The following is a 47502-nucleotide window of genomic DNA, read 5'->3' on the forward strand; positions in this document are numbered from 1 at the left end:
AGCGTCTTGTCCGAACTGCTCGCCACCACACGTCAGTGACGTCAGCGATCACGTGTTGCGACGACCTCTGGAACTCCCCCAGCGGGCAAGGGGCGTTTCGGTGGGCCTGAACCGCCGTCTCGGGTCAGCGCTGCAGGGTGAGCAGGCCCGGCCGGTACGGCAGGCTCAGGTAGCCGGTGTTCGGCGGTACGTCCTTGAGGAGGCCCTGGTAGAGGAACTGCAGGTTGCAGGGGTCGATGGTCATGGTCTGGTCGGGGTTGGCGCGGATCAGGTCGCCGTGGCTGACGCCCTGGGCCCAGCTGGAACCGCTGTTGGCCTGGCCCGCGAAGGGGCTGCTCTCGCTGCCGGCCTGGACGGTCCACGGACCGTTGAGGCTGGAGGCGGTGAACGAGCGGAAGTAGCGGTTCGAACCCTGCGCCTCGACCATCATGAGGTACTGGTTCTGGCCCTGGACCTTGTAGACCTCCGGCGCCTCGAACAGAAGGTTCGCTGTGTCGCTCATGACCGTCGTGTACGAGGAGCCGAAGCTGCTGGGGAAGTTCCCGATCGGCATGCTCGCCCGGTAGATCTTGCCGTTGTCACCGGCGAAGAACAGGTAGATGTTCTGGTCGTCGGCGATCATGGTCGGGTCGATCGGGCCGCCGCCGTCGCCGGCGGGGAGGCTGCCGGTGAACAGCGGCTGCCGGGCGGACCAGCCGTTGGGGTCGGTGGGGTCGCTGGCCGTGCGGTAGTAGAACGGGTACTGACCCCACTGGTCCACCATCACCCAGATGTTCTTGGGCGCGAAGTAGAACAGTTCGGGCGCCACCGCCACGGGCTCGTTCATCGCGGTCTGGGTGGCCGCCCCCATGTCCGACCAGTTCGTGAAGGGACTGAACGCCGTCGAGCCCCACTTCGTTCCGTCGGAGGTGGTCGCGTAGACCAGGTTCTTGCCGTTGTACTTCACGGTGGCGAAGTCCTTCAGCGCGAGCTGCCCGTTCGCCGGTTGCGCCAGCGGCGCCGACGAGGTCCACCGGTAGGTCGACGGAAGTGCACACGCGTTGCTCGCCCCGGACAGGCCGGTCCACTTCTGGTTGGCGCCGCCGGTGCAGGACCAGAGCCGCACCTCGGTGCCGTTGGCCTTGCCCCAGCCCGAAGCCTCCAGGCACAGTCCGGACCGCACGCCGACGATCGTGCCGTCGGGGTTCACCCGCCACTGCTGGTTCTCAGTGCCGGTACACGTCCAGATCTGCACCGGGGTCCCGGCCGTGGTGCCGCCGCCCCGGGCATCCAGGCACTTGTTGCCGTACACGGTCAGTCGGCTGTTGTCCGTCAACGTCCACTGCTGGTTGGTTCCGCCGTGGCAGTCCCAGATCTGCACGTTCGCGCCGTCGGTCTGGCTGACGCCCGACACGTCGAGACACCGGCCGGAATCAACACCGCGCACGTCGCTGGTGGTGGCCGCCTGAGCCGGGCCGGCGACGAGCAGCGCCGCCAACGCGGCCAGGGCCGCGACCACGGCGGCGAGCACTGCCGACGGACGTCTGTGGGTGAAACTACGTCTGCGCATGAGGACCTCGTCATCCCTGAGCAAGCGGCGTCCGGTCTTCCCCGTCAGAGGCTGTCCGGATGTCGGTGTGGTGCGACCCTCACTGTTCGATATAACGAACAGTTGCCGAAGTTCCGATCGGGAGAATGCTAGACATCCCATGAATGACGTCAATACTTCGCGCAAAATCCGCAGCGAGAAACGTTCGCAGGATGAAACCAGGCAGCTTCAAGTTCCGTGGCTGTACCGGTCTTTGGCGTGAGGGGCAGCCGGCGGTGCGGGGAGCGTCGAGAACTCGCCGAGCATCGTGAGGAGCAACTGGCGGGCGAGACGCATTATTTCGTCCCACGTCGGATCTGCGGCCAAGGTGTCGGCCCAGAAGCCGACGCGGCGAGGGGAATCGATTTCGCCGAGGCGACGGATGATGGCCGATGGCCTGAAGATCGGGCAGATCCCCGGGTTCGAGGACTCCGCGCTCCACGAGTCCTTCGGAGACGCGGCAGAGGAGCTCCGGCTCTTCGACGACGGACTCCGTCTCGAGCTCACGCTCGCCCATCCAGGCAAGCTGATCCTGGATGTCGGCTGCGAGGAGGGACGCGAATCGCAGCGTCAAGGTGCGCGGATGCTCGTCGTTGAGGCGGTTCACGCACGCAGGACCGCACCTCAGGGCCGTCCCGTGATGACCGTGGCTGGAGGCCGCCGCTCGCTCACGTCCTCGTCGGCGGCGGTCATGTGCCCGGCTCCAGCCCCTCCGAGGAGAGCGTCCGCCGGGCCACGGACCCCGAGCCCACCCGGGCAGGCACTCCCCTCGGCGGAGCGGGTCGCCCTCAGGGGCGTTGCATCACCCGGTCCACGACACCGTGGACGGCCAGGTAGGACCACTGCTCGTACGTCGTCCCTCCCTCCCTGCGCTGGTCGCGCATACCGAGGTACTGATACGTCTTCGCGTCGAAGACCAGCACCTGCTTACGGTCCGCCCAGGGTGTGCCGGGCCCGCCGACGTACTGGATGCCGAGGCCCGTGCGTCCGTCCGCGTCCGTCCGGCCCGGCAGCAGCCTGATGCCGGGGACGGTGGCGAGTGCCTCGAACGCCGCGGAGCGCAGTCCCTTCGGCAGAACGGGCTTGCGGAGCAGGCCGGAGAGGCCGAACTGGACCATCGGCCACTCGTCGGCCCTCAGAGGCCGGTCGGGGTCCGGCTTCCTGAGGAGGCCGCGCAGCGCGATCGGCAGCTTGGCAGGGTCGGTGGGCAGTTGCTTCAGCTCCGACCACCTGTTCGGCGGCCAAATGCTCTCCCCCGGCTTGAACGGCGGGACCCAGTCGGCGTCGCCCAGCTCGCTGAGGTACGACTTCTTGGAGCCGTCGACCGAGCTCCAGCTCTCGTCGACGTATGTCCTGGTGCGGCCGCCTCCGGCCGGGGTCTCCTTGATGATCTCCTTGGAGTAGATGAACTGGTCGTCGCGCGGCGCGATCGGCTTTTCGAGCCTGCGTTCCTCGGCCGCCGCCCCTCGCAGCACGGTGGCCGCGCTCACCGGCTGGGTGCGAGGGGAGGATCCCGTGTTCTGGGCGACCACCACGGTCGCGGTGACCGTCCCGGCGGCTACGGCGGCCACCGCGACCCGCAGCAGTGGACGGCGGCTGATGGTCATGGGGGCGGCGGGCTCCCGCATCGCCTGGTGCAGGCGGAAGCGGGCACGGGTACGGGCGGCGTCCGTGAGGGGCGGCGCGTCCGCGTCCCATTCCCTGAGGAGCTTGAGTTCGTTCATCGCCGGAAACCTCCATTGTCTGCTTGCCCGGATTCCTCTTGGAGAGCGGTTGGATCGGATCCGCCCAATGCCTCGCGAACCTTTCTGCGGGCCCGGTGAAGCCGCGACCGGACCGTCCCCACCGGCACGTTCAGGGCCCGCGCGACCTCCTCGTAGCCGAGGTCGGCCCAGGCGACCAGCAGGAGGACGTCCCGATGGCGGGCGGGCAACCGGGCCAGCGCACCGGCGAGTTCACGCCCTACCGCCTGCGCGGTGACCCGCGCCGCCACCTGGTCCGCGACCGTCTCCTCGGCCCGGCCGCCGCCGGTGCTGTCCGGAGGCAGCCGTCCGAGCGCTCTCAGACGCCGGGCCTCGGCACGCCTGTGGCGGCTTATGAGGTTGGTCGCGATGCCGAACAGCCACGGACGGGCGCCGGACTGCCCCGTGTCGTACCGGAAGCGCTGCTGGAACGCGGTGGTGAAGGTCTCCGCCATCACGTCCTCGGCCGCCTCCGCACCGAGCCGGCGCGCCGCGTATCCGTGCACCGAGTCGGCATGGCGGTCGAAGAGCACGGCGAACACCTCGGGCTCGTGCCACGACCGTTCGACCACCGAGGCGTCACTCTCCTGCCCCACTCTGACGTCTGGCTCGACGGTCATCGGGGCTCCTTTCGTCGGTTCGATCGCGCTGAAGTCCTGTGCATTCACCAGTACTTCGCCGTTCGCCGGAATCCGGTTCCCCACGTCGTGACCGCGCGGGCCCGAGCGGCCGCAGGTCCTGTCGAATTCGGTCGCACCGGGATCCCGGCCGCGAGAACATCACGAATTGTGCGCGCTCATCCGCACGCCGCTGGAGCCCGGGGAAAGGGACCTCACAGGCCGAGCCGCACGATCACGCCGGGCTCGTGGGAGCAGACGAGGAGTGCCATGCGGCTGGTGCCGGCCCACTACGCCCTCGAAGAAGGCCGGATACTGGTGGCCGAGAGGTCGGACGGCGGGCCCGTCGCGGCTGCCGTGGTCGCGATGTCCCCTGCCGTGGGGACCAGTTGAGGGCCCTCGGGTTCCGCAGCCCGAACGAGGTCCCCCTCGGACCGGGCGCACGGGCGGTTGACGGCCCGTCACACAGCAGGCGGGGCAGGCCGGTTGAGCGCCTGAGAGGGACTTGTCACCGATCTTCTCGCGGTGGCTCGGTGGCTCGGTGGCGGCATCGCCCGAATCGCCCGAGGGTGTCGCGGGCTTCGTGTCAAGGATTGCCCTGTACCTCTACAGCCCTATGCCGTACGGCGAGTTACGCCGACGCCGGCCGTCTTGGGGCCGCCCGTTCTGCCGGCGGCGGGGGCCGGTGGGGAGGTGGGGCCGGGGTCCAGGGCGTCGCGGACGGCGGTCAGGATGTCCTCGGTGTCGGCGCCGAGGGCGCGGGCGGCAGAGGTGAAGTCCCTTGCCAGGGTGGTGAGTTGGTCGGCATCGTGGGTGTGTGGGCCGGACGGGAGCGCCGCCACCCGGGTCCCCGCGCCCCGGCGGGTGCGGATCAACTCGGCGGCCTCCAGCTCGCGGTAGGCGCGGGCCACGGTGCCGGGGGCCAGGTCGAGGTCGGTGGCGAGCTGGCGCACGGTCGGCAGACGTTCGCCCGCTGCCAGTCGGCCGGTGCGGATCAGCGCGGCCAGTTGGGCGCGGATCTGCTCGTACGGCGGTACCTGGCTGGTGGTGTCGACACGCACAGCGGGGTCACTCATCGTCGAAGTCCCCCTCGCCGACCGCCTCGTCGTCGACCGCCCGGGGTGCCACCACGGTGACCAGCGACCATCCGAAGGTGAACAGGCCGAGAAGGCTCAGCGGGCTGATCACCATGATGGTCGCGGCGCCCAGCGGACCTGTGCAGGTCTCCTCGGTGAGCGCGACGAAGATCATCACCGTGACGAGCAGCATCTGGCTCGACACCAGCAGCCCCCAGGCCCCGGTGATCGCCCAGGCGCGGTCGCGGCGCTGCTGGTCGTCGCCCTGACCGTGAGCGATTCGGCGCAGGGCCCATACGCACACGGGGGTTCCGACCGCGAGGGCGGCGAACATGGGGCCGCTGTAGTAGAGGCCGGGCCAAGGGCCGAGGGAGGTGCGTATCCCTTCGCAGGTGACCGTGATGACACGCCCCGCTCTGTCTGCGGTGCCGAAGTCGGCGGAGGCCGTGACCGCGCCGATCACCAGCAGGGCGACGAGGGACACCGCCTGCAGGACAAGCAACGGCGCCATACGGGGCGGTACTTGGTCCCGGACCAGGCGCGGGGCGAGACTCGCGGTGCGAACCGCTTCCTGGGGACGCAGGGTCAGAGCGTCGCCGAGCAGTACACCGCCCACCGCGCACAGACCGAAGGCGGTGATGGCGAACACGAGGGGCATCGCGATGTCGCTGCTGTCCATCTCGACCAACTGCTGTGCGACCACGATCCCGATCGCCAGACCGGACCACCGGGCGTAGTACTCGGCGTGGTCGAGAAACCGGGCCTGGAGCGGGACGGTGTCGAGCATATGGAGATCCCCCCAGATCATCTTGTATCAAGCGGTGGGTACAAGATGCCCTGGCCGGGATCTTGTGTCAAATGCTCGATACAAGATGACGCGTGGAGAGGCGGCTACCGCCCGTCTGCCATCAGTATCTTGACGCCGGGGATGCCGGCGAGGGCCTCGAACGCCGCCCGGCGTAGTCCCTTCGGCAGAACGGGGGTGCGGAGCAGGCCGGACAGGCCTCGTCCGTTTCTTGTGGTTCGTGAGGTTCTTACGGTTCTTGTGGATCGTCTCGCTTCCCGGAGGGGGGATGGGCTTTCGGTCGGATGTGGTGTGGTGCGGGGTGAGGCCGGAGTGTCGGGTGGGGCGCCAGTGCGTTCAGGGCGCGTCGCCATGGGCGGTTCGGTGCTCGGCTGGGCAGCGCCCAACTACCCATGTCATCAGAGAAGTTGGCCAATACGGGGTCATACGAATCGATACCCGAGTGGCGCGTCTGGCTGCCGGGTCAGAGCCCCTGGTCTGCTGTACGCGGTCAAGTCATGACTCGCATCGGCGGGCAGGCCGGCAGGGGAAGGTACAGACCAGATGAACCCGATGAAACGCCTAGGCGCGGCAATCTCCGTGAGCATCCTGATGCTCGGCGCGCTGCTGGGGATGACGAGCACGTCCGCCGCAGCGCAAGGCAGGGGACTGGCGGAGGTGAACAGCACCGTCGCTTCGGTGATGGGCGCGGACGTCGCGGCCAGGGGCCGTCAGATCAACGCGACGACCATGGACTACAAGGGTTTCACCGCGACCAAGGCTGTGCCCGGCGCACAGCTGACCTGCCGCTACCAGTACCTGTGCATGGAAGTACGGGGCACGGTGTTCAACTACTACACGTGCCAGCTGTGGACTGTTTCCAACTGGTACGGCACCGGGCCCTGGATCAACAACCAGACTCCTGGGACGGTTGCTCGGTTCTACGGGCAGAGCGGCAACCAGCTGTGGACTTCGACCGCGTACAGCTCCGGAACGGCGGACTGGGCTCCGGTGTGGTCGCTGCGTCCTTGCTGACCCGGATCGGCCGGACCCGGATCGCACACACCCGGATCGCACACACCCGGATCGGATAGTCGAACCACGGCACAGGGCTCGCACTCTGGACAGGGTGCGAGCCTTCCGCTCTGCGGAGGCACCCCCAGCACCGAGAGCCCGTGGCCTTGCCTTGCCGTGGCGTTGCGTGGCGTGACCAAGGCGACGACGGGCAGCGGCGCGGCACCGCGCCGGTGCCGCGCCGCGTCTTCAGGTCTGGGCTAGGGATACAACTGGATCACATCGGCTCGGTCGTTGGCGCTCACCTGGGCCTCGGCATACCCGCCAGGCCCACCGAAGATCCACTCCAGTTGGCTGCTGCCGCCCGAGCTGACCCAGTCCTTGGCGACCATCCAGGCCCCTCCGGTCTGGTTGTTGAAGAAGGAGCTGACCTGGTCCCGCCAGCTACCGCCGCTGGGCAGGGCGTAGCCGGCGAGTTCGTAGGAGCCGTAGTTGTAGAAGTCCAGGCGGTAGCCGCCGTAGTTGCCGTGTTGCCACACACAGGCGTAACCGGCCCGGCAGTCGCTCATACCGGCGGCCGCGCGGGTGGACGGCAGGACGGTCATCTCCACGCCCGGCTCCAGCCGCACCCGGTCCTTCGCCACCCGCTCGGCGCCCTCGTTGTGCCGAAGCAGGCCCGCGATCTCCCGCTCCATCCTGGCGTCCGCCGTCCGCGCGGACGAGGTGGTCTGTGTCGGCGCGGCGACCGATGGCGAGGCGAGAGCCGTCGTGAGCACGGATGCGGCTACCAGGCCGAGTGCGAGCGAGGCGCATCGCGCGCTCAACGACTTCCGCGAATGCAGTGGATTCATGCGTTCTCTCCTTTGGACGCGGTCAGCGCAACGAACAAGCCAAGTACGGCTTTGCGCACTATGTCCTCCTGTGCTTTCCGGGATCCGGTGCCGCTTGATGCGGTCACTGGTTCACATGCGCGAGACAGAGGCCTGGTTGGAGAGGAGCTGTGTCGACTCTGTCGACCTGGAACCTACGACGTACTCGGTTGACTGCGTCCTGACACCTGTCAGGTTGTGATGCCGGCGTTCAAGAGGAGGAGAGGAAGAGAGGGAGGGAGGAGCAATGCTCAACTCGTCGCCCTCGTCCGCGCCGGAGCCCGCTTCGCGCAGCGGGATGCGGCTGGTGCGCCCCCAGGGCAGTGGCCAGAGCCGGCGCGTGATGCCCGGGGTGTGTCCGTCGAAGGGCAGCCGGACGGACAGGGTCGACACGGTCAGCGGATAGCGGACGGCGGCTCACTCACCCCGTTGGGAGTCGTCCCGACCGGGAGTGTGACCGGTGAAGGCCCGTTGATCGGCACCGTCGCGGCGACGACCCATGGAGGACGCCCTGCGTCCGGGCTCAGCTCGACAGCAGGGCGATGGCGATGACCACCGCGATCATCAGCACCACGCAGCCGCAGGTGGTCAGCGCGTCGCGCCGGGCGCCCCTGGCTCCCTCCTCGGTGTCCGACCGCCAGAACGGGTCGAGGACCACCTCGCCGGACTCGAGTGCCGCCACCACCCGCTGGACCTCCGCGTAGGAGTACACCGTGTACGTGGTCGCGCCCAGGGTTCCGTAACTCTGCTGCTCCCTGGTCCCCACCCCGTGGGCGGAGGCCACCTTCGGCACATACTTCCGTCTGACCGTCCAGAGAGCGGCGGCCCTGTCGGCCTTCACCCAACTGAGGCCCGGGGGCGGCACTTCCGGCGTGGTCATGCCCACCATGGTGCCGCTGAGGGCGACACGGGACAAGACGTCACCAACCAGCGGATCGCGGCTCTCCCGGACGACTGTCGAGCTCTCGTGGTTTTTCCGGCCCCGGGGAGGGCTACCAAGACCGAGACGGTCACAAGTTCCGCCGGACAGGCCCTAGTCGCGCTGAGCGGCGAACAGTTCCAGGTGTGCGCAGACGGGGCAACGGTAGGCGTCGATCTGCCAGTGAGGGCGCCCCATTCTCTTCGCGTTGCCCAGCGGGCCTCGCTGGAGGGCGCCTTCGATCCACCGCGCGAACCCGCGAGAGCCTTGTCCGGAGTCCTCGACGAAGCCCGGTTCCAGCCCCACGGCACCGCATTGAGTGCACCGTATGTTGTTCATCGGGTACCTCCGAGGAAATCCCCGGCGCTCATGCCGGGGAGGAATCGAACTCCTGCGGAGCAGGCTAAACGGCGGGACAGCGGGCCAGGCACGGGGGGGTTGCCCGCCGGTCGGTCGGCTGGTCAGCCGGTCGACGGGTCGGTAAAGGCACCGGCAAAGAAGCCTCACAGCAAGGCCGCCCGGAGAAAAGAGAGTTCGTTACGGCAGAGCCATGATCACGTCACGCCGGCGATCGACGAGCGAGTCATTCTCCCGTTCAGTCATCAGTTCTTCCCCCACGGACGAAAGACAGGACAATGACGCTTACGACTCCCGAGCGTTCACGTGGAGCACGGATCGCGGCCCGCGTCGGCATGGTGCTGACCGCCGTGGCGCTCGCACTCGGCATCACCGCTGGAACAGCCCTGGCGGCCACGCCGGGTTACAGCGGCGACTTCAGCTGGGCCCAGACGAAGGTGAGGCGGCTGGCGAACTGCGCCTCGACCCACTGGTACAACGGCACTCAGCAGGCCACGGGCTCCACGGGCGACGACTCAACCGGGGGCAAGCTCACCGCCTGCGACGGCGCGGGATCCGACTCGTACTGGGACGGCGTGCATCTCCTCGCCGCCGACCACCTGACCATCAACGGCCGAAAGGTCGCCTACCGCTCGGACCAGGGTTGCCCGTCCAAGCGCGGCTTCCAGTTCATCAAGTGCTGGTACGTCAACGGGAAGAGCAAGGGCAACCCCGTCATCACCGTCTCCATCATCTCGACCGGCATCGGCGGCCAGGACGTGGCCGTGGACTGGTACTACCTGTAGGCCGCCAGGCCGCAAGAATCGGTGGCCCCGGGCACCGCGCCTCGGGCCACCCCCTCACGTTCTTCAGACGGTACGGGCGAGAAACGCGCCCCAGGCTTCGCCGGTGACAGTGAGGTTCGGGCCGCCGGGGTTCTTGGAGTCGCGGACGTGGATGGCGGCGGTGGGGGTGTGGGGGCAGGGGGCGACCTCTACGCAGTTGCCGCCGCCGCTGTCGCTGTACGTCGACTTACGCCAGGCGTAGGCGACTTCGACACAGTCGCCGCCGCCGCTGTCGCTGTAGCTGGACTTGAACCACCGCAGTGCGCTTGCGTCGCTCATGGTTCCTCTCCTGCCAACCGTTCGATGAGGCTGAGTGAGTCGTCGGGACTCAGGGCCTGTGATCGGATCTTCGCATAACGGTGTGCGAGTTGGGCCACCTCGGGCGGATCGCTGACCAGGATGCCTTGGTCCTCGATCTCCATGAAGACGACATGGTCGTGGTCCTCGGTGACGAGGAGTTTCATCGGGCCGCGGTCCCCGGCGTGGGATCCGCGTAGCCCGCGATCCAACGGCAGTACTTGCAGACACACATTGTCCCTCTGCGCGTCCTCGGCGAGCGAGTGCAACTGCCCGCGCATGATGTCCCAGTTGCCGAACGGCCGCCGCAGCACCGTCTCTTCGAGGATCAACTCGATCAACGGGGAAGGGGCTCGGTCGAAGAGTGCCCGGCGGGCGAGCCGAGCTTCGACGAGCTCTTCGCGTTTCTGGTCGGAGACCGCCGGATAGCCGCCCCGGATGAGTGCCTGGGCGTACGCCTCCGTCTGGAAGATCCCGTCGATGACGAAGGTCGCGTACGAGGAGACGGTGACCGCGCCCCGCTCCAGCCCCGCAACTCCCCTGAACCGAGCCGGATACTTCTCCAGCAGCATCCACCTCCGCGCCTTCTCGAAGACGCCCAGCCCGCCCCCCCCCCAACACCTCCTCCAGCTTGACGAGCATCTTGTCGCTCGCGGGCTGCGCGCACGTCTCCATCGCGCTGATCGCCGATGCCGTGTAGCCGATCAGCTTGCCCAACTCCTCCTGCGTAAGCCCCATTTGCTCGCGCAGGGCCTTCGCCAGGGCGGCGACCATGTGTGCCGTGCCGCCTGCTTCCGCCTTGTTGTCCGAACTCGCCATCCGGTCACTCCCGAACTCAACCGAACTCAACTGGTCACCACCGACCCACGCCGAATTCCGACAGTTATCCAACATCGACGCAGAGTTATGGAAAAGCTAGACCCGTCTGCGGAAACTGTCCCCATGAATACGGAAAGTGACGAGGTAAACCTCGACGAGCCCCCACCCGCCCCTGAGGTCTCTGCTGCTGCCGAGATCCCGGACTGGGTCCCCTCCACCGGCATCCAACTCCGCAAGGCAGGCGTCCAGTTCGACGCGGTGCGGGTGGACGGTGACGAGGGCAGAGCGGCGGCGGACCGGCTGGCCCGGATGACCGGCGGGGCGCCCGGGCCGGTCGTGGAAGAGGCGAACGGGAATCGTGCCGTCTACTTCCTCGTGCCCGTCGGGGCGACCTCGCATCGAGTCTGGCCGCCCGGCGTCACCCGTCTCGCTTCCGGTCCGGGCCGAATCGCCTTCATTCCCGTACCGGCGCTCAATGGCCGGACCTGGCCGCTGACTTGGCGTTATCGGCCGACAGGGCGAGATCACTTCGTACACGCGTTGCTTTTGAAGGCGGCACTTCACCCCGAAGAGTGAAGAACGCGAACTTCCGCCCGGGAAAAGCCCGTTCAGCTTGCTTTCGTCGCTCTGCGTGCCCTTAGAGTCACGGCAACAGAAATACCCCCGCGGTGCGCCAACACCCGGGGGCTCGGCACTGGAGCGCCAGCTTCAGGCACTAAAAAACTGGAGCTCCCGGTGCGCATTCATCGTACGACGCCCACGCGTGCCTTCTCAGTCTTCTCGAACGCCCTTCTCCGCGACCGGAGTCTTTCCTGGTGCGCGGTAGGCGTACTGACGTACCTCCTCAGCCTGCCGAACGGCGCCCGCGCCACCATCCGAACCCTTGCCGAGCAGCGCAAGGAAGGGCGGGCCCGGATCGCCGCCGCCCTGCATGAGCTGGAGAAATCCCGGTATCTGCGGCGCGTGGTGCGCAAGGACGAGGAGTCCGGGCAATTCTCCACCGTGTACGAGGTATTCGACACTCCGTACGAGGACGAGCCGCCTGCGGGTGAATCCGAAGAAGTTCGGAATCGGGCCTCCGGTGAGTCGCGATCCGGGGCTTCGGGCGGTCTCCCTTCGGTAGAAAAGACCAGGGAAGAAGAACCTCCCTCCCCGTCGTCGGCCGAGGCCGCGCCCGAGGCGCCGCCGGGTGAGCCCGAGGCTCCGCTTGGCGAACGCACCGCGCTCGCCGCGCGGTTGCTCGGCTCGCTCGGGCGTACCGAGTCGCGGCTCGTCCTCGGTGCCGCCGACGCGTTGCGGCTCGCGCCGCTCGTCGAGGAGTGGTGGGCGGCGGGGGCGAGCAGTACGGAGGTGCGTGCCGCGCTGACGCAGGGGTTGCCCTCGCCGCTGTACTCGCCCCGAGCCCTCGTCGAGGACCGGCTGCGCCGCAAGTGCCCGGCTGCTGCCGCTGCCGCCCCTGTTGTTGCTGCTGGCGTCGAGTCGGTCGAGTCGGCCGGGTCGGTCACGGCTGGGGTGCCAACAGCCCGGCCCGTCACGACGGTTGAGATCCGCAAGCCAGGTGCCTCCGGCGGATATCGCGAGGCCGCACGACGTGGTGGCGCGTTGGCCCGCGCCCTGATGCAGGGGCGGCCCGCGCCCGCGTAGGCCCACAGACTCCTGGCGTGCGTTCGTGTGCCAGGCCCTTCGCAAGAAACGGAGTATCCATGACCGTCACACTCGAACGCCCAGAGACGGTATACCGTCGGTATACTTTGCTCATGGCTGACACCACGATCAAGGTCGACCCCGCCGTCCGGGACCGTCTTCAGGAGCTGGCGCGGGAGCGCGGGATCAGCATGCGGGACCTCGTGGCGGGGCTGGCAGGAGCCACTCCCACCAAGGAGGAGCTGCGCAAGCGGTACGAGGAGACCAGGGCGTACGTAGAGGAGCACTTCCTCGGCAGGCCCTACACTGAGGAGGACGAGAAGGCCGGCGAGAAGCTGTGGGCCGACCTCGAATCCGGGCGCATCGGGGAGGTCCAGTGAGCGAGGAGAAGTCCTACCCGCTGCCGCGTGCCGTCATCTTCGACGACACCGCCGCGCTCGCGCTCGGCGCGGGCAACAGCATGGCCTCCCGGCTGGTCGTCGAGGCCGAGAAGGACCCGGCGCTGAAGGTCTACGTCCCGGCACTCAGCCTGGCCGCCGCCGAGTTCGAACGGGCGGGGGTCGCCGAGCACGTGGGCGCGCTGCCGTCAGTCACCATCGAAGGGCTCGACTTCGCGGCGGCGACCGCCGTGGGCAAGCGCATGCGCGTCGCGGGCGGTGCCGACGCCGAAGGCGACAAGGGGGAGGCGGACTGGAGTGGTGCGCATGTGCTGCACCTCGCCCTGCCCACCGTGGAATGGCCTCGCGGTCGGCCCGTCCTGACCCGGGTGCCCACCCGGTACCGGGGCACGGGAATCCGTACCATCCGCGTCGTCGAGTAGAACTCACGCCTGGGGCCCGCGCCCCGAACGGGACGCGGGCCCTGGGTCGTTGACGGGGAGTGGGCGTCAGCCCACGTTCACCGAGTACGACGACGTGCTCAACTTGCCCTTGCCGCTGAAGACTTCGGTGCCTGCCTCAACGCTTGTCAGGTAGTTGGTGTTGGCCATCAGCTTGCGCTTGACCAGTTCGTTCGTCAGGCCCGTCAGGTCGGTCGTCGCCGAGTTCGTGTTGGCCGTACGGACGAACGAGAAGACGTTCCAGCTGACGGAACCGTTGACGATCTTGCCGACGTAGAGGTCCCACTTCGTACCGCCGACGGTCAGCGTCTCGCGCTTCGTGCCGAGCGGGCCCGCGCCGTTCTGGCGGTTGAGCCAGACCATCATTTCGTCGTGCGGCTGGTCCTGCCAGTCCGGGTTGGACTTCTGGTGGAACCAGAGGTCGTACGAGACGTTCATGACCGTCGGCGTCGTCTGGGTGATGTTGAAGTTCCACGAAGACGTCACCTTGCGGCCGCTGTTGAGCCGGACCGGGAGCTTGGTCGTCGTGTCCTTCCAGCCCCAGTGCCAGCCCAGGACGATGCTCGCGTACGCCTTCACGCCGTGCGGGTCGCCGCCCTTCCAGTCGAACGACGTCTCCCAGTTGGCCTTGCCGCTCTTGTACGAGTTGAGCCAGGTGCACTCCTGGCCCGTCGCGCCCTTGGCGCCCCACACGTTGTTGTTGAGGTAGTACGGCGAAATCTTCACCGTGTTGAAGGCGGTGCAGATGCCGTCCGCTCCCCTCGAAGGGGCCTCGGCGGAGGCGTTCGGGGCGAGCAGCAGCGGTGCCGTCACGGCGGCGCTCGCAAGGCCGACGAGCAGCGGCAGGCTGCGTAGGCGCTTGATGGTGATCACGAAGTCTCTCCCTTGCCTGATACCTGATGCCTGGCACCTGATGCCTGGTACCTGTTGGCTGTTGACTGGCCTGCTCGGCGGGCTACTTGTACGTGACGTCGGACGCGCGGTAGACGCAGTTCCTGCCGTCCGGGCCCGAGCCCGTCTTCGCGGGCTCTCCGGAGGTCGTCCCGCGGAACTTCTGGCAGATCACGATCTTGCGCGCCGCGTCGCCGAGGACGGTGATGCGGGTCAGCTTGGCCGTGTCGCCGTAGGGGGTCGCGTTGATGCCGACCACGTCCAGACCGGGTGCCTTCACCGAGACGTTGTCGACGACGACATGACGCTGGTACTGGGTCTTGCAGACGCCGCAGGAGCGGTACAGCTTGCCGAAGTTCTCCACCTGGAAGTTCTTGATGACGAACGTGCCGGGGCCGTTGTGCTGGAACACCTTGTCGGCCGCCTTGCGCGCACCGCCGCCGTCGATCGTCATCGTCTGGTTGGCGCGCGTGCCCTTGAAGGTGGCGGCGTCCTCGCCGACGTCCTCCCACCAGACGTTCTTCAGCGTGCAGGTGCCCCGGCAGTGGATGCCGTCGGCGGCCGGGGCTCCGATGATCACGTTGGAGACCGTGGCTCCGTCGGCGAGTTCGAGGATCGGTGCCTGGCCCTCGACCTGGTCGCCGCCGCCGAGGGCGCCACTGCCGACGAAGCGGGTGAAGTCGTAGTCCTTGGTGCCGGCCGGGACCTTGATGGTGGCGGTCACCTTCTGGGTGCGCTTCGCCGTCGGCCAGCTCGCGGCGGCGGCGGCGGGGGAGGGGCCCGCGGTGAGCGTCAGGGCCACCGCCAGAGTGAGGCCGGCGCCGAGGAACGTACGGATGCGGTTCGCGTTCATGACGTCGTCACCGGACCCACCGCGAAAGCGGTCAGGGGCACCGGGGTGCCTATGTGTTGATTCATGGACGCATCGTGTTCGGATGATCACTTAGCGCGCATTCCGAGTGGGCCGAATGTGTGTAAGGCCAAGCGTGCGTGTCGGGCATATCCTGATTTGGTACTGGCGTGTACCCGCGCGCGTCGACCGGAAGTCGGAAGCAGAAGTCAGAAGGTGAGTGCCATGCGCGTTCTGTTCAAGGCGCAGTTCGACACGGACAAGGGCAACGAGGGCATACACAGCGGCGAGATGCCGAAGATGCTGAAGGAGACCCTGGACCACCTCAAGCCGGAGGCGGCGTACTTCGGCCCCGAGGACGGGTGCCGGACCTGCTGGCTGTTCATCGACCTGGAGGACTCGTCCCAGATCCCGGTCATCGCGGAGCCGTTCTTCAGCCAGCTGGGCGCCAGGGTCTCGTTCACCCCCGTCATGAACACCGACGACCTGCAGAAGGGTCTGTCGCAGATTCGTTGAGCGGGTCGCAGGTCGCAAGCCCGCTCAGCTGAAGACGATCATCGACCCCTGGGCCAGGCTCCGAGTCGCCGCCGCGTTCAGGCCCAGCCACACATGCCGTTCCCGGGCGAACGGGCTCGAGTCGAACGGGGGAGGTGCCGCCGGTTCCTCCAGTGACGTGGGCGTCAGCGGCGGGGCCGGGGCCACCGGGGGGTTCGCCGGGTCGATGCCGATCGAGGGCGCCACGAACTCCAGCTCCCTCAGCAGACTCTGGGACGAGCCCAACGGGCCGCCTCCGGCGAGGAGTTCATCGCTGGAGAGCGGATGCGGGAAGTCCACCGGGACGTACGCGCCCGCGTGGTCGTAGTGCCAGACCAGGTGCGACTGCTGGGCGGTCGCCTCGAACATCTCCAGCAACTGCTCGTAGTCACCGCCCAGTTCGCCCACCGGCGTCACCGGCAGCCCGCACACCTGGAGGAGGTAGGCGCGGCGCAGGAAGTGCAGCGCGTCGTAGTCGAAGCCCGCGATCGGGGCCACGTCGCCGGACAGGCCCGGCATGTACGCGTACACCGGCACCGGGGGCAGTCCTGCCTCGCCCAGCACCTTGTCGTAGAGGGCGAGTTCCTCGGCGAAGGGATTGTCGGGGGTGTGACACAGCACGTCGACGAGTGGGACCAGCCACAGGTCACAGGCCAAAGGAGAACTCCTCGCATCGTCGCAGGCGGTGGTCAGGCACCGCGGGCAGAGCAGTCAGGGAAGCGTAATGGGTCACCGGCGGGTAGGACCCCCGTACGACGGGCCAGATACCAGCAGGAACAGGTCAGGTAGGGCGGACGGGGGCGGGACAGGGCCGGGCAGGGTGGGGGCGGTCGGACAGGTCGGACCGGTCGGAGACAGGACGTCGGACGGGAACGACAGGACTCACGACCCGTCGTGCAGGTCCCATACCCACACCCCGCCCGTCCACTTACCCTGCTTGCCCGTCAACTGCTCCAGCGTCTCCCGCAGCAGCCCGTCGTTGGTCTGCGGGACCAGTACCAGCACGCCCGCCTTCCAGAACGCGAAGTCCTTCTTGGCCTGCGCGCGCCAGTTGGGGCCGATCGTCGGCGCGACGCCCGTGTAGCGCACGTCCCGCAGCATGTTGGAGGTGAAGCGGGGCGCGGCGCCGTAGATGCCGACGCGCTCGTCGCCGTAGGGCCCGTTGAAGTACCCGCCCGGCAGCTTGAAGCCGAGGTCGGCCACCGTCTGCCAGTGCAGCGCCTCGGCGTTGCCGGGATCGGGCAGCGGGACCGGCACGAGTGACTCGCCCTTGCCGACGTACGCCTTCCACGTGCCGTCCGCGATGAAGGCGGGCACGTCCGTGCGTTCCACCGTCTTCAGCGGGGCCGGGACGATCGGCAGCACGGCGAGGAGGACGGCCAGCGTGCCGAAGTACTGGGCGGGCAGTCGGCGCGTGGCCGCCAGCCGCTCCACCGCGAGGGCCACGAGCATGCCCAGCGCGGGCGCGCAGATCATCGCGACCCGGCCCTCGATCACCGACTCGAACAGCGGCTTCTTCGCGAGCAGCGCCCACGGCCCCGGCAGCACGACGTCGGTCAGCGGGATCCGGAACTCCGGGCCCAGCGACAGGAAGGCGGCGGCGACCGCCGTGAAGGCGAGCGCCTTCACCGCCGTGCGCTCCCACATCCGTACGACGATCGCGAAGGCCAGCAGGACCAGCGGCCAGCCGTAGAACGCGTTCTGCTCGGTGGGGTTGAGGGAGAGGGCGTTCGCCCTGTCCGCGTCGCCCGCCATGAGGGAACGCTCGGCGAAGGAGAGCAGCGCGAGCGGGCTGTTGCCGGCGTTGTCGCCGTGCAGGACGCTCTTGTAGCTCTGCGGCCCGGCGAACTGCCAGTAGAGGGGGAAGGCGACGATCGGCAGGCACACCGCGGCGCCGATCAGCAGGCCGCGCAGCAGCGGACGCCAGGCGGCCTTCGCCAGGTCCCGGCGCAGGACCGCGTAGGCGAGCGCGAACAGCACCATCCCCATCGCCGCCAGGAGCAGCGGTTCCTCGCCGAGGAAGATCTGGTACGCCGCCATCAGGCCCAGGATCACGCCGTTACGGGTGACCCGCTCGCCCTCGCACAGGCGCAGGGCGCGGTCGATGATCAGCGGCATCATGAAGAGGATGACGAAGTTCGGGTGCGCGTTGGCGTGGCTGACCATCGGGGGCGCGAAGGTCGCCAGGGCCGCGCCGGCGAAGGCCGCTCCCCGTTGCCGTACGACCCTCTTCCTGATCAGCCAGTACCAGGCCGTCGCCGTCGCGGCGAGGCCCAGCGTCATCACCAGGGCGAGGGAGACCGCCGGGCCGGCGAGGAGCGTGACCGGGGTGAAGGGGACGGAGAGGCCGAGCATGACCGTGTTGGCCATGAGGTTCACGCCGTCGGGGAAGCCCTGGAGGTCGGTGAAGAGGGGGTTGCCGAGATGCCTGACGTTGTCGGCGGTGACCGCGAAGAACCACTCCCACTGGTTCTGGTCCTGGAGGGAGTCGGGGAGGTAGCGGTGGGCCGGGTCGAGCCAGCGGCCCGCGTACAGGGCGACCGCCATGAGGAGGAAGAGGGTGACCGCGAGGAGGTCGGCCGGGCGCAGCGCGCGCGCCTTGAGGGCCGTCAGTTCGGCGAGGACGCGGGCGTAGTCCAGCGGGCGTACCTTCGAGCCGGACTGGTGGGCCCAGCGGACCGGTATCTCCGCGACCGGCCAGTCCGCGCGGCGGAAGTGCTGGAGGACCTCGACGTCGATGCCCCAGCCGTTGAGCCGGGACGCGGCGAACGCCGTACGGGCACGGTCGCCGTCGAACAGCTTGAAGCCGCACTGGGTGTCCCGTATGCCGGGGACGGCGACCCTGCGTATCAGGAGGTTGCCGGCCCTGCCGAGGAGTTCCCGCACCCGGTGCTGGTGGTGCTCGATCGTCGCGCCGGGGACGGAACGGGAGCCGATGGCAGCCGCGTGCCCCTCGGTGAGCGCCTCGTCCAGGACCGCCAGCTCCTCTATCGGAGCCGCCAGATCGGCGTCGGTCACCAGGACGCGGGCGCCGCGCGAGGCGGCGACACCGAGGCGCAGGGCGTGGCCCTTGCCCCGGTTGCGGGGACTGGTGACGAGCTGGACGCGCGGGTCGGTGAGGGCGCTGACGAGGTCGCGGGTGCCGTCGGTGGAACCGTCGTCGACGACCACCACCTCCCAGGAGCCCCAGCGGGCCTCGTTCTCCTGGAGGTGCCCGGTGATCGCGTCGAGGGTGGGGCCGAGCCGGGCTTCCTCGTTGTACGCGGGGACGACGACGGTCAGGTCGAGGGTGCCGGTGGTACGGGGCGGAGCACTCATCAGAGGGTGCCCCCGTTGCCGGCGGGCGCGGTGACGCCGTCGTCCTTCATGTTCTTCATGTCCTCGTCCTCGCCTCCGTCGGAGGGGAGGACGGCGAAATCGGGCCGGTCGTTGGCCAGGCCTTCGATGAGGGCGAGGGAGTGCAGGTCGTACGCGTCGACCACCCGGTGCGCCTCGGCGAGTTCGCGGCGGGTCAGCGCGTCGACGACGTCGGTGTAGTCGGACCACAGGTGACCGCGCAGACCGCTCAGCCGGCGCAGGTGCTGCACGGCGCACACCCAGGTCTGGACGCGCATCCGGTGCAGGAAGTCGGTGAGGTACGGGTTGCCGAACAGGGCGCCGAGCTCGCGCCAGAAACGCAGGTCGTAGCCGATGAGGATGTTCAGCTCACCGGCTGCGGCGGCGCGCCGCGCCTCCTCGCCCCGGCGGCGGACACCCGCGAGCGCGGCGGCGGCACGGGGGTCGCCGACGCGGACGAAGAAGCCGCGCGGACCCGGGCTGTCACTGGCGAAGCCCCCCACCCGAGCGCCTGGGGCACCGCCTGCGGCGCCGGTCGCCAGACCCTTCGCCAGGCCGTGGAACATACCGTCGGTGACCAGGCCGCGGGCCTCGATCATGCCCCGGAAGTCGGCGAGCGAGTACTCGTGCACGCGGAAGCCGCGGTGCTGGTCCGCCTCCAGCAGGCCCTGGGCCGACAGATCGACCAGGGCCTCGCGGACGGGCGTCGCGGAGACGCCGTACTGCTCGGCGATCTCCTTGACCGTGAACTCCTGACCCGGCTGGAGACGGCCGGCCAGCACCTCGTCGCGGAGCGCGTCCGCGATCTGCTGCCGCAGGGTGCTGCGGGTCACGGCACCGTTGCCGCTGCTGGCGGGCATGGTCGGGGCCCTCCCCCTTCACGCGTGTGGATGACTACTCGCATATGTCTACGAGCACGTCACCTTACGCGTTCGGTTTCCGGGGAGACTTTCCCGTGCGCTTACCCACTTTCTTGTCCTACCGGGCGGACTCCGTGTACTCGTCGGCGACCGACAGCGCGGCGTCCAGCGCGGCGAGCCCCTCCTTGGCCTCGGCCTCGGTCACGTTGCAGGGCGGCACGACATGGGTGCGGTTCATGTTGACGAACGGCCACAGCCCGTTCGCCTTCGCGGCGGCGCCGAACGCGGCCATCGGGGCGTTGGCCTCCCCGGCGGCGTTGTACGGCACCAGCGGCTCCCGGGTCTCCCTGTTCTTTACGAGGTCCAGGGCCCAGAAGACACCCGTACCGCGCACTTCGCCGACGCTCGGGTGCCGCGCGGCCAGCTCCCTGAGCCCCGGTCCGAGGATGTTCTCGCCGGTGCGGGCGGCCTGCCCGACGATGTCCTCCTCCGCCATCACCGTGAGCGTGGCGACGGCTGCGGCGCAGGCGAGAGGGTGCCCGGAGTAGGTGAGCCCGCCGGGATAGGGGCGAGTGGCGAACGTCTCCGCGATCGCACCGGAGATCGCCACACCGCCGAGGGGCACATAGCCGGAGTTGACGCCCTTGGCGAAGGTCATCAGGTCGGGCACGACGTCGAACAGGTCGGCGGCGAACCACTCACCGGTCCGCCCGAACCCGGCCATGACCTCGTCCAGGACGAAGACGATCCCGTACCGGTCGCAGAGCGCGCGCACCCCGGCGAGATAGCCGGGCGGCGGGATCATGATGCCGGCGGTGCCGGGGATGGTCTCCAGGATGATCGCCGCGATGGTGGCCGACCCCTCGAAGACGATGGTGTCCTCAAGGTGCTGGAGCGCCCGCGCGCACTCCTGCTCCTCGGTCTCCGCGTAGAACTTCGACCGGTAGAGATAGGGCGCCCAGAAGTGCACGACACCGGCGGTGCCGTTGTCGGAGGGCCAGCGGCGGGGGTCGCCGGTGAGGTTCACGGCCTGCTGGGTGCCGCCGTGGTACGAGCGGTAGGCGGACAGCACCTTGGGGCGCCCGGTGTGCAGCCGGGCCATGCGCACCGCGTGCTCGACGGCGTCGGCGCCACCGTTGGTGAAGAAGATCTTGTCCAGGTCGCCCGGGGTCCGCTCGGCGATCAGCCGGGCCGCCTCCGACCGTGCCTCGACGGCGAACGCGGGCGCGAACGTCGTCATCCGCCCGGCCTGCTCCTGGATGGCCGCGACGACCTTCGGGTGCTGGTAGCCGATGTTCGTGAAGACCAGCCCACTGGTGAAGTCCAGGTACCGCCTGCCGTCGTAGTCCCAGAAGTACGCCCCTTCGGCACCGGCGACGGCGAGCGGGTCGATGAGCTCCTGCGCGGACCAGGAGTGGAACACGTGCGCACGGTCGGCGGCCTTGACGGCCGCGCCTGCCTGGGGGTCGGGCTGAGGGGTCATGCGGGGAGCGTAGGTGTCCCGGGTGAGGGCGCGGTATCGGCGACCTGTCTGGGGAATGGCGGCTGACGCGACAGGTTGTCGACCTGGTCCAAACCCGCCACGGGTGAAGAGCGCGCGCAAGCGCTTGCCGCACGGTCGCCGCTCCGCACTATCCTCGGCCTGTCGCGGCGGCATCCGCGTGGGCGGGGCGTACGGGGTGTCGCAGGGCGTACGGGGTGTACGGGGCGTTACGGGGAGGCGGGCGCGGCATGCGGAAGCTCGGGGACGGCGATCCGGTGCGGATCGGGGCGTACCGGCTGGTCGCGCGGCTCGGTGCGGGCGGGATGGGGCACGTGTACCTCGCGCGGTCCGAGCGGGGACGTACTGTCGCCGTCAAACTGGTCCGGCGGGAGCTGGCCGAGCAGGACGAGTTCCGGGACCGGTTCCGGCAGGAGGTCGCCGCCGCGCGGCGCGTCGGAGGGCACTGGACGGCACCCGTGCTCGACGCCGACACCGAGGCCGCCGTGCCGTGGGTCGCCACCGGGTACGTGGCCGGGCCGAGCCTGAAGCAGGTCGTCGGGCAGGACCACGGGCCGCTGCCCGAGCGGTCGGTGCGCGTTCTCGCCGCCGGGCTCGCGCACGCCCTCCACGACATCCACGCCGCCGGGATCGTCCACCGCGACCTCAAGCCGTCCAACGTCCTGGTCACCATCGACGGGCCCCGCGTCATCGACTTCGGTATCGCCCGCGCCCTGGAGACCGTCACCGACGGCGGCCTGACCCGCGGGGGCGCGCTGGTCGGCTCGCCCGGGTTCATGGCGCCCGAGCAGGTGCGCGGCGAGCGGGTCACCGCCGCCGCCGACGTCTTCTGCCTCGGTTCCGTCCTCGCCTACGCCGGCACGGGCGCCCTGCCCTTCGGCGCGGTCGGCAGCGGTGCCCACGCGATGATGTTCCGCATAGCCCAGGAGGAACCCGACCTGACGGGCGTCCCGGAGGGCATCGCCGGCCTCGTCCGCGACTGTCTCCGCAAGGACCCGGCCGACCGCCCCACACCGGAACAGATCCTGGAGCGTACGGGGGTGTCGGCGGACCTCGTCGCCGACGGACACGCGGGGGACACCTGGCTGCCGGGCACGCTGGTCGCCCAACTCGGGCGGCACGCGGTGCGGTTGCTCGACGTGGAGACGGAGGTGGAGGAGAGGCCGGGGACGGAGGCGGGGACGGATGTCAGGGAGCCAGGCATCGGGGACCGGGGCGTCATCGGTGACCGGGGCGTCAGGGAGGACCGGGACGGCGGTGGAGAACTGGACGGCGGTGGAGAACGGGACGGCAGTCGAGAACGGGGCGTCACGCCCGAGCATGCGCCGTCCGACGAGCCGCCCACCCATGCCGCCCACCGTCAGCTTCATCCGCAGCCCTTCGCCGCCGCACCCGGCGCGAGCCAACGGCCCCCTGTCTGGCCCGGGGACCCGGCGCTCGAAGAGCCGGTCATGCCGGTGGCGTGGAGCAGGACGCCCGCCGAGACACCGCTGCCCTATGCGGTGGGGCGCGCGGAGCCGGGGGCTGCTGGGAGGAGATCCCGGCTGTCGGTCGGGCTCGGCGTCGCCGCACTGGTCGTCACCCTCGGGGCCGGCGCGTCCATCGCCGCCCTGCTGAACGGCGACGACGGCACCCCGCCCGTGGCCCCGACGCCCACACCGACGTCGTCCGGCGGCTCGGTGTCACCGGCGGCCGGTGTCGTCCCGTCCGGCCTCCTCGGCACCTGGACCGCCTCGATCGACAGCGCCACGGGCCACAACACCCGCCGACTGACCATCACCCAGGGCGAGTTGGGCGACAGGGTGCTGACCCTGGTCGCCGACGGTCCCACGCAAACGGGCACCTACCACTGCGTCTTCGTCGCCGACCTGACCGAACGCCCCACCGGCGACACCCTGTTGACCCTCGGCCCGTCCCAGGTCACCTCCGGCGAACCGGCCTCCTCCTGCACCCCGGGCGCCGCCTCGACCGTCACCCTCCGCAAGGACGGCACGCTGAAGCGCGTGACAGCGGGCGGGGGCGGTGAGCTGACGTACGAGAAGGGGAGCTGAACGTCGGCGACCGCGAGCCACGGCACCGTCCCCTCAGCCGGGGCCATCGCCCTCACCGCGCCTCCGGCGGTCGTTGTCGGGGCATGTTCGGGCGGGTTCCCGGGGCGACTCCGAAGCGGCCCTGGTGGACTGTCGCGTCCTGGCGGGGGATTCCCATTCCCGCCGACTGGATGCCCAGCGGCGCGGAGCCGGTCCGGAACTCGACCATCCAGTCCGCCGTCTCCGCCCGGACCAGTTCCGTCACGTCCTCCGAGAAGCGGCGCAGCACTCCCAGGCAGCGGTCGGCCGCCTCGCTCGCCGTTCCCTCCGTCGGGCCGAGGACCTCGCGCACGCTTTCCGAGGCCCAGTCGAACTGCAGCACCTGAAGGCGTCGCTGGACGGCCTGGGCGGTGGCGACGTCCCTTATCCAGCCCGAGGTGACCCCGAAGAACCGGTCGGCGGCGACGCACGCCACCGCGACCAGCATCGCCAGATATCCCCAGGGCGCGATGTTGCCCATCACCCCGGTGAGGTCGAGCAGCGGCAGCGCGGCCCCGGCGATCGCCCCGAGCGCGGCGCCCGTACGCAGGGCCCGGGCGCCCCGGCGTTTCCAGACCCGGTCGGCGAGGTACCAGGCGGCCGTCTCCAGGGCGCCCTGCTCCACCCACCGGTACAGCTCGTCGAGGCGCGGCGCGGGCTCGCCCCAGTCGCCGAGGGGGAAGGGCCGGCCGGTGAGGTCCCCGGGTCGCAGCCCGGGGAAGCCCAGCTCGGGGGGACCTTCGCTCCGGCCGTCGTGGGGCGGTCTCTGCGGCGGCCCCTCGGGCTGCATCTCCGGCTGGCTCACCCGGCACTCCCTTAGCTGAGCAGACTGACCACAATCCATCACAGTGCGTGACACCGTACGGGCGCCCGCGTGACGTCTGATGCCGTTGTAAAGCTGTCGTGCCGCCCCCTTCCTACCGCCCAATGGGTGGCGATGACCAAGCTTTCGTTACTTTTCCGCTCGGAAGAATCGGTTGATCAGGTATAGGCCGACGAACCGACTCACTCGAAAGAGTGCTGGAGCGACGGCCCACCCGACCACGTAGGCTCGTGCTGAAGCCGAATTCGGCGCGGACGACGCTGAACGAGGCTGAACGACGACGACCGACTACGAACGATTACGTACGACGAGGAGCTGATCGTGATCCCCGGTGGTGGCCAGCCCAACATGCAGCAGCTGCTCCAGCAGGCCCAGAAGATGCAGCAGGACCTGGCGAACGCGCAGGAGGAACTGGCGCGGACCGAGGTCGACGGGCAGGCGGGCGGCGGACTGGTCAAGGCGACCGTGACGGGCGCCGGCGAACTGCGGGCCCTCAAGATCGACCCGAAGGCGGTCGACCCCGAGGACACCGAAACCCTCGCCGACCTGGTCGTGGCAGCCGTACAGGCGGCGAACGAGAACGCGCAGCAACTTCAGCAGCAGAAGCTGGGCCCGCTGGCCCAGGGTCTGGGCGGCGGCGGAAGCGGCATCCCCGGCCTGCCGTTCTGACGTTCGCCCCGCGCGCCCCCGGTCCCGCCTTCCTCAGGTGGGTGGCGGCCAACTACGGTACGTACAGCGGGCGCGAGGCGACCGTCGTAGCGATGACCGTTGTACTGAAGTACCGATGTACGGAAAGGCAGTCCGTTGTACGAAGGCGTGGTCCAGGACCTCATCGACGAACTGGGGCGGCTCCCGGGCGTCGGTCCCAAGAGCGCGCAACGGATCGCCTTCCACATCCTGCAGGCGGAGCCGACGGACGTACGGCGCCTCGCGCACGCCCTCCTCGAAGTGAAGGCGAAGGTCCGCTTCTGCGCGACCTGCGGAAACGTGGCGCAGGAGGAGCTGTGCGGCATCTGCCGCGACCCGCGCCGGGACCCGACGGTCATCTGTGTCGTCGAGGAGCCCAAGGACGTCGTGGCGGTCGAGCGGACGCGTGAGTTCCGCGGCAAGTACCACGTCCTGGGCGGCGCGATCAGCCCGATCGAGGGCGTGGGCCCCGACGACCTGCGGATCAGGGAACTCCTGACCCGGCTCGCCGACGGCACGGTCACGGAACTGATCCTGGCCACGGACCCGAACCTTGAGGGCGAGGCCACGGCCACGTACCTCGCCCGCATGATCAAACCCATGGGCCTCAAGGTCACCCGCCTGGCCAGCGGCCTCCCGGTGGGTGGCGACCTGGAATACGCGGACGAGGTCACCCTCGGCCGCGCCTTCGAGGGGAGACGACTTCTAGATGTCTGACGCCACGCTGCACGACACGACGCAGGACCCCGACGACTTCGCCGTCCAGATCGCCGACCAGGTGGAGAGCTTCCTGGTGGCCGTCACCGAGGTGGCGAAGGGCGACGAGCCGGACTCGGCGGTCCCCTTCCTCCTCCTGGAGGTCTCCCAGCTGCTGCTCGCCGGCGGTCGCCTCGGCGCACACGAGGACATCCTCCCCGACGAGCGCTACGAGCCCGACATGGGCCCGGAACCGGACGTGGACGACATCCGCGAACGGCTCGCGCTGATGCTGGACCCGGTGGACGTCTACTCGGAGGTCTTCGACCCCTACGAGCCCCGCAAGGCCCCGGTCCCGGCCCGTATCTCCGACGACCTGGCCGACGTCATCGCCGACCTCCGCCACGGCATGGCCCACTACCGTGCGGGCCGCACCACGGAGGCCCTGTGGTGGTGGCAGTTCTCCTACTTCTCCAACTGGGGCTCGACGGCGTCCGCGACCCTGCGCGCCCTCCAGTCCCTGGTCGCCCACGTCCGCCTGAACCAGCCCCTGGCGGAACTGGACGGCCTGGACACCGACCAGGAACTCGGCGACGAGACCCTGGAGGCGGAGGCCGGCAAGGTGATGGCGGAGGAGATCGCGGAGCCGCTGGGGTTGCGCACGGTGAAGTAACCAGGAGCACCTGCCCCTGACCGCCGCAGACCAGGTGGGTCCCAGGAACACTGACGTGGCCTACAGCCCCGCCGCCCCCAACACCGTCCGCAACCACCCCGCCTCCACGAACGGCGTCGTCACCGTCGGCTCGCTGTACCAGCGCAGCGGCCACGTGTTGCCGTCCAGGGCCGGGATCCCGATGTACGTCACGGTGCGTGATCCCTTCTCGCCGAACCGCTGTACGCCCAGGGGCCAGTTGTGCTTCCGTACCTCCCCGGGTGCGAGCAGGAAGTACATCCAGCGGAACCCGGTCACCTCGCAGACGACGGGCCCCGCGTCCCCGTCGGCCGCCTCGATGAGGTCGGCGGCGACCTGTTCCCCGCGTACGCCCTGGACACGGATCGTGTCGAAGTGGACGCCGGACAGGCGGAGATGGTGGCCGGCGAGGGGGACCCAGGCGGGGCGGTGGTGGGGGATCGCGTTCGTCATGGTCACACGGTGACGTGTGCCGGGCTACTCTCGGTAGCGACTGAGGTGATACACACCTGGGTGTATCAGTCGGAGGTGGCCGCTGTGTCAGTCCAGTACAACCCCAAGCCCAACCCCAACTCGCAGCCGTCGCCGGGCACCTGGCGGTACAGCGGCAACCAGTTGAAACGCTGGCGCACGAAGGCGAACATCACCCGCGAGGAACTGGGCGCCGCCGCCAACTACTCGCCGGACACCATCAAGTCCATGGAGCAGGGCGTACGCATGCCGACGCCCCGCGTGCTCGACGCGGCGGATGAACTGTGCCGCGCGGACGGTCTGCTGAGCGCGGCGAAGGAGTACGTGAAGAGGGAGCCGTTCCCGGCTCGGGCCCAGGACTTCATGCAGTACGAGCAGCAGGCGATCAGTTTCTGGTCGTACGAGGTCGCCCTGATCCCAGGGCTGTTGCAGACCGAGGCGTACGCGCGCTCACTGATCGAGAACCGTTATCCGCCCCTGAATGAGGAGACAGTGGAGGAGCGAATCGCGGCACGCATGGAGCGGCAGGTCATCCTCACGGACCGGAAGCCACCGGTGGGCCTGAGCTTCGTTCTGTACGAGGCGGCGCTGCGCAGTTCGCAGGTGGACACCGAGCAGTTGCACCGGCTGCTGGTGTCGGCTTCCCTGCGCAACGTCGTGTTGCAGGTGCTCCCCTTCGAGCGGGCCATCAGCGACTCGCTCATGGGGCCCATGGTGCTGCTGGAGACCCGCGAACACGAGCGACTCGCCTTCGCGGAGGGCCCGTTCGCCAGCGATCTGACGGCCGACCCGGAGGTTGTCAGTCGCGTGATGGAGCGGCTTAGCATGATCAGAGCGCAGGCTCTCAACCCCGCTGAGTCGGCCCGTTTTCTCGAACGGATGGTGGATCAGCCATGACCGAGCAGTTGCAGTGGTTCAAGTCGAGCTACAGCGACAACGAGGGTGGCAACTGCGTCGAAGTCGCGTTGGCGTGGTTCAAGTCGAGCTACAGCGACTCCGAAGGCGGCGCCTGCGTCGAAGTCGCGCTCCCCGCCACCCGAACGACCGTCCACATCCGCGACTCCAAGATCCCCGCGGGCCGCGAACTGCACATCACCGCCTCCGCCTGGACGGCGTTCATCTCCGCAGCTCAGCCCGGAGCTTGAGCCTCGGGCTTCGAGCTCTTCATCTTGGTTTGGGTTGGTTTGGTTTTGTGTTCTGGGATGGTTGAAATCCAACCCAACCAACCAATTCTGTAAGCGAGTTGAGACGGCGTAACCCGAATGAGTGACGTTCCGTGATCGGCTTGCGTCGGAGCGTGAAGGCGCCCTAGGTTCGCGGCAAACAGGCAAATAGATCGGCCCCGGCCGGTGTCGCAAACACCAGTGCCAGGGCCTAGACCTACCGATCGAACGGAACCTTCGATGGTGGCTTACGCCAACCCTAGTCCTGCCCTGCCGTCCCCGTCCCACCCCATGGCCAATACGGGTTATGGAAAACGCGCGACGGGTGACGAAGAACCGCACGCCGACCCGGAGTTCGCGCATCTGTGCCCTCGCGACCGCGAGATCGCCCTCTTCGTCGACCATCTCGAAGACGGTCACGCCATGGGCTACAAGGTGATCGCCGCAGAGCACTCGCGCTATGGCCAGCAGGCCGTACGCGTCTCGATGGGCCGCATCACCGCCGCCGGTCACCTGCGCTGGATCAAGGAACACATCACCGCCGAGGACAACTCGATGCGGTGGGTGACGCGCACGTACTGGTCGCGTACCCGCAGGTCGGCCGAGTGGTGGGCGGAGTTCGTACGGGAGCGCCGAGGCAGGGACGTGACCCGCCGCTATCAGTCGGGCCTGGCCCGTGTCGAGGAACCCGAGGTGCCCCAGGTGCCCCAAGTGCCCGAGGAGCCTGCCGAGTCCGGGGCGACCGAGGTGGACGGCGAGTCGGGACACGAACCGGACGAGCAGCCCGCCGAGCAGCCCAGTGTGGCCTACCAGGTACTCGCCGATCTCCGTACCGCCGACGCACGTCTGCCCCTGTCCGACGGCGACTGCCGTGCCCTCGAATCTCTCGCCGCGGAGTGGCTGTCCCGTGGTGCGAGTACCGACGACATCACCCGAGCCCTGACCGACGGCCTCCCGGCCGACGTCACCAACCCGGGCGGACTCGCCCGTAAACGACTGGAGAACAAGATGCCGCCGAAGAAGTCGACGCAGGGACCGCAGGCCGCCCGCCGCGCCCGGGTGACCCGCGTGATCGCTGCCTGCGGCCTGTGTGACGCGGACGAGCGCACCGCGAAGATCGTCAGCGGACTGTGCCCCGAATGTCTGGCGATGTGCGAACCGGACGGCCCGGTGGCCGCGCCCGTCCCGGAGACGTTCCTCCCCGGCCCGCGCGTCGGCGGCCTGCCGGGTGCCGACGAGGTCGTGGACGTCACCGACCGCGTCGCCGCGCTGCGCCGCGCGGCGGGGCTGCGGTGAGTGTGCAGGACGTGCCGGTCAGGGCACCATGGAGTCGAGGAGGCGACGCCATGATCCCAGGGACCGAGCACCCGCCGCAGATGACCGCCGAGGAGTTCGAGCAACTGGAACGCCATGCCCCGGAGACCGTGCGGCTGGAGTTCGTCAAGGGGAAGGTCCAGGTCAAGCCCGTGCCTGACGGCAACCACAGCGAGATTTACATGTGGCTTCTGGAGAGGTGCATGCAGTCGCGTCCTGATCTCCGTCTATACCCCGAGCGGGGCCTGAAGACCGAGGCATACCGCAAGGGGCGGGCCCGCGCGGACGCGATCCTCGTCCCCAGGGGCAGTCTCAAGGGGCGTGGCGAGTGGTCGAACGGGGAGGACGTTCTGATGGCCGTGGAAATCACGTCGTTCGACTCCGACACCCACCAGCGCGACCGGGTCGACAAGCCCGACGGCTACGCGGCCGCAGGCATTCCCGTCTACCTCCTCGTCGACCGGGACGACGGTTCGGTCGTCGTGTTCAACCAGCCCGAGAACGGCCGCTATCGCCACGAGGAGAAGCTGCCCTTCGGCGCCACCGTCAAGCTCCCCGACCCCGTAAACCTCACCCTCGACACCGAGCCCCTCAAGGAGTTCGTGGACTGACCCTGCCGTCCGGGCCTGGGCTTCACGAACCCCTGGTCATCCCCCAAACGCCCTTCCCCAGCGTCGTCACCCCGCCCCCCAGCGCCAGCAGCAGGACCAGCAGGCGGGCCCGGGGTTCCGGGATGCGGCCGGCGAGGGTGCTGCCGAGCAGGGCGCCCGTCACCATGGCCGCTGCCGAGGACGCCCACAGGGGAGGGGACAGGTGGGGGAGGCCGTTCGACGCGATCGAGACGGCGTTCACGAGGACGCCGTAGAACATGGCGTTCGGTACGAACTCCCGTACCGTCCAGCCCGCGTTGACCGCGTAGAGGGAAACCGGGGGACCGCCCACGCCCGCCGCCGAGTTCATGAAGCCGCCCGCCGCGCCCGCGACCACCGCACCGGCTCTGCCGCGCAGGGCGGGTACCCGGGTGCCACGCAGGACCAGCAGCACGGCCGTCGTCACCAGGGCGCCCATCGTCGCGAGCAGCGCGGGTTCGGGCAGGCGGCGGGCCAGCCAGGTGCCCGCCGGTACCGTGCACGCCGCCGCGGCGCACAACGGGACCATCGCCGTCAGGCGGACGTGTCGCCAGCCGTCCGCCAGGCCCACCAGACAGATCGCCCCGGCCGCGCAGTTGGCCAGGACCACACCCTCGGTGGGGCCCAGAAGCAGGATCAGGACGGGGACCGAGACCAGAGCGAAGCCCATTCCTGTCAGCCACTGCACGCAGGAGCCGAGCGCGACGGTTCCCGTAAGGATCAAGCTCGTTGTCAACTCCGTTGCCATCGGCGGAGGTTACTGCGAGTCCACGATGCGGTACTCGATTGCCGTCACCGACGGCTTGCCCGTCTTCGGGAGGGTCGCCAGGGCCATGCCCTGGTAGGTGTTCACCACGGTGTCGCGGTCGCGGATGTTGAAGACCGACTCCACCTCGGTCGGGGTGATGTCGTAGTTCTCGCGGTACGACGCCTTCAGCCCGTACTGGGATGCGTGCGCGGTCGGCAGGGCTGCCAGGACGCCGCCGTCCTTGAGGCGCAGGGCGTAGACCGTGTCGAACTCGGTGGGCGTGGTGACGTACGCCGTGGTCGCGAACTTCGCGTTCTTGCCGCTGTCGCGCTTCGCGTAGGTCTCGATCGCGTCCTTCGCGGCCTCGGTGGTGTGCGAGATGCCCGCCCCGGCCTTCGTGCCGCCGGTCGCGTACAGGTCCTCGAACGCCGCCGAGATCTGGTTCGGGGCGAGCGTGCCGACGCGAGTGGTGGCGTCGACGGCGGTGGCGAGGCCGGAGTCGTCGGTGGCGATCGCCGGGAGCGGGACCTCCGAGTAGACGGCCGACATCATCTTCCAGTCGTCGTACTCCTTGCCGAAGACCAGCAGCGCCTCGCTCTTGGAGTCACTGGCCTTGGTCGTCACCGCGAACCAGTCCTTGCCCGCCGGGATCCAGTACTTCATCCCGGTGTAGTGGAAGGGCTTGCGGTATTCGGCCTGTTCCTTCTTCGACCTGGTCTCGAAGAGGCGGTAGTCGGCCTTGCTCTGCTCGTACAGCTGCCCGCCCTCGACGGTGCCCAACAGGGCTGAGTCCTGCTGGGCGTTGGCCTTGTTGTTGACCGACTCGTAGGTGCCGAGGATCTTCGCCGCCTGCGCCTCGGTGACGGCACCCTTCGCCGCGGGGCTCGCGGCGGCGCCGTCGGCACTGTCCTTCGAGCCGGCGCCGCATCCGGTGAGAGCCAGTGCGGCGGCCACCACCGTCGTCGTCGCGCCGAGGGTGAACAGCTTCTGCCGGGAGGTCATACGGGGGCTTCTCCTCAGGGAGGGGCGGGAGTCGGGGCGGCCTGTGGGGTCGGGCTCACCGTACTGGGGTGAGTGTGAGGGTCCTGGGCGGGATCGGCGGACCGATGGTGTAACCCGTCCGCTCCGGAACGTCACCGCTCGTCGCGCTACGTGAATTGGAATCGTCCTTCCCGGCCCCTGTACGTCCCTTGCACGGGCGCTAACCAGCGGAAAGCGAAGCTGGAGTCACTTCCACCGCAGGAGATACGGAGGAAGCAACCACCCCCACCCGTACAGGAGTTGCGATGACCCGCAAGACCCGCATACGCGCCGCCCTCGTCACCGCCACCGCCCTTGTCACCGCAGCAACGGTCACGGTCGGGGTCAGTGCGGCGGGTGCCGAGCAGTCGAAGAAGCCCACCAAGAAGCAGATCGCCGCCCTCTTCGACGGCTGGAACAAGACCCTCCAGACCGGCGACTCGAAGAAGGTCACCGCGCGGTACGCGAAGGACGCGGTGCTCCTGCCGACCGTCTCCAACAAGATCCGGACCAACCCCGCCGAGATCACCGACTACTTCGACCACTTCCTGGAGAACAAGCCGGTCGGCAAGAAGATCAAGTCCTACATCAACATCCTCGACGACAACTCCGCGATCGACGCCGGCTCGTACTACTTCATCCTCACCGACCCGAAGACCGGCGAGAAGAAGAGGGTCGACGCCCGCTACACGTACGAGTACGAGAAGCGTGGCGGCCAGTGGCTGATCGTCAACCACCACTCGTCGATGATGCCCGAGGGCTGATCAGGCCCGGTCAGCCTGATCAGCCGGCGCTCTTCTGAGCCGCCGCGCGCAGGCTGAGCACCACGCTCAACCCGCCCCCGGGCGCGTCCGCCAGGGCAACCGTCCCGCCGTCGTCCGTCACCAGTTGCTTGACGACGGCGAGGCCGAGGCCCGAGCCGGAGCGCCCGGTGAGGCCCTGGCCGCGCCAGAAGCGGTCGAAGGCACGGGACTTCTCGGCGTCCGACATACCGGGACCCCCGTCCGACACGGTCAACTCCAGCCAGTCGCCCCGAGGTTCGGCCCGTACGGTGATCGCCCCGCCGTCCGGTGAGACCTCCAGGGCGTTCGACAGAACGTTGTCCAGTACCTGGTCCAGATGACCGGGGCTGGCCAGCACAAGCAGCCGGCCGTCGGCACTCCCCCGGAGCGTGATGGTGACTCCGCGCTCGTCGGCGGCCGGCCTCCACACCGACAGGCGTTCGTTCACGATGTCCCTGAGGGACAGCGGCTCGGCCGCCGTGACCTTCGCCTCGGCCCGGGCCAGCACCAGCAGCCCGTTGACCAGCCGGCTCATCCGTACGACCTCGGCGGTCGCCTGCTCCACGTCCTCCCGGACGAACTCGTCGTCGGTGCCGTCCGCGATGTTGTCCAGCGACAGACGCAACGCCGTGAGCGGGGTACGGAGTTGGTGCGAGGCGTCCGCCACGAAGATGCGCTGCGAGGCGACCAGCGTGTCCAGGCGTTCCGCACCCTGGTTGAGGGTGCGGGCCAGCGTCTGGGTCTCCGGCGGGCCCGTCACCTGCGAGCGCGCGGTGAGGTCGCCGTCGCTGAACTTGCTTGCCATACCGTTGAGTTCACGGAGGGGAGCGGTGATGCGGCGGGCGGCGTACGCGCCGATCGCGGCGGCGGCGGCCAGCACGAGCACGGCGAGTCCCGCCCGGAAACCCCAGATGTTCCACAGCCGCTTCGTCATGTCCGACGTCGAGTACACGATCCGCACGGCCGACTGACCCTGCGCGGGGACGGTGATCGTGAGCTGCTTGCCCCAGATGAAGTCGGAACCCCAGTCGGTGGTGGGCTCGTTCCGTTCCACGGCCCGGGTGAGCGCGGCGTTTGCGGCCGGCTTCGGCAGGTCCGGAGCGCAGTCGTGGAGGGGGGTGACCTGGACCTCGCCGGGCGTCGACTCGCCGTACGCCCTGGCCACCTCGGTCAGGGCCTCGCACGAGATGTTGTCCCCGTTGCCCAGCAGCAGTGCCATGGTGTTGGCCTCGCGCAACACGGACTGCCTTGTGTCGTCCCGCAGTTGGGCCGTGAGCGTGAACGCCACCGGCACCGTGAACAGCAGGATGGCGACGGCGACGAGCAGGATGTAACTCCGGATGAGCTGGCGGTTCACGAGGTCTCAGCATCCTTGACGATCTCCAGCCGGAAGCCGACGCCCCGGACCGCCTCGATCGCGATGGCGCCCTTCAACTTCCGCCGCAGCGCCGCCACATGGACGTCGAGCGTCTTCGTCGGCCCGAACCAGTTCGCGTCCCAGACGGCCTCCATGATCTGCTCGCGCGACATCAGCGCGCCCGGCTCCTCCGTGAGGAAGGCCAGCAGGTCGTACTCCTTGGGCGCGAGGGCGACCTCGTCGCCGTCCAGGCGGACCCGGGCGGCCTTGCGGTCGATCGTCAGGCGGGTGCCGTACCGGTCGGGGCCGGCGTCGGCCTGGGCGCGCGGCTGGACGCGCCTCATCACCGCTCTTATGCGCGCGATGACCTCTCGTACGCCGAAGGGCTTGGAGACGTAGTCGTCCGCGCCGAGCTCCAGGCCGACCACCCGGTCCGTCTCGTCGCTGCGCGCGCTGATGACGATGATCGGGACGTCACCGCGTTCGCGCAGCGCCCGGCAGACGTCCAGACCGTCGGTGTCGGGCAGGCCGAGGTCGAGCAGGACGACGTCGTACGGCTCGGAGTGGCTGAGTGCCGCGCCGCCCGTGGGGACCCACGCCACCTCGAAGCCGTAGCGCAGCAGGCCGCGACGGAGCGACTGGGCCACGGGTTCATCGTCTTCCACCAGGAGTACGCGCACGTCCGAACCTTAGTCCTTGAAACTTAATTCACAGCGGCAACGCGTATCCCACGGGCCGATGGGCATGAGCCCCGCTGAGCGGCCGAAGATCGCTGCGGTGAGCGGGACATCTCACCATGCGATATCCCGTAGGGGGAATTCGGCCGCTCGTTAGACTGAGCCGACCGCAGACGGACTGAGCTAGGAGCGCACGTGGGCCTTGTCGTGCAGAAGTACGGAGGCTCATCCGTAGCCGATGCCGAGGGCATCAAGCGTGTCGCCAAGCGAATCGTGGAAGCGAAGAAGAACGGCCACCAAGTGGTCGTCGTCGTTTCCGCGATGGGCGACACGACGGACGAGCTGATCGATCTCGCCGAACAGGTGTCTCCGATGCCTGCCGGGCGTGAGTTCGACATGCTGCTGACCGCCGGAGAGCGGATCTCCATGGCGCTGCTGGCCATGGCGATCAAGAACCTGGGTCACGAGGCCCAGTCGTTCACCGGCAGCCAGGCAGGCGTCATCACCGACTCGGTCCACAACAAAGCCCGGATCATCGACGTCACGCCGGGACGCATCCGGACCGCGCTGGACGAGGGCAACATCGCCATCGTCGCCGGGTTCCAGGGCGTCAGCCAGGACAAGAAGGACATCACCACGCTGGGACGCGGCGGGTCGGACACCACCGCCGTCGCGCTGGCCGCCGCCCTCGACGCCGAGGTGTGCGAGATCTACACCGACGTCGACGGTGTGTTCACCGCCGACCCGCGCGTGGTGAAGAAGGCCCGGAAGATCGACTGGATCTCCTCCGAGGACATGCTGGAGCTGGCCGCGTCAGGCTCCAAGGTGCTGCTCCACCGGTGTGTGGAGTACGCCCGCCGTTACGACATCCCGATCCATGTGCGCTCGTCCTTCTCCGGACTGCCGGGCACCTGGGTCAGCAACGAGAAGCCCGAGTGGCAAGGGGACCAGCAGGTGGAGCACGCCATCATCTCCGGAGTCGCCCACGACGTCTCCGAAGCGAAGATCACGGTCGTCGGCGTCCCGGACAAGCCGGGTGAGGCCGCGGTGATCTTCCGCGCCATCGCGGACGCGGAGATCAACATCGACATGATCGTGCAGAACGTGTCGGCCGCGTCGACCGGTCTCACGGACATCTCCTTCACCCTCCCCAAGTCCGAGGGCCGCAAGGCCATCGACGCCCTGGAGAAGGCGAAGGGCGGCATCGGCTTCGACTCGCTGCGCTACGACGACCAGATCGGCAAGATCTCGCTGGTCGGCGCGGGTATGAAGACCAACCCGGGCGTCACCGCGTCCTTCTTCCAGGCGCTGTCCGACGCGGGCGTGAACATCGAGCTCATCTCGACCTCCGAGATCCGCATCTCGGTCGTCACCCGCCAGGACGACGTACCCGAGGCCGTCCGAGCCGTTCACTCGGCCTTCGGCCTCGACTCCGACAGCGACGAAGCAGTCGTCTACGGAGGCACCGGCCGCTGATGGCTCCGCCCGGATCGACGGTGGCCAGGTCGGCGGCGGCCGGGTCGGCGGTGACTGGGTCGGCGGTGACTGGGTCGGCGGTGACTGGGTCGGCGGCGGCCGGGTCGGCGGTGACTGGGTCGGCGGTGGCCAGGTCGGCGGCGGCCGGATCGGCGGTGACTGGGTCGGCGATGGCCAGGTCGGCGGTGACTGGGTCGGCGGTGACTGGGTCGGCGGTGACCGGATTGGCTGTGACTGGGTCGGCGGTGACTGGGTCGACGATCGCCGTGCCCGGTTCGGCCGGTCCTGGGTCGGCCGTGCCCCGGTCGTCCGCGTCCGGGTCGACCGCTGTGCCCCGGCGGGCCGCCGTGCCCCGGCGGGCCGGCGTGACCGGTTCGGCTGCGCCCTGGTCGGCCGACTCCGGTTTGTCCGGTCCGTGGCCGGCCGGGGTCCGGCTGGCTGCTGGGTCTGGGCCGGCCGCTTCTCGGTCGGCTGCGCCCGGATCGGGTGCAGGCGTCCGGTCGTCCGCGTCCGGGGCTGCTGCCGTGCCCCGGACGGTCGCCTCCGGGGCGGTCGTCGCGTCCCGGGCCGCCGGGCGGCCCACGCTCGCCGTGGTGGGAGCGACCGGCACCGTCGGTGCCGTCATGCTCCGGATCCTGTCCCAGCACGCGGACATCTGGGGCGAGATCCGTCTCGTCGCCTCCCCGCGCTCGGCCGGCCGCAAGCTGACCGTGCGCGGTGAGGAGGTCGAGGTCGTGGCGCTGTCGGAGGAGGCCTTCGACGGCATCGACGTCGCGATGTTCTCCGTGCCCGACGACATCGCCGAACGGTGGGCGCCCGTCGCCGCCGCCAAGGGCGTCGTCGTCATCGACAACTCGAACGCCTTCCGGATGCACCCGGACGTACCCCTCGTCGTCCCCGAGGTGAATCCGCACGCCGTACGGCAGCGCCCGCGCGGGATCATCGCCAGCCCGCACTGCACGACCCTGTCGATGATCGTCGCCCTGGGCGCGCTGCACGCCGAGTACGGCCTGCGCGAGCTGGTGGTCTCCACGTACCAGGCGGTGAGCGGCGCGGGCCGGGCCGGCGTCGACACCCTGCGCCGGCAACTGTCCCTGGTCGCCGGTACGGAACTGGGGACCAACCCCGGAGACGTACGGCGGGCCGTGGGCGACGGGACGGGGCCGTTCCCGGAGCCGGTCGCGCTGAACGTCGTACCGTGGGCCGGGTCGACCCGGGCGGACGGCTGGTCGTCGGACGAGATGCAGCTCCGGGACGAGTCCCGCAAGATCCTCGGGCTGGCGAAGCTCCCCGTGGCCGTGACCTGCGTACGCGTGCCGGTCGTCACCGCGCACGCGCTGACCGTCCACGCCCGCTTCCAGGGCGAGGTCACCGTCGCCGGAGCCCGGGAGATCATCGCCACCGCGCCCGGCGTCGTGCTGTTCGACAACCCGGACGCGGGGGAGTTCCCGACCCCGGTGGACGTGGTCGGCACCGACCCGACCTGGGTCGGCAGGGTCCGGCGGTCGCTGGACGACCCGACCGCGCTGGAACTTTTCGTGTGCGGCGACAATTTGCGCAAGGGCGCCGCGCTCAACACGACACAGATCGCCGAGCTGGTGGCGGCCGAGCGGGCCTGACTGTTGTCGGCTCCGCACACCTCGACTGACCTGCGCGTAACGCTCTGTGCCGGTCCGTAGCGATCTGTTGATCTTGTCGGAAATCACTCCGGTTGCGGCAGAAAACGTTTGTAGGATCCAGGTGAGAAACGGCGAGAACAGAAGTTTTGCTCCCCGCTGCCCGCAACCGCGCGGACGGCGGGGAGCGTCTTTGCGGTCGCCCTTCCGGGGCGTGGGACGTCGTGACCATGCGGGGGACGCGCGGTGACCATGGAATTAGGGGAAGAGCGGGACGCATGAGGGTGGCTGTGTCGGACGACGCAAAAGTGATGCCGGATGCGTACAACCCTGACGGGGGGATGCGTGTCCAACATGCGTGGCAGAGGTACTGGACTTCAGAGCGGCGACGCGCGGCACAGCCCTGCGTCCGCCCCGCCGACCCCGCGTGCCGGGTACGCACGGCGGCATGCCGGTGATCGCGCCGATGCCCGCAGCGCGGCCGGCCCGCATACCCAACCAGCGTGACGGCGCCGACGAGAGCGTGGTGGCGGGGACGACGGTCGATCACCTGACCGAGACGTACCGCGCCCACTACCGCTCCCTCCTCGGCCTCGCCGCGCTTCTCCTCGACGACACCGCGTCCTGCGAGGACGTCGTCCAGGAGGCCTTCATACGGGTGCACTCGGCCCGCAAGCGCGTCCGTGACCCGGAGAAGACGCTCGCCTATCTGCGCCAGACGGTGGTGAACCTCTCCCGCTCCGCGCTGCGCCGCCGCATCCTCGGCCTGAAGCTCCTCTCCAAGCCGATGCCGGACATGGCGAGCGCGGAGGAGGGGGCGTACGACCTGCTGGAGCGCGACTCCCTCATCAAGGCGATGAAGGGTCTCCAGCGCCGCCAGCGCGAGGTCCTCGTCCTGCGCTACTTCTCGGACATGACCGAGGCGCAGGTCGCCGAGACGCTGGGCATATCGCTCGGCTCGGTGAAGGCGTACGGCTCACGGGGCATCGCCGCGCTGCGCATCGCCATGGAGGAACCGGCATGAGCGGCGAACCAGGCCAGGGCCAGGACCGGGAAAACCAGGGCCAGGATCGGGACCAGGCGCAGGACTCGGTGCAGGGACAGGGACAGGGACAGGGGCCGGACAAGGACCGGGCACAGGGGTCCGAGGCGCGAGGGCCGGAGGCTTCGGAACCCGAAGGCTCGGGGCACGAGGTGTCGGAACCTGAGGGCTCCGAACCCGAGGCTTCGGGCTCGGCTGCTGCCGGGCACGAAGGGCGCGGGGGTGTCGGGCCCTGGAGCGACGGTTTCCGGCCCGCGGAGTTTCGGGCCGGTAGGGTTTCCGGCAAGGGGGCCCGATCCAACGGGAGTTGGCCGACCGGAGTCCACGGACCAGGCGGCCACGAGCAAGAGCACACGCAATCGCACGCTGGGAACGGAACTGTGAATCACGGCCCCGACGACGGGACCCTGGACGGGCTCGGCTCGGAAGAGCTGGCACTGCGCACGATGCTGCACCAGGCGGTGGGCGGAATTCAGCCGACCGACGCGGTGCTGGACCATCTTCGGCGAGCGGTGCCCGCCCGACGGGCCCGCAAGCGGCATGCCGCCATCGGGCTGGCCGCCGCCGCGCTGTTCATCGGTACGGCCGTCCCGGCCCTGCTGCACGTCTCGAACGTCACCGGTGCCGCGTCCGGCCCCTCCGTCAACGCGGGCCACGGCTCGGCGGCCGACGGGGACAAGGACACGGGCAAGGGCCCGGACGGCGGCGAGAGCACCTCCGGGGGCAACTCCGGCACAGTCAAGGACAAGCCGTCGGCCAGCCCCTCGAGTGGCACGAGCAACCCGGGTAAGGGAAGCGGCAGCGGCAGCACGACCGGGGGCTCCGATCCGTCGGACACCGCCGTGACCGCGGCCACCTGCGACGCCGCCCAGCTGGGCTCGGCCACCGGGTCGGTCGGCGACCCCGACGCCAGCGGCGCGGTCTACGGCACGTTCCGGGTCGTCAACGTCTCCAGCGCCAGCTGTACGGTCGGCGGTTCCGGCAACGTGTCCCTGCTCGCGCAGGACGCGGCGGACTCGTCGAAGGTGGGCACCGCCGACCACACGGCGGGGGACGCGGCGAGCGGCCTGCCCGACCCGGGTCTCTCGGTCAGCGGACTGGTGCTGGCGCCGGGCGCGGCGTACACGGTGCAGTTCGCCTGGGTGCCCTCGGAGACGTGCCCCACGACCGGCACCGGCTCCGACGGCGGCACCACGGGCGGCTCCACGGAGTCCCCGGCGCCCACCCCGAGCGAGAGCCCCGACGCGGCCACGACCACGGCCGGCGGCGACGCGGGCACCTCGGCCCAGCTGGTGACGGAGGACGGCACGGTGGCCGACGGCAGCGTGGCGGTGTCCTACACGGCGGAGGCCGGCTCGCCCACGGTGACGGCGATGGTGTCGAACGCGTGCGCGGGCACGGTGTACAAGACCGGGGTCATGGCGGCGACCTCTTAGTCGGTCGGCGCACAAAGGACGCCGGGCCGACGTACCTCACCGGGATCCCGGTGGATCGGCCGGGCGGCCCGCTGCGGCGTCGTCGCAGCCCGCCGTCCACTGCCGGGATGGTTCCCGTCCGCCCGGTGTCTCGTACTCCGCGCACACGGTCGACTCATCCTGGCCGGCTTCGTAGCCCTCCTCGTACTGCTGCTGGTATCTGCCCTTGCACGCGGATACGAGCAGCAGCAGAACAACCAGAAGGGCAACCCTGTATCCCTTGGTTGTTCTGCTCACATGCTTGGTTCCCGGGTCGGTTCCGCGGCGGGCGTTTCGTCGGGCGACTCGGTGGGAGTGTGGTCGGCGGGGAGGAGCCCCAGCTCCGCGTCCCGGGCGAACTCCGCCTCGCGGCGCAGCAGCCGGAACCACATGAAGACGACGAAGCCCGCGAAGACGAACCACTCGCCGGTGTAGCCGAGGTTCTGGAACGCCTTCAGGTCGAGCCCGGTGTTCGCGGGCGCGGTCGCCGGTACGGCCTTCATCCCCGAGTCGCCCTTGTCGAGGGTGACCCAGGCGTCGTACACGTCGTACGGCACGAGGTTGACCAGCGAGGCGGCGCTGATCGCGCCGGTCTGCCCGGCCGGGAGGCCGCCCACCGCGCTCACGCCGTTGGACCCCGGCGACTCGGACGCCTGGAGCGCACCGATGACGGTGACCTCGCCGGTGGGCGGGGCGGGGGCCTTCGCGGGGTCGGCGGTACCGGGCAGCCAGCCGCGTACGACGGGCAGTGCCCTGCCCCCGTCGGTGCGCAGCAGGGTCAGTACGTAGTAGCCGTTCCGGTCGTCGAGCTGCCGGTCCGGTACGAGCAGTTGGCGGGCGTATCGCCCGGTGACGGTGACGCGGTCCCCGGAGGTCTTCTCGTCGACGGGCAGCAGCTCGGCGAGCGGCCGGGCGGCCTCCTCCTTCTCGGCGGAGACCTCCTTGGTCGCGGTCCGGTGGTCCTGCACCCGGTCCTCGAACCGGCTCAGCTGCCACGACCCCATGAACAGGCAGAAGGGGATGGCGAGCAGCACGAAGACGTTGATCCCCCACCAACGGGGCGTCAGCAGAAACCGGTACACGCCTTCCACGGTACGGGGCGGGTGCGGGCGCCGGGTTCGCGGGGTCGGAGTTGTCCACAGCGTCCACAGCCCGGGTTTTCCACAGGCTGGGGACCTCGGCGGCGGATTGTCGTGCCGGGCGGGCAGTATGGGGGCCATGACTGAGAGCAACGGGTCCACGCCGACCACGAATACGCCCGACCCGACCGTCCCGGACTGGGAGAAGCGGTTCCGGGCGCCGAGGGTGTCGCTGCCCGACTGGGCGGAGGACGCGCCGGACCGGTCCCTGTTCGTGTCCAACGCGACGGGCACGTACGAGCTGTACGCCTGGGACCGAGCCACGGGCGAGCAGCGCCAGGTGACGAACCGGCCGAACGGCACGACGGACGGCGTGCTGTCGCCCGACGGCGAGTGGATCTGGTGGTTCGACGACAAGGACGGCGACGAGTTCGGCGTGTGGCGCCGCCAGCCGTTCGGAGGCGGCGAGGACGGCGCCGAGGACGAGCTCGCGACACCCGGTCTGGACGCCTCGTACCCGGCGGGGCTCGCGCTCGCCCGGGACGGTCGTACGGCGGTCGTGGGGCGCTCGACGGACGAGGACGGTACGACGATCCACCTGGCGGTGGCCGGCACGCCCCCCACTGTCATCTACCGGCACCGCGAGTCGGCGGGCGTCGGCGACCTCTCGCACGACGGTTCGCTGATCGCGATCGAGCACACGGAGCACGGCGACGCGATGCACTCCGCGCTGCGCGTCCTGCGCCCGGACGGTACGACGGTCGCCGAGCTCGACGACACCAAGGGCGGCGCGGAGGAACTGGGCCTGGAGGTGCTGGGCTTCGCGCCGGTGGAGGGCGACACACGGCTGCTCGTCGGGCATCAGCGGCGCGGACGCTGGGAACCCCTCGTGTGGGACGTGGTGAGCGGGGAGGAGACGGACCTCGGCCTCGACCTGCCGGGTGATGTGAGCGCGGAGTGGTATCCCGACGGCTCGGGCCTCCTGATCGCCCACGGCTTCGAGGCGCGCAGCGAGCTGTTCCGCTACGACCTGGGCGCGCGCGAACTGGTGAAGGTGCCCACGCCCGCCGGTACGGTCTCGGGGGCGACGGCCCGGCCCGACGGCAGCGTGGAGTACCTGTGGTCGTCGTCGGCGCAGCCGTCGTCGGTGCGCTCGACGACCGGAGCGGTGGTCCTGGACCCGCCCGGGCTGAAGTCGCCGGGTTCGGTACCCGTGGAGGACGTGTGGGTGGAGGGGCCGGGGGGCCGTATCCACGCCCTGGTGCAGAAGCCGGCGGGGGCGGACGGCCCGTTCCCGACGGTCTTCGACATCCACGGCGGACCCACCTGGCACGACAGCGACTCGTTCGCGGCGGGCCCGGCGGCCTGGGTCGACCACGGGTACGCGGTGGTGCGGGTCAACTACCGGGGCTCCACGGGGTACGGCCGTGAGTGGACCGACGCCCTCAAGCACCGGGTCGGCCTGATCGAACTGGAGGACATCGCGGCGGTACGGGAATGGGCGGTGAGCTCGGGCCTCGCGGACCCCGGCCGGCTGATCCTCTCCGGCGGCTCCTGGGGCGGCTACCTCACGCTTCTCGGCCTCGGCGTCCAGCCCGACGCATGGTCGCTCGGTCTCGCCGCGGTGCCGGTCGCGGACTACGTCACGGCGTACCACGACGAGATGGAAGCGCTGAAAGCGATGGACCGCACGCTGCTGGGCGGCACACCGGAAGAGGTCCCGGAACGCTTCGAGGCGTCGTCCCCCCTGACGTACGTCGACGCGGTGACGGCGCCGGTGTACATCTCGGCCGGCGTGAACGACCCGCGCTGCCCGATCCGCCAGATCGACAACTACGTGAAGCGCCTGGAATCCCGGGGCGCGGTCCACGAGGTCTACCGCTACGAGGCGGGACACGGCTCACTGGTGGTGGACGAGCGAATCAAGCAGGTAAGGCTGGAACTGGAGTTCGTGGAACGGCACCTGCCCTCCAGCTAGTCCGGGCGCATTTCCAGCCTGTCCGTCGTTTGAGGACGCGGCCCGTTCAGGGCCGGAGGGGGGTCTGGGGGCGCAACCCCCAGGACGGGATGGGACGGGTAGGGGCGGCGGGGGCGAAAACCCCTACACCCCCGCCCGCTCCCCCCGCCGCCGACCCAACAGCTCCGCCAACCCCCGCCGGGTGGCAGCCAGCACCACCCGGTCCTCCGCCCGCAGCACATACGTCACCGGCAGATCCCACACCAGCCCCGAGGGCCGGGCGTCCTCCCCGGCGCCCTCGGAGCCGGGGCTCACCCCCGTGTCCAGCGCCAGCACCCGCCACGCCCCCGCCCGAAACGCCTCCCCGACCGTCCGCCCCTCCAACTGCGCATGCCCGCCCACCCGCATCGCCGCGAACAGCAGCACCCGCCGCTCGACGGGAATCGTGCCGAGGATCTGTGTCTGGCGGCCCATCATCGCCCCGGCGAAGGCGGGCGCCGACAGGTGCGACACGCTCCGGCTGCGGGTGGTGGCGCCGGGGTGCGCCGCGCGCAGGGTGCGGTACACGGCGGTCGCGAAGTCGTCGTCGTACAGGCGCAGGACGACGCGCAGGTCGGGCCGTACGGAACGCCCGTACAGGACCGCCTCCAGGTTCGTCGTGTCGGCGCTGGTGAGGGCGAGGAGGGCCTGCGCGCGGTTGATCTTCGCGGCCTCCAGGACGCCCTCCTGGGTCACATCGCCCAGCACCACCGGCACCCGCAGCCGCCGTGCCGTCGCGAGCCCGCGCGCGTCGGGGTCCGCCTCGACGCACACCACCGGGATGTTCAGTTCGCGCAGCCGGGTCAGCACCCGGGTACCGATCTTGCCGAGCCCGAGCAGCACCACATGCCCGCTCAGCCCGCGCGGCGGCCTCCGTACCGCCGACCCGCTGCGGAACGTACCGAGTGCCTCCAGGACGGCGGCCAGCAGGACCGGCAGCAGCAGCAACCCGACGAGTCCGGAGAGGAGTTGGAGGATCTGGCGGGGCATCGAGGCGCCGAGTGCCGGGTCGTTGATCGCGAAGAGGTCGAGCAGGGTCAGATAGGTCGCGTGGACGGGGTGGTCGCCCGTCGCGATCGTCAGCGCGACGGCGAGGGCGATCACGCACCCGACCATCCCGGCCAGCGACCACCGCAGCCGACGGGAGAACAGGGAGGCGAACGGCGGCACCACGCCCCGCCCGCGCCCGCCCGACATCGACGTCCCGGAGTACGCGTACGACACCTGCTGGAGCACGACCGTCCCGCGTCCGGTCGCCGCCGCGACCGCCGCCTCGTCGGGGAGCAGCCGGGGTCCCTGGTCGCCGCTGCCCTCGGAGCCGTCCGCGCCGGCCGGGTCGCTGCTCGTGGTGGAGAGCAGGGCGAGGGTGTACAGGCCGGGGTCGGCGACCTCGCCCGGCGCGGGTGGCTGCCGTTCCACGGCGCGCAGCAGCAGTCTGTCGGTCTGGACGACCTTACTGGTACCGGTGATGGCGGTGGCGGCGAGCGCGGGGGCGGCGGTGTCGGCGTCGGACAGGACGGTGGTCGACGCGTCGAAGTCGCCGGGCTCGGGGGTGCCGTCGCCGGGGTCCGCCGACAACACCGATGCCTGGTCGAGGAGTTCCTCGATGTGCTGGCCCAACCGGCGGTTGTAGAGCCGGAGTACGAGCCGCAGTCGGGGGTTGAGGCGGCGGGCGGTGAGTGCGGCGCGGATGTTGGTCTCGTCGTCGTCGTACACGAGGGCCAGGGCCGCCGCCCGCGCCGCGCCCGCCTGGGCGAGCACGGCCTCGGTCGCCTCGACGGCCTCCAACATCCCTTCGTGTGGCCCGGGTTCACTGCTACCGGCCCCACCGTTGGTCGCGTTGGTCCCATTCCCGGCCGCCCGGTTGACGGCCGCGGACATCCGGTCGAGCAGCGCCGACGCGGTTCCGGCGGCGCGGACGACCACCGGCGGCCGTACGTTCCGCTCCGAGGGCGGGACGACGAGGGTGACGTGCTCGCCGTAGACGTTGCGGAGTTCGTGGGCCAGTCGGTGGGCGAGCCCGTCGTCACCGGCCACGATCATGTGCGCGGCGGGATCACCCGCGCGGGGCCCGTTCGGCCCGCTCTGACTCGGAAGGTTCCCCAGGATCGCCACGAGGGAGAAGACTGCCGTACCGGGAGGGGCGGTTGCGGGCCGGGGCCCGTCGGATGATCAAATCCGCGGTCAGGCTCGTCGTCCGTTGTGCCCGCCGCCGCCCACGCCGCTGCGCCCCACGATCTGCCCCGCCCGGTCGATACAGATCACGTCGACCGCGACGGGCGCTCCGCGCAGCACGGTCAGGGCCTCGTCGCGTGCGGCCACCGCCACCAGGTCGCCGAGCGGGACGCCGGCCGCCGCGCACAACTGCAGTGCCGCGAGACCGGTGTTGGCGTCGGCGACCTCGGCGACCAGCGTCTCGCTCGCGCCGCCGCGCCGGGCCAGTTCGGCGAGGAGGCCCAGGTCGACCTGGGAACGGGCGGAGTGCAGATCCAGGTGACCGGCCGCCAGCTTCGAGAGTTTCGCGAACCCGCCGCAGATCGTGAGCCGGTCGACGGGATGACGTCGTACGTACTTCAGTACCGCCCCCGCGAAGTCGCCCATGTCGAGCAGGGCCTGCTCGGGGAGTCCGTAGGCGGCGACGACCGTCTTCTCCGAGGTCGAGCCGGTGCACCCGGCGACATGGGTGTGTCCGGCGGCCCGGGCCACGTCCACGCCCCGCCGGATGGAGTCGATCCACGCCGAGCAGGAGTAGGGGACGACGATCCCGGTGGTCCCCAGGATGGACAGGCCGCCGAGGATGCCCAGGCGTGGGTTCCAGGTGGACCGGGCGATCTCCTCGCCGTGGTCGACGGAGACGGTGATCTCGACGTCGCCGCTCTCCCCGTGTTCGGCCGCCACCCGGGCCACGTGGTCGCGCATCAGCTGCCGGGGGACCGGGTTGACCGCAGGTTCGCCCACCGGCAGGGGCAGTCCCGGGCGGGTGACCGTGCCGACGCCCGGACCGGCCCGGAAGACGACGCCGGACCCGGCGGGCAGCCGGCGCACGGTCGCCCGGACCAGTGCGCCGTGGGTGACGTCCGGGTCGTCGCCCGCGTCCTTGACGATGCCCGCCATGGCGTACGAGCCGGTCAGCTCCTCGGTGGCCAGCGCGAACGCTGGTGTCTGGCCCCTGGGCAGCGTGATCGTCACCGGGTCGGGAAAGTCGCCGGTCAACAGAGCGGTGTACGCGGCTGTCGTGGCGGCGGTCGCGCAGGCGCCGGTGGTCCAGCCGGGGCGCAGGCCGGTGTGCTTGAGTTGGGCGCCGCGCCCGCCGCCGGCCTCGTTGCCGCTCATCGCCACTCGCCGCTCATGAAGGGAACCCGGTCTCCGTGCACGTACTGATCCTCGGCGGAACGGCAGAGGCCCGCCGCCTCGCCGAGCTCCTGGCGGCCGAAGAGGGTGTGTTCCGGGTGACGAACTCGCTGGCCGGACGGGTCGCCGCGCCCCGGCTGCCGCCCGGTGAGGTGCGCGTCGGTGGTTTCGGCGGGGCCGAGGGGCTCGCCGAGTGGCTGCGCGCGCATGCGGTGGACGTGCTCATCGACGCCACCCACCCCTTCGCCGGGACGATCGGTTTCCATGCGGCACGGGCCGCCGCCGCGGTCCATGTTCCCCTGCTCGCGCTCCGGCGTCCCGGCTGGGTGCCGGTCGACGGCGACGACTGGCACGGGGTCGGTTCCCTGGAGGAGGCCGCCGCGCTGCTGCCCACGCTCGGGCAGCGCGTGTTCCTCACCACCGGGCGCCTGGGCCTGGCCGCCTTCACGGGCGCCGCCGCGCTGGACGAGCTGTGGTTCCTCGTCCGTTCCGTCGACGCGCCCGAGGCCCCGCATCCGGCCCGTATGGAGGTACTGCTCGACCGGGGCCCCTTCACCCTCGACGGCGAACGCGAGCTGCTGCGCCGCCACCGCGTCGACGTCCTCGTCACCAAGGACAGCGGCGGCCCGGCCACCGCCCCGAAACTCACGGCGGCCAGGGAGGCGGGGATCCCGGTGATCGTCGTACGCCGCCCGGCGGTGCCGGAGGGAGTGCGGGTGGTGGAGGGTCCGGAGGCAGCGGTACGGGCGCTGCGGCTCGGTGGTTGCTCCGCCCCCGAGCCGCAACAGGGCTGACGGCGCCGGTCGGGGTGGGGGCAGGGCCCCGGGCGGGCCCCTGGGCGGGCCTCTGCCGGGGAGCGGGCGGTTGCGGGTGTTGTGGCTTGGCGGCTGCTCCGTGCCGGGGGAGCCGGGCTGACGGCGTCGGTCGGGGTGTGGGGGCAGGAGCCCCGCACCAGCCTCCGGGCGGGAGTCTGCCGGGGAGCGGGCGGTTGCGAGTGTTGTGGCTTGAGGGGTGCTCCGCGC

49 protein-coding genes and 1 pseudogene are annotated in these 47502 nt (G+C 70.0%); 23 read left to right on the top strand and 27 right to left on the bottom strand.

Features of this window, described 5'->3' with window-relative positions; genetic code table 11:
• Nucleotides 1-124: 124 nt before the first annotated feature.
• The 3 genes from STRTUCAR8_RS00645 to STRTUCAR8_RS00655 all read right to left on the bottom strand — a co-directional run bounded on the left by STRTUCAR8_RS00645 (nt 125) and on the right by STRTUCAR8_RS00655 (nt 3929).
• Nucleotides 125-1549 carry a non-reducing end alpha-L-arabinofuranosidase family hydrolase gene (locus tag STRTUCAR8_RS00645; protein WP_006373425.1) on the bottom strand — a complete coding sequence of 475 codons (1425 nt, stop codon included), beginning with the start codon at nt 1547-1549 and terminating at the stop codon, nt 125-127.
• 806 nt (nt 1550-2355) lie between these two features.
• The gene (locus STRTUCAR8_RS00650) at nt 2356-3291 is read right to left on the bottom strand and encodes a CU044_5270 family protein (protein ID WP_006373467.1); all 936 of its coding nucleotides are present in this window, start codon (nt 3289-3291) and stop codon (nt 2356-2358) included.
• Nucleotides 3288-3929 (bottom strand): RNA polymerase sigma factor, encoded by a 642-nt coding sequence (locus STRTUCAR8_RS00655; RefSeq protein WP_006373458.1) that lies wholly within the window; start codon nt 3927-3929, stop codon nt 3288-3290. The genes STRTUCAR8_RS00650 and STRTUCAR8_RS00655 overlap by 4 nt, the downstream gene beginning before the upstream one ends.
• A 267-nt stretch (nt 3930-4196) precedes the next feature.
• On the opposite strand from STRTUCAR8_RS00655, the gene STRTUCAR8_RS55035 reads away from it, so the two are divergent.
• Nucleotides 4197-4319 carry a hypothetical protein gene (locus STRTUCAR8_RS55035; RefSeq protein ID WP_006373433.1) on the top strand — a complete coding sequence of 41 codons (123 nt, stop codon included), beginning with the start codon at nt 4197-4199 and terminating at the stop codon, nt 4317-4319.
• Nucleotides 4320-4540: 221 nt separating this feature from the next.
• Here STRTUCAR8_RS55035 and STRTUCAR8_RS00660 read toward each other — a convergent pair whose 3' ends face one another.
• Complete coding sequence (locus tag STRTUCAR8_RS00660; RefSeq protein WP_044471404.1) at nt 4541-5002, bottom strand: GntR family transcriptional regulator; 462 nt, start codon at nt 5000-5002, stop codon at nt 4541-4543.
• Nucleotides 4995-5789 (bottom strand): hypothetical protein, encoded by a 795-nt coding sequence (locus STRTUCAR8_RS00665; RefSeq protein WP_006373459.1) that lies wholly within the window; start codon nt 5787-5789, stop codon nt 4995-4997. The genes STRTUCAR8_RS00660 and STRTUCAR8_RS00665 overlap by 8 nt, the downstream gene beginning before the upstream one ends.
• Before the next feature lie 561 nt (nt 5790-6350).
• Here STRTUCAR8_RS00665 and STRTUCAR8_RS48105 point away from each other — a divergent pair.
• The gene (locus STRTUCAR8_RS48105; RefSeq protein WP_006373437.1) at nt 6351-6821 is read left to right on the top strand and encodes a hypothetical protein; all 471 of its coding nucleotides are present in this window, start codon (nt 6351-6353) and stop codon (nt 6819-6821) included.
• 239 nt (nt 6822-7060) lie between these two features.
• On the opposite strand, the gene STRTUCAR8_RS00675 is transcribed toward STRTUCAR8_RS48105, so the two are convergent.
• The 3 genes from STRTUCAR8_RS00675 to STRTUCAR8_RS53775 all read right to left on the bottom strand — a co-directional run bounded on the left by STRTUCAR8_RS00675 (nt 7061) and on the right by STRTUCAR8_RS53775 (nt 8927).
• A complete protein-coding gene (locus STRTUCAR8_RS00675) occupies nt 7061-7651 on the bottom strand; it encodes a peptidase inhibitor family I36 protein (RefSeq protein ID WP_006373460.1) in 591 nt (196 codons plus the stop codon).
• A gap of 541 nt (nt 7652-8192) precedes the next feature.
• Nucleotides 8193-8549, bottom strand: coding sequence for a hypothetical protein (locus STRTUCAR8_RS48110; protein WP_143666444.1), 357 nt, complete (start codon nt 8547-8549; stop codon nt 8193-8195).
• A gap of 153 nt (nt 8550-8702) precedes the next feature.
• A complete protein-coding gene (locus STRTUCAR8_RS53775) occupies nt 8703-8927 on the bottom strand; it encodes a hypothetical protein (RefSeq protein WP_044471406.1) in 225 nt (74 codons plus the stop codon).
• A gap of 296 nt (nt 8928-9223) precedes the next feature.
• Here STRTUCAR8_RS53775 and STRTUCAR8_RS00690 point away from each other — a divergent pair, with 296 nt between their 5' ends.
• On the top strand, nt 9224-9730 hold the full coding sequence (locus tag STRTUCAR8_RS00690) for a hypothetical protein (RefSeq protein ID WP_006373430.1): 507 nt from the start codon (nt 9224-9226) through the stop codon (nt 9728-9730).
• 63 nt (nt 9731-9793) lie between these two features.
• Here STRTUCAR8_RS00690 and STRTUCAR8_RS00695 read toward each other — a convergent pair whose 3' ends face one another.
• Together STRTUCAR8_RS00695 and STRTUCAR8_RS00700 are read right to left on the bottom strand one after the other, a co-directional pair.
• Nucleotides 9794-10048, bottom strand: coding sequence for a DUF397 domain-containing protein (locus tag STRTUCAR8_RS00695; protein WP_006373450.1), 255 nt, complete (start codon nt 10046-10048; stop codon nt 9794-9796).
• Nucleotides 10045-10885 (bottom strand): annotated as a pseudogene (locus tag STRTUCAR8_RS00700) (helix-turn-helix domain-containing protein). The gene STRTUCAR8_RS00695 and the pseudogene STRTUCAR8_RS00700 overlap by 4 nt, the downstream one beginning before the upstream one ends.
• 123 nt (nt 10886-11008) lie before the next feature.
• Here STRTUCAR8_RS00700 and STRTUCAR8_RS00705 point away from each other — a divergent pair.
• The 4 genes from STRTUCAR8_RS00705 to STRTUCAR8_RS00720 all read left to right on the top strand — a co-directional run bounded on the left by STRTUCAR8_RS00705 (nt 11009) and on the right by STRTUCAR8_RS00720 (nt 13349).
• Nucleotides 11009-11461, top strand: coding sequence for a hypothetical protein (locus STRTUCAR8_RS00705; protein WP_006373447.1), 453 nt, complete (start codon nt 11009-11011; stop codon nt 11459-11461).
• Nucleotides 11462-11620: 159 nt separating this feature from the next.
• On the top strand, nt 11621-12529 hold the full coding sequence (locus STRTUCAR8_RS00710; protein WP_006373420.1) for a hypothetical protein: 909 nt from the start codon (nt 11621-11623) through the stop codon (nt 12527-12529).
• Between the two features lie 113 nt (nt 12530-12642).
• Nucleotides 12643-12909: a cupin domain-containing protein gene (locus STRTUCAR8_RS00715; protein WP_234372480.1), complete on the top strand. Its 267-nt coding sequence runs from the start codon at nt 12643-12645 to the stop codon at nt 12907-12909.
• Nucleotides 12906-13349 carry a PIN domain-containing protein gene (locus STRTUCAR8_RS00720; RefSeq protein WP_006373448.1) on the top strand — a complete coding sequence of 148 codons (444 nt, stop codon included), beginning with the start codon at nt 12906-12908 and terminating at the stop codon, nt 13347-13349. The genes STRTUCAR8_RS00715 and STRTUCAR8_RS00720 overlap by 4 nt, the downstream gene beginning before the upstream one ends.
• Before the next feature lie 66 nt (nt 13350-13415).
• Here STRTUCAR8_RS00720 and STRTUCAR8_RS00725 read toward each other — a convergent pair whose 3' ends face one another.
• Together STRTUCAR8_RS00725 and STRTUCAR8_RS00730 are read right to left on the bottom strand one after the other, a co-directional pair.
• On the bottom strand, nt 13416-14240 hold the full coding sequence (locus STRTUCAR8_RS00725) for a GH12 family glycosyl hydrolase domain-containing protein (RefSeq protein WP_006373421.1): 825 nt from the start codon (nt 14238-14240) through the stop codon (nt 13416-13418).
• Between the two features lie 82 nt (nt 14241-14322).
• Complete coding sequence (locus tag STRTUCAR8_RS00730; RefSeq protein ID WP_052350842.1) at nt 14323-15111, bottom strand: pectate lyase; 789 nt, start codon at nt 15109-15111, stop codon at nt 14323-14325.
• Nucleotides 15112-15333: 222 nt separating this feature from the next.
• Between STRTUCAR8_RS00730 and STRTUCAR8_RS00735 the strand changes: the two genes are divergently transcribed.
• Nucleotides 15334-15624, top strand: coding sequence for a hypothetical protein (locus tag STRTUCAR8_RS00735; RefSeq protein ID WP_006373438.1), 291 nt, complete (start codon nt 15334-15336; stop codon nt 15622-15624).
• A gap of 24 nt (nt 15625-15648) precedes the next feature.
• Here the strand turns inward: STRTUCAR8_RS00735 and STRTUCAR8_RS00740 are convergent, their stop codons facing one another.
• From STRTUCAR8_RS00740 to STRTUCAR8_RS00755, 4 genes are all read right to left on the bottom strand, one after another.
• On the bottom strand, nt 15649-16299 hold the full coding sequence (locus STRTUCAR8_RS00740; RefSeq protein ID WP_006373454.1) for a hypothetical protein: 651 nt from the start codon (nt 16297-16299) through the stop codon (nt 15649-15651).
• Between the two features lie 225 nt (nt 16300-16524).
• Nucleotides 16525-18960: a dolichyl-phosphate beta-glucosyltransferase gene (locus tag STRTUCAR8_RS00745; protein ID WP_006373464.1), complete on the bottom strand. Its 2436-nt coding sequence runs from the start codon at nt 18958-18960 to the stop codon at nt 16525-16527.
• Nucleotides 18960-19838, bottom strand: coding sequence for a GntR family transcriptional regulator (locus STRTUCAR8_RS00750; RefSeq protein ID WP_006373468.1), 879 nt, complete (start codon nt 19836-19838; stop codon nt 18960-18962). Before STRTUCAR8_RS00750 ends, STRTUCAR8_RS00745 begins: the two co-directional genes overlap by 1 nt.
• 118 nt (nt 19839-19956) lie before the next feature.
• Nucleotides 19957-21321 (bottom strand): aspartate aminotransferase family protein, encoded by a 1365-nt coding sequence (locus STRTUCAR8_RS00755; protein WP_006373451.1) that lies wholly within the window; start codon nt 21319-21321, stop codon nt 19957-19959.
• Nucleotides 21322-21569: 248 nt separating this feature from the next.
• Here STRTUCAR8_RS00755 and STRTUCAR8_RS00760 point away from each other — a divergent pair, with 248 nt between their 5' ends.
• On the top strand, nt 21570-23390 hold the full coding sequence (locus STRTUCAR8_RS00760; RefSeq protein ID WP_006373426.1) for a serine/threonine-protein kinase: 1821 nt from the start codon (nt 21570-21572) through the stop codon (nt 23388-23390).
• 52 nt (nt 23391-23442) lie between these two features.
• Here the strand turns inward: STRTUCAR8_RS00760 and STRTUCAR8_RS00765 are convergent, their stop codons facing one another.
• Nucleotides 23443-24213 carry an SLATT domain-containing protein gene (locus STRTUCAR8_RS00765; RefSeq protein WP_006373461.1) on the bottom strand — a complete coding sequence of 257 codons (771 nt, stop codon included), beginning with the start codon at nt 24211-24213 and terminating at the stop codon, nt 23443-23445.
• Nucleotides 24214-24552: 339 nt separating this feature from the next.
• Here STRTUCAR8_RS00765 and STRTUCAR8_RS00770 point away from each other — a divergent pair, with 339 nt between their 5' ends.
• The 3 genes from STRTUCAR8_RS00770 to STRTUCAR8_RS00780 all read left to right on the top strand — a co-directional run bounded on the left by STRTUCAR8_RS00770 (nt 24553) and on the right by STRTUCAR8_RS00780 (nt 26287).
• Nucleotides 24553-24900 carry a YbaB/EbfC family nucleoid-associated protein gene (locus STRTUCAR8_RS00770; RefSeq protein WP_006373444.1) on the top strand — a complete coding sequence of 116 codons (348 nt, stop codon included), beginning with the start codon at nt 24553-24555 and terminating at the stop codon, nt 24898-24900.
• Nucleotides 24901-25035: 135 nt separating this feature from the next.
• Nucleotides 25036-25635 carry a recombination mediator RecR gene (recR, locus tag STRTUCAR8_RS00775; protein ID WP_006373439.1) on the top strand — a complete coding sequence of 200 codons (600 nt, stop codon included), beginning with the start codon at nt 25036-25038 and terminating at the stop codon, nt 25633-25635.
• On the top strand, nt 25628-26287 hold the full coding sequence (locus STRTUCAR8_RS00780) for a DUF5063 domain-containing protein (protein ID WP_006373440.1): 660 nt from the start codon (nt 25628-25630) through the stop codon (nt 26285-26287). Before recR ends, STRTUCAR8_RS00780 begins: the two co-directional genes overlap by 8 nt.
• A 60-nt stretch (nt 26288-26347) precedes the next feature.
• Here the strand turns inward: STRTUCAR8_RS00780 and STRTUCAR8_RS00785 are convergent, their stop codons facing one another.
• Entirely contained in the window at nt 26348-26758 is a 411-nt protein-coding gene (locus STRTUCAR8_RS00785; protein WP_234372479.1) for a hypothetical protein, read from the bottom strand.
• A gap of 84 nt (nt 26759-26842) precedes the next feature.
• Between STRTUCAR8_RS00785 and STRTUCAR8_RS00790 the strand changes: the two genes are divergently transcribed.
• The 4 genes from STRTUCAR8_RS00790 to STRTUCAR8_RS00805 all read left to right on the top strand — a co-directional run bounded on the left by STRTUCAR8_RS00790 (nt 26843) and on the right by STRTUCAR8_RS00805 (nt 29864).
• Nucleotides 26843-27673, top strand: a complete 831-nt coding sequence (locus STRTUCAR8_RS00790; protein WP_006373453.1) for a helix-turn-helix domain-containing protein — start codon at nt 26843-26845, stop codon at nt 27671-27673.
• Nucleotides 27670-27921, top strand: coding sequence for a DUF397 domain-containing protein (locus STRTUCAR8_RS00795; protein ID WP_006373422.1), 252 nt, complete (start codon nt 27670-27672; stop codon nt 27919-27921). Before STRTUCAR8_RS00790 ends, STRTUCAR8_RS00795 begins: the two co-directional genes overlap by 4 nt.
• 309 nt (nt 27922-28230) lie before the next feature.
• Nucleotides 28231-29235 (top strand): hypothetical protein, encoded by a 1005-nt coding sequence (locus STRTUCAR8_RS00800; protein ID WP_044471408.1) that lies wholly within the window; start codon nt 28231-28233, stop codon nt 29233-29235.
• Nucleotides 29236-29285: 50 nt separating this feature from the next.
• Nucleotides 29286-29864 carry a Uma2 family endonuclease gene (locus STRTUCAR8_RS00805; protein ID WP_006373455.1) on the top strand — a complete coding sequence of 193 codons (579 nt, stop codon included), beginning with the start codon at nt 29286-29288 and terminating at the stop codon, nt 29862-29864.
• Nucleotides 29865-29886: 22 nt separating this feature from the next.
• On the opposite strand, the gene STRTUCAR8_RS00810 is transcribed toward STRTUCAR8_RS00805, so the two are convergent.
• Nucleotides 29887-30630: a sulfite exporter TauE/SafE family protein gene (locus STRTUCAR8_RS00810; RefSeq protein WP_059072895.1), complete on the bottom strand. Its 744-nt coding sequence runs from the start codon at nt 30628-30630 to the stop codon at nt 29887-29889.
• 9 nt (nt 30631-30639) lie between these two features.
• Nucleotides 30640-31632: a DUF8094 domain-containing protein gene (locus STRTUCAR8_RS00815; protein WP_006373463.1), complete on the bottom strand. Its 993-nt coding sequence runs from the start codon at nt 31630-31632 to the stop codon at nt 30640-30642.
• A gap of 284 nt (nt 31633-31916) precedes the next feature.
• On the opposite strand from STRTUCAR8_RS00815, the gene STRTUCAR8_RS00820 reads away from it, so the two are divergent.
• Nucleotides 31917-32414 carry an SgcJ/EcaC family oxidoreductase gene (locus tag STRTUCAR8_RS00820; RefSeq protein WP_006373466.1) on the top strand — a complete coding sequence of 166 codons (498 nt, stop codon included), beginning with the start codon at nt 31917-31919 and terminating at the stop codon, nt 32412-32414.
• A gap of 19 nt (nt 32415-32433) precedes the next feature.
• Here the strand turns inward: STRTUCAR8_RS00820 and STRTUCAR8_RS00825 are convergent, their stop codons facing one another.
• Together STRTUCAR8_RS00825 and STRTUCAR8_RS00830 are read right to left on the bottom strand one after the other, a co-directional pair.
• The gene (locus STRTUCAR8_RS00825) at nt 32434-33789 is read right to left on the bottom strand and encodes a sensor histidine kinase (protein ID WP_006373418.1); all 1356 of its coding nucleotides are present in this window, start codon (nt 33787-33789) and stop codon (nt 32434-32436) included.
• Nucleotides 33786-34469: a response regulator transcription factor gene (locus tag STRTUCAR8_RS00830; protein WP_006373446.1), complete on the bottom strand. Its 684-nt coding sequence runs from the start codon at nt 34467-34469 to the stop codon at nt 33786-33788. The genes STRTUCAR8_RS00825 and STRTUCAR8_RS00830 overlap by 4 nt, the downstream gene beginning before the upstream one ends.
• Nucleotides 34470-34661: 192 nt before the next feature.
• Here STRTUCAR8_RS00830 and STRTUCAR8_RS00835 point away from each other — a divergent pair, with 192 nt between their 5' ends.
• Nucleotides 34662-35942, top strand: coding sequence for an aspartate kinase (locus STRTUCAR8_RS00835; protein ID WP_006373442.1), 1281 nt, complete (start codon nt 34662-34664; stop codon nt 35940-35942).
• On the opposite strand, the gene STRTUCAR8_RS52210 is transcribed toward STRTUCAR8_RS00835, so the two are convergent.
• The gene (locus STRTUCAR8_RS52210) at nt 35836-36567 is read right to left on the bottom strand and encodes a hypothetical protein (RefSeq protein WP_158697374.1); all 732 of its coding nucleotides are present in this window, start codon (nt 36565-36567) and stop codon (nt 35836-35838) included. The two genes, STRTUCAR8_RS00835 and STRTUCAR8_RS52210, sit on opposite strands and share 107 nt — an antisense overlap.
• Between STRTUCAR8_RS52210 and STRTUCAR8_RS00840 the strand changes: the two genes are divergently transcribed.
• The 3 genes from STRTUCAR8_RS00840 (at nt 36566) to STRTUCAR8_RS00850 (ending at nt 40036) form a co-directional block, all read left to right on the top strand.
• Complete coding sequence (locus STRTUCAR8_RS00840; RefSeq protein ID WP_086025703.1) at nt 36566-37561, top strand: aspartate-semialdehyde dehydrogenase; 996 nt, start codon at nt 36566-36568, stop codon at nt 37559-37561. The genes STRTUCAR8_RS52210 and STRTUCAR8_RS00840 overlap by 2 nt on opposite strands.
• Before the next feature lie 355 nt (nt 37562-37916).
• Nucleotides 37917-38582 carry a SigE family RNA polymerase sigma factor gene (locus STRTUCAR8_RS00845; protein WP_078507071.1) on the top strand — a complete coding sequence of 222 codons (666 nt, stop codon included), beginning with the start codon at nt 37917-37919 and terminating at the stop codon, nt 38580-38582.
• A 398-nt stretch (nt 38583-38980) separates the two neighbouring features.
• The gene (locus STRTUCAR8_RS00850) at nt 38981-40036 is read left to right on the top strand and encodes a hypothetical protein (RefSeq protein ID WP_006373429.1); all 1056 of its coding nucleotides are present in this window, start codon (nt 38981-38983) and stop codon (nt 40034-40036) included.
• Between the two features lie 36 nt (nt 40037-40072).
• Here the strand turns inward: STRTUCAR8_RS00850 and STRTUCAR8_RS52215 are convergent, their stop codons facing one another.
• Together STRTUCAR8_RS52215 and STRTUCAR8_RS00855 are read right to left on the bottom strand one after the other, a co-directional pair.
• Nucleotides 40073-40312: a hypothetical protein gene (locus STRTUCAR8_RS52215; protein WP_006373424.1), complete on the bottom strand. Its 240-nt coding sequence runs from the start codon at nt 40310-40312 to the stop codon at nt 40073-40075.
• Nucleotides 40309-41136, bottom strand: a complete 828-nt coding sequence (locus STRTUCAR8_RS00855; RefSeq protein WP_006373441.1) for an SURF1 family protein — start codon at nt 41134-41136, stop codon at nt 40309-40311. Before STRTUCAR8_RS00855 ends, STRTUCAR8_RS52215 begins: the two co-directional genes overlap by 4 nt.
• Before the next feature lie 136 nt (nt 41137-41272).
• Here STRTUCAR8_RS00855 and STRTUCAR8_RS00860 point away from each other — a divergent pair, with 136 nt between their 5' ends.
• Nucleotides 41273-43111 (top strand): S9 family peptidase, encoded by a 1839-nt coding sequence (locus STRTUCAR8_RS00860; protein WP_006373428.1) that lies wholly within the window; start codon nt 41273-41275, stop codon nt 43109-43111.
• Nucleotides 43112-43234: 123 nt separating this feature from the next.
• Here STRTUCAR8_RS00860 and STRTUCAR8_RS00865 read toward each other — a convergent pair whose 3' ends face one another.
• The gene (locus tag STRTUCAR8_RS00865; protein ID WP_006373436.1) at nt 43235-45172 is read right to left on the bottom strand and encodes a potassium channel family protein; all 1938 of its coding nucleotides are present in this window, start codon (nt 45170-45172) and stop codon (nt 43235-43237) included.
• A gap of 141 nt (nt 45173-45313) precedes the next feature.
• A complete protein-coding gene (locus STRTUCAR8_RS00870; protein WP_044471416.1) occupies nt 45314-46462 on the bottom strand; it encodes a cobalt-precorrin-5B (C(1))-methyltransferase in 1149 nt (382 codons plus the stop codon).
• 35 nt (nt 46463-46497) lie between these two features.
• On the opposite strand from STRTUCAR8_RS00870, the gene STRTUCAR8_RS00875 reads away from it, so the two are divergent.
• Complete coding sequence (locus STRTUCAR8_RS00875; RefSeq protein WP_006373423.1) at nt 46498-47274, top strand: cobalt-precorrin-6A reductase; 777 nt, start codon at nt 46498-46500, stop codon at nt 47272-47274.
• The last annotated feature ends 228 nt before the right edge of the window (nt 47275-47502 follow it).

Origin of the sequence: Streptomyces turgidiscabies Car8 (assembly GCF_000331005.1) — a bacterium.
Classification (GTDB): Bacteria; Actinomycetota; Actinomycetes; order Streptomycetales; family Streptomycetaceae; genus Streptomyces; species Streptomyces turgidiscabies.

Bases quoted from the DNA above. Each gene is read 5' to 3' on its own strand.
- STRTUCAR8_RS00755 (WP_006373451.1), bottom strand. From the start codon at position 21,321: ATGACCCCTCAGCCCGACCCCCAGGCAGGCGCGGCCGTCAAGGCCGCC.
- STRTUCAR8_RS00745 (WP_006373464.1), bottom strand. From the start codon at position 18,960: ATGAGTGCTCCGCCCCGTACCACCGGCACCCTCGACCTGACCGTCGTC.
- STRTUCAR8_RS00810 (WP_059072895.1), bottom strand. From the start codon at position 30,630: ATGGCAACGGAGTTGACAACGAGCTTGATCCTTACGGGAACCGTCGCG.
- STRTUCAR8_RS00695 (WP_006373450.1), bottom strand. From the start codon at position 10,048: ATGAGCGACGCAAGCGCACTGCGGTGGTTCAAGTCCAGCTACAGCGAC.
- STRTUCAR8_RS00815 (WP_006373463.1), bottom strand. From the start codon at position 31,632: ATGACCTCCCGGCAGAAGCTGTTCACCCTCGGCGCGACGACGACGGTG.
- STRTUCAR8_RS00805 (WP_006373455.1), top strand. From the start codon at position 29,286: ATGATCCCAGGGACCGAGCACCCGCCGCAGATGACCGCCGAGGAGTTC.
- STRTUCAR8_RS00800 (WP_044471408.1), top strand. From the start codon at position 28,231: ATGGCCAATACGGGTTATGGAAAACGCGCGACGGGTGACGAAGAACCG.
- STRTUCAR8_RS55035 (WP_006373433.1), top strand. From the start codon at position 4,197: ATGCGGCTGGTGCCGGCCCACTACGCCCTCGAAGAAGGCCGGATACTG.
- STRTUCAR8_RS52210 (WP_158697374.1), bottom strand. From the start codon at position 36,567: ATGACGGCACCGACGGTGCCGGTCGCTCCCACCACGGCGAGCGTGGGC.
- STRTUCAR8_RS00655 (WP_006373458.1), bottom strand. From the start codon at position 3,929: ATGACCGTCGAGCCAGACGTCAGAGTGGGGCAGGAGAGTGACGCCTCG.
- STRTUCAR8_RS00730 (WP_052350842.1), bottom strand. From the start codon at position 15,111: ATGAACGCGAACCGCATCCGTACGTTCCTCGGCGCCGGCCTCACTCTG.
- STRTUCAR8_RS00735 (WP_006373438.1), top strand. From the start codon at position 15,334: ATGCGCGTTCTGTTCAAGGCGCAGTTCGACACGGACAAGGGCAACGAG.
- STRTUCAR8_RS00750 (WP_006373468.1), bottom strand. From the start codon at position 19,838: ATGCCCGCCAGCAGCGGCAACGGTGCCGTGACCCGCAGCACCCTGCGG.
- STRTUCAR8_RS00865 (WP_006373436.1), bottom strand. From the start codon at position 45,172: ATGATCGTGGCCGGTGACGACGGGCTCGCCCACCGACTGGCCCACGAA.
- STRTUCAR8_RS00795 (WP_006373422.1), top strand. From the start codon at position 27,670: ATGACCGAGCAGTTGCAGTGGTTCAAGTCGAGCTACAGCGACAACGAG.
- STRTUCAR8_RS00870 (WP_044471416.1), bottom strand. From the start codon at position 46,462: ATGAGCGGCAACGAGGCCGGCGGCGGGCGCGGCGCCCAACTCAAGCAC.
- STRTUCAR8_RS00860 (WP_006373428.1), top strand. From the start codon at position 41,273: ATGACTGAGAGCAACGGGTCCACGCCGACCACGAATACGCCCGACCCG.
- STRTUCAR8_RS00690 (WP_006373430.1), top strand. From the start codon at position 9,224: ATGACGCTTACGACTCCCGAGCGTTCACGTGGAGCACGGATCGCGGCC.
- STRTUCAR8_RS00665 (WP_006373459.1), bottom strand. From the start codon at position 5,789: ATGCTCGACACCGTCCCGCTCCAGGCCCGGTTTCTCGACCACGCCGAG.
- STRTUCAR8_RS00715 (WP_234372480.1), top strand. From the start codon at position 12,643: ATGGCTGACACCACGATCAAGGTCGACCCCGCCGTCCGGGACCGTCTT.
- STRTUCAR8_RS48110 (WP_143666444.1), bottom strand. From the start codon at position 8,549: ATGACCACGCCGGAAGTGCCGCCCCCGGGCCTCAGTTGGGTGAAGGCC.
- STRTUCAR8_RS00650 (WP_006373467.1), bottom strand. From the start codon at position 3,291: ATGAACGAACTCAAGCTCCTCAGGGAATGGGACGCGGACGCGCCGCCC.
- STRTUCAR8_RS00840 (WP_086025703.1), top strand. From the start codon at position 36,566: ATGCTCCGGATCCTGTCCCAGCACGCGGACATCTGGGGCGAGATCCGT.
- STRTUCAR8_RS00820 (WP_006373466.1), top strand. From the start codon at position 31,917: ATGACCCGCAAGACCCGCATACGCGCCGCCCTCGTCACCGCCACCGCC.
- STRTUCAR8_RS00705 (WP_006373447.1), top strand. From the start codon at position 11,009: ATGAATACGGAAAGTGACGAGGTAAACCTCGACGAGCCCCCACCCGCC.
- STRTUCAR8_RS00785 (WP_234372479.1), bottom strand. From the start codon at position 26,758: ATGACGAACGCGATCCCCCACCACCGCCCCGCCTGGGTCCCCCTCGCC.
- STRTUCAR8_RS00780 (WP_006373440.1), top strand. From the start codon at position 25,628: ATGTCTGACGCCACGCTGCACGACACGACGCAGGACCCCGACGACTTC.
- STRTUCAR8_RS53775 (WP_044471406.1), bottom strand. From the start codon at position 8,927: ATGAACAACATACGGTGCACTCAATGCGGTGCCGTGGGGCTGGAACCG.
- STRTUCAR8_RS00645 (WP_006373425.1), bottom strand. From the start codon at position 1,549: ATGCGCAGACGTAGTTTCACCCACAGACGTCCGTCGGCAGTGCTCGCC.
- STRTUCAR8_RS00660 (WP_044471404.1), bottom strand. From the start codon at position 5,002: ATGAGTGACCCCGCTGTGCGTGTCGACACCACCAGCCAGGTACCGCCG.
- STRTUCAR8_RS00675 (WP_006373460.1), bottom strand. From the start codon at position 7,651: ATGAATCCACTGCATTCGCGGAAGTCGTTGAGCGCGCGATGCGCCTCG.
- STRTUCAR8_RS00760 (WP_006373426.1), top strand. From the start codon at position 21,570: ATGCGGAAGCTCGGGGACGGCGATCCGGTGCGGATCGGGGCGTACCGG.
- STRTUCAR8_RS48105 (WP_006373437.1), top strand. From the start codon at position 6,351: ATGAACCCGATGAAACGCCTAGGCGCGGCAATCTCCGTGAGCATCCTG.